Here is a 57,671-nt window from a genome sequence, read left to right as displayed (position 1 = left end):
ATAAGCCTGTTTCTAATGATCTTCGGGATTATTTATCTTATTTATTCCACCAGAAACAGAGAGCGTTTAGCACTTATCGAAAAAGGCGTTGACGCCAGCATCTTTTTAAAAGGGAGTGGAAAAGGCGTTCCAACTTGGAAGGTTCTTGTTTTAAACCTGGCCTTTCTATTAATAGGAAGCGGGGTTGGGATTTTTGTTGCCTTACTGATTACAACTTATACTTCGCTGGAAGATTCAGCAGTATACCCGTCTATTATTTTTATTATGGCAGGAGTTGGTTTGCTTGCCGGATTCAGCAAAGCAAAAGACTTAGACAAAGAGTAAAAACATTAAACAGTACTTTAACAACAAAGATAACGCGTCGGAACAATTGTTTCCGACGCGTTATTTTTTATGATTTTGAACCTATGGTTTCGTAGTAAACGTCTACCGAAAGTTTTTTTTGCATCGATGCCATAACAGCCAACTCATCACAACGTTCGTTCTGTGGATGATTGTTATGCCCTTTAATCCATTTAAAATCGACCTGATGTTTACGGTAAATAATCAGGAAGCGTTTCCATAAATCCGGGTTTTTCTTACCGACATAGTTTTTTTTCTCCCAGCCAAAGACCCATTTCTTTACCACAGAATCGATAACATATTTAGAATCTGAAACTACCAGAACCTTCATATTGGGCTTTTTTAGCTTTTCAAGCCCCACAATTACAGCTAAAAGCTCCATTCGATTATTAGTAGTAAGACGAAACCCTTCATAGAATTCTTTCTTATGCGGAGTTCCAACCAATTCCATCACCACTCCGTACCCCCCGTTTCCGGGATTTCCTTTTGCAGCACCATCTGTATATATATGTACTTCGTGACTCATTTTTTTTTAGACTTCTTAGATATTAGATTTTTTAGATTGTTAGACTATTGGATTGTTAGATTGTCGGACTATTGGATTGTTAGACTTCCTTGATTTAGCAAAACCTAAAAAACATTAAGCATAAAAAAAAGAAATCTAAGAAGTCTAAAAATCCAGCAATCTAAGAAATCTAAGCTTCTAATAATCTGGAAATAATTTCCGGAAAATACTTTTGTTCGAGTTCATGAATCTTTTCAGCCACAGTTTCCGGGGTATCTTCTTCGGTTAAGGCCACACTTTTCTGAAAAATGATACCGCCTTCGTCATAGTTTTCATTTACAAAATGAATAGAGATTCCGGTTTCTTTTTCTTTATTATCCACTACAGCCCTGTGTATGTGCATTCCATACATTCCTTTGCCCCCGTAGTTAGGCAAAAGTGCAGGATGAATGTTTATTATTTGATCGGGATATTGTTCTATTATGTTCTCTGGAAATTTCAACAAGAAACCTGCAAGAACTATCAGATCCGGACCTATTTCTTGTATTTTTTGTAATACATTTCGCTCTAAAAGTTCGTTTTTGGAGAAGATTTCGACTGGAATTTGATGATTTTTTGCTCTTTCTATAACTTTTGCCGAAGCGTTATTTGTAAAAACCGAAACGACCTTTGCAATTTTCGTTCTCGCAAAATACTTTATAATGTTTTCAGCATTAGTTCCTGATCCTGAGGCAAAAACAATAATTTTTTTCATAATCCAATTTATTTTTAGACTGCAAAAAACGGAATAAAAATCGAAAATAAATAGTCTTAAAAAGCCTTTCTTGAAATTAATTTTATAAATTAGTGTTACATTTATAAACTAAATAGTTGTTTTAAAATAAAGTTTTTTATTTTTGCCAACAAATTAAATTCTAAAATTAAAGATTATGTCAGACATTGCATCAAGAGTAAAAGCGATTATCGTAGACAAATTAGGTGTTGACGAAAACGAAGTTGTAACAGAAGCAAGCTTCACTAATGATTTAGGAGCTGACTCATTAGACACTGTTGAGCTTATTATGGAATTCGAAAAAGAATTTGATATTCAAATTCCAGACGATCAAGCAGAAAACATTGCTACTGTTGGTCAAGCTATTTCTTATATCGAAGAAGCTAAAAAATAATAATACCACACCCGATTTCTAAAAATCCCCATTTTTTGAAATTCCAAACTCCAGTTATTGGTATTTGTTTTTTAAAATTTGAAATTTTTAAGGATCGGGTGTTATTATTTTTTCTCAAAATTAAATTTCGATTGATTTTCAATCAAAAAGATATATTTATATTGTAATGCCCATGGCTCTTAAGTAAACAGTACAGTTAAGAAAGCGTGGGTTTTATTTGTTTAAAGTACAAAATACATATTTATGGCATTAAGGCGAGTTGTTGTAACAGGATTAGGTGCACTTACTCCTATCGGGAATAATATCCAGGAATATTGGAATGCACTTGTGAATGGAGTTAGCGGAGCCGCTCCTATCACATATTATGATACAGAGAAGCATAAAACGAAATTTGCCTGTGAAGTAAAAAACTTCAATATTGAAGATTTTATGGATCGTAAAGAATCTCGTAGATTAGATAAATTCGCTCAATATGCAGTTGCTGCCAGCGATGAAGCTATTAAAGATGCCGGACTTACTAATGATAATATAGACAAAACAAGAGTTGGTGTTATCTGGGGAGCAGGAATTGGAGGTTTGGAAACTTTCCAGGAAGAAGTAATTTATTATGCTAAAGGAGACGGAACACCAAAATTCAATCCGTTTTTTATTCCTAAAATGATTGCCGATATAGCACCTGCACACATTTCGATGCGTAACGGATATATGGGACCAAATTATACCACTGTTTCTGCATGTGCCTCTTCTGCAAATGCTTTAATTGATGCTTTCAACTACATTCGTTTAGGAATGTGTGATGTTATTGTATCAGGTGGTTCAGAAGCTGCCATTACCATTGCTGGTATGGGAGGTTTTAACTCGATGCACGCTTTATCGACAAGAAACGAGAGCCCTGAAACAGCTTCAAGACCTTTTGACGGAACCAGAGATGGTTTTGTATTAGGAGAAGGAGCCGGAGCATTAGTTCTTGAAGATTACGAACATGCAAAAGCTAGAGGAGCAAAAATTTACTGCGAAATTGGTGGTGGCGGTATGTCATCTGATGCTTACCACTTAACAGCACCACATCCGGAAGGAATTGGGGTTATTGCAGTAATGAAAAACACTTTAAGAGATGCCGGAATGAATCCTGAAGATGTGGATCACATCAACACTCACGGAACTTCTACTCCTCTTGGAGACGTAGCGGAATTAAAAGCAATTAGTGCTGTTTTTGGAGATCATGCAAAAACAATCAATATTAACTCTACAAAATCAATGACAGGTCACTTACTGGGTGCTGCCGGAGCTATTGAAGCGATTGCTTCTATTCTGGCTATGCAACACGGAATTGTACCTCCAACGATTAATCATACTGTAGTGGATGAAAACATTGATCCTTCATTGAATCTTACCTTAAACAAACCTCAAAAAAGAGAGGTAAATGTTGCTATGAGTAACACTTTTGGTTTTGGTGGACACAATGCTTGCGTATTGTTTAAAAAATTAGTGGACTAATTTCTGCATATGAATATTATCAAAAAAATATTTTCTAAATCCCGTTCTCAAGAAGACGGGATTTTTTTTGACACTATTCAGAAAATACTTGGATTTCAGCCTGTTTCTATCGATTTTTATAAGAAAGCATTTACACATCGCTCTTCCAATAAATTAGACGAATCAGGACATCCGATTAATTACGAACGTTTGGAGTTTTTAGGAGACGCAATGTTAAGTGCCGTTATCGCAGCACATTTGTTTAATAAAGCCCCCAAAGGCGACGAAGGTTACCTTACCAAAATGCGTTCGAAAATTGTGAGCCGCGAACATTTGAATGAATTGGGCAAAGACCTCAATCTCGTTCGATTTGTAGAAAGCAAAGTTCCTATTCAGCATTTTGGCGAAAATATTCATGGTAATATTTTTGAATCCCTTATTGGAGCTATTTATCTGGATAAAGGATATTCGTTTTGCGAAAAATTTATTCAAAAAAGAGTGATCACTCCTTATGTCGATATAGCACGACTTGAAGGAAAAGTAATTAGCTATAAAAGTTTGGTTATCGAATGGTGTCAGAAAGAAAAAAGAATCTTTCATTACGACATTTTTGAAGATAACGGCATTGATGGCCAACGTTTGTTTGGCGTAAAATTAAGCATAGACGATAAAGTCATTGCAAGAGCAAGAGCAACCTCAAAAAAGAAAGCAGAAGAAAAAGCCTCACAAAGGGCATATTTTGCATTTCAGGAAAAAATAGACAAGAAATAGCTACAAAACACTTGTAACTATCTTAAAGCTATAACGTTTTCGTTTATAATTTAACAAAAACATACACTTCTTAACTATTGATGCTCCGTTAGAAATAGTATATTTACACTTTATTTTTCATGACATGGCTATTCATAGATTGGATTTAGACGAATTTGACGAAATTGATTATTATTTAATGGCAATTCACACTTCATTAGAAGATTACAGATTGGCCTATTTTATCAATAAAAACCTTCCGATAAACTTAAGTAAGAGCAAAAACGAGATCCATGCTCAGACTAAAGAAGGCGAGGCAAATTTTTCGAGATTTTATTATTATGACTCCGAAAAAGCAGTTTCATGGAATCTGATTCAGAATAAAAATGAGATCATTTCAGTGAGTAAAAATGATTCTCAAGATTTGTTTTCCAATGAAACAAGTGAGGTTTCAACAACAATTCATTTACTTCCTGAATTCAAAAAAGTAGATTTTTTCCTGAAAATTGACAATAGCGAAGAAGCTATTGACTTTTCAGAAATTCAACAACAATTAAACAAAATAGAAAGTATTGCAGCAATTTATGCTGTAGATACTGACAAGATAAAATCAAAAAACAATCTAATTTTTTAAAAAAAATGCTAAAAACAAACAAAAAAACCAAAATTGTTGCTACACTTGGGCCTGCATGTAGTACGAGGGAGATTATCAAGGATATGATCGAAGCAGGGGTTAATGTGTTTAGAATCAATTTTTCGCATGCTGATTACGAAGGAGTAAAAGATAAAATTAATATTATTAGAGGTCTTAATGAAGAGTTTGGTTACACTACTGCAATCTTAGGTGATTTACAGGGTCCAAAACTTAGAGTTGGGGTAATGGAGGAAGGAACAGTAGTAAATGACGGTGATGTTATTACTTTTACAACTGCTGAAGATATCATAGGAAACGCTCAGAAAGTGTTCATGAAATATCAAAATTTCCCAAATGATGTTAATCCGGGAGAACGTATTTTATTGGATGACGGTAAATTAATCTTCGAAATTCTTACCACAGACAAAAAAACAGAAGTTACCGCTAAAGTAATTCAGGGAGGAGAATTAAAATCTAAAAAAGGAGTTAATCTTCCAAATACTAAAATTTCTTTACCGGCTTTAACAGAAAAAGATATTGCTGATGCGATTTTCGCGATCGAACAAAAAGTAGACTGGATTGCACTTTCGTTTGTAAAAACACCTCGTGATTTACAAGATCTTCAAGAATTAATCGCCAAACATTCAGAACATAAAATTCCGATCGTAGCTAAAATTGAAATGCCGGAAGCTCTTGAGAACATGGATAAAATTGTAGCGTATTGTGATGCCTTAATGGTAGCCCGTGGAGATTTAGGGGTTGAACTTCCTGCTCACGAAGTACCATTGGTACAAAAAGACCTGATCCACAGAGCAAAAACGGCAAGAATTCCGGTTATCGTTGCAACACAAATGATGGAAACAATGATTACCAGTTTAACACCTACAAGAGCTGAAGTAAACGACGTTGCTAACTCGGTAATGGATGGAGCTGATGCCGTAATGTTGTCAGGTGAAACGGCTACAGGAAACTATCCGGTACAGGTTATCCAAAAAATGACACAAATTTGCGAGGCAGTTGAAGACTCTCCGCTTATTCAGGTTCCGCAAAACACACCACAAATTAAAACAAAACGTTTTGTTACTAAAACAGTTTGTCATCAGGCAGCTTTATTGGCTAATGAAATCAAAGCAAAAGCAATTTGTACTTTGACAAATAGTGGCTATACTGCTTTCCAAATTTCAGCCTGGAGACCATCTGCACATATTTTAGTATTTACTTCAAACAGAAGAATCTTAACACAATTGAATTTGTTATGGGGAGTAAGATCTTACTTCTATGACAAAGACGAAAGCACAGATGATACTGTAACTGATGTTAACGAAATCGCAAGAGAAAAAGGATATGTTGTAAAAGGAGATTATTTAATCAATCTTGCAGCAATGCCAATTAAAGAAAAAGGAATGGTAAACACCATGAGAGTTTCTGAAATAGAATAGTTTACTTTTTTAAGTTTACATAGAAAGCCATTCGATTATCGAATGGTTTTTTTTTATTCCTGTATTTTAGTACCGATTGTATGTTCAATATAGTCCAATTGCATTGTACTATTTTCCTATTACATCGGCATTATAGCAGAAAACATTGGGCTAAAACAGAAGTAAAATTGATATAATTCCCTCTTTTCATCAAAAGCAAAGACCTCGCACATTATGCTATTTAAATAAAATCGTTTATCTTTGATAGAGAAGCAATCAATTGAATTATAACAACTTACCACAAACGCCAATATTTATTTAATACAACTTTACCTATACTCAGGATTTAATCAATATTTTAATAATTTCTAATTTAACTAATTTAATCATTAATTTAAATACCAAAAGATGAATATTAAAAGAAAGAATCTTCGTATAATCCCATTGTTTTTATTGGGTTTACTGTACAGCTGCTCCCCAACTGTAAGAGTTACCACCGATTACGATCGCAGCACTAATTTCGGCGAGTATAAAACTTTTGCCGTTTACGACTTAAAAGAACAGGAAGGTCAGATTAGTCAATTAAACGTTGATCGTGTTACAAAAGCCATCCGCAGCGAAATGTTGAGTAAAGGTTTTACAGAAACTACAGCTAGCCCGGATCTAAAAATCAATGCCATATCAATCTTAAAAAACAAAACTGAGGTATCGGCAAACACTGACTTCTATGGTTATGGTGGCATGTATCGTCCGTATGGATATTGGGGTAGAGGTGCCATGATGGGAGGCGCCAATACCTTCGTCAACACCTATGATTATGTCGATGGCTCTCTAATCATCGATATTGTATCAACGAAAACAAAAAAACTGATATGGCAAGGAATAGGTAATGCTAAAATAGACAGCCAACCTAACAATCCGGAAGAGTTTATTGCATCATCTGTCAAAAAAATCCTGGCAGGATTTCCTCCCGGATTAACAAAAAAATAGGTTTGCAACTCCAAAAAGCAAGCACTAAAATACGCAACAGATCTGTTACCCCAGTATCGTAACCATAGCCGATCTAAGATGAAATTAAAAAAATTCCCGACTTAATCAGGTCGGGAATTTGTATTGCTGTATGAATACGTGAAATTAGCAACTAAAAATTATTTAATCCAGTAAGGCTTTATAATCTTACGCTCTTTATGGCACAATGCCAATAAGATAATAGTCGCAATAAGACAAAAGAATGTTGCCTGAATACTCCCTTCGGGACCAAATTCTCCTCCGGTTATCAATACTGAACCTTGTATTTTGCTCACGATTAAACTACTCGTTTTTTCGTTTCCAGATGTAATTGCCCCGTAAATGCCTGATTGTGTAAAATTCCAGGCAAAATGTAACGCAATCGGAAACCATAAACTACGACTGTAAATAAAAGCGGTGCCAAATAAAAAACCTGCCGTAGTTATGCATAAGCCCGAAAGAAAGCTACCGTGCGGATTTGCAAGATGAAAAACACCAAATAGTATGGAGGAAATTGTAAGCGAAATATAACTCCCCAGTTTTTCCTCCATAATTCTAAATATAATACCACGTACCAATATTTCTTCAATAATAGCAACAGTAAACATAATAGAAAACGGAATGAGGATAAACGAAACCGGGTTGATACTTACAACACTATAACTTCCGTTGAGATAAATCACCAAAATAGTGAGTGATTGTAAAGTAAAACCGATTGCAGTTCCAATAAACAGATTTCTTAAAAGCCCTTTTACTGCTAACTCTTTTATTGTTCTTTTATCATACTTTTTAAAAAAAAGGATATAACTAAAAATACATGATGCCGAAACAAAAAGCCCTTTTAAAAGATTTCGATACTCTTTATCGAGTGGAGTTAATGCCAGTAATTTTGCTGCTATTTGCTGACCAATAATAACAACTGCCATAAAAGTAAGTAAGGCAAGAATAATTTTGGTTATGGGAGAATTAAACGTTTTTTGTTTTAAAGTAAGCGTTTCCATTTTTATTTGGTTTAATGATTTATGATGTAGCAAAAGTAGCAGGCATCAAAACCAAAAAATAGAATGAAATTTGCCTTCGTTATAATTTTTGAAATTGTTTGGGTAAAAATCCGGTTTGATTTTTAAAGGTTCTAATAAAGTGACTTTGGTCTGCAAAACCACATTGAAAACCAATTTCGGTTAGATTCGTTTGATTAGATTGTATAAGCGAAAGCGAACGATCTATTTTAATTCGGCGCATATATTCTCCTAAAGTACAGCCAAAGTATTTAGGAAAATGTTTCGAAATCGTAATGGGGTTTAAATTTAAAATCTGTCCCAGATTGTGCAGACTTGGATTCTCGTTCCAGCAATCATTTAATAATTCGTTTAAGCTTTTTACCCAAAACGGACTTTTTTCAAATTGGTCCAAATGGTTATTATCTTTGGATAATTGAGCAAACAACATCGTAATGGTATCTCCGGAAAAAGCATCAGCAATCTGAGATTCTTTAAAAATCTTCAGGATTAAAAATTTAGACAGTGCCGTATTCTGAACTGATCTTTCGATAATAGCTTCTGTTAACTGAAGTTCTTTCAACAGATTTTCTTCAATTTCAATATTAATGTTTTTAGACGGAAACAGCGTCTCCTGATTCAGATGCAGTTCATCACTATGGTAAAACAATAACGATCCCGGGCCAACAATAGTACTGGAGTTTTTTCGCTTTTCGGCCGTTCCTCCTTTTAAAAAAAGAGTAATGTGCGCATTATTGTGCGAATGCCAGCCTTCGTAAACTTTACTTTTATATTCAGTTTCAACAACAGCAATCCCTTGCGTATTGCTAAAAATGTTTTTGGTGTTTCCCAGATATTTCTCTTTTTCGAGCTCGTACATTTTGTAATATAAAGTGTAATTACAAGAACCAAAATACTACATATTTTGGAGAAATAAATCGTCATTTGGATTTGTTTCTAAAATAGTCTCTCATTTTGCATTGTTTGTAGGTTTTTCTAGCTTAAAAAAAACATTTTGTAAAAATTAACGATTACAGGTTAGTTTTATTAGCTAAAATTTAATTGTTTTGTAACAAATTAGAAACACGAGAGACTAATTTATCAAAATCTTAAACATAAATTATGAATACATTTTCATTCAAATCAGTACTGGCAGCTTCTGTATTTTTTGTTGGGGCAACCGGATGTTTTGCACAGGACATTTTAGTGAATTCACTAAAACTGAATGCAAGCGAAAAAAGTAAAGAAAACTTTAAATTCACTGAAGTTATTAATCTTGGAACTACCTCAGTAAAAGCTCAGGGTTCATCAGGAACTTGCTGGAGTTATTCGACCAACTCTTTCTTAGAATCAGAAATGATTCGTTTAGGAAAACAACCGGTTGAATTGTCTCAGATTTTTTCGGCAAGAAACGTTTATGTTGAAAAAGGAATCAATTACGTACGTATGCACGGAGCGGTTAGCTTAGGCGACGGTGGTGCATTGCACGATGTAATTAATATGTACAAAAAATACGGAACCGTTCCGAGAGAAGTTTACACAGGATTAAACTACGGAACCGACAAAAATAAATTTGGTGAAATGGCCGCTCTTATCGAAGGCGTTTTGGCTGCTGTAGTGAAAAATCCAAACGGAGAATTAACGCCAAACTGGCAAAAAGCATACGCTGCTGTTATCGACTCTTATTTAGGAAAAACACCGGATAACTTTACTTACAAAGGAAAAAACTATACTCCGCAATCTTTTGCTAAAGAAGTAGTAGGAATTAATCCTGATGAGTATATCGAAATGTCATCTTTCACAACTTCTCCGTACTACCAAAAAACAACTATGATGGTACCGGACAACTGGTCATTTGATCAGGTTTACAACGTAAAAGTAAACGACATGACAGATGTTATCGACAATGCTTTGAAAAAAGGATACACGGTAGCATGGGCAACTGACGTAAGTGAGAAAAGCTTTAGCTGGAAAAATGGTGTAGCTTATGTAGCTACTAAAAAATTCGACGATATGACGGCTGAAGAAAAAGCTGACATGTTCAACGGACCAAAAGCGGAACCAGAGATTACTCCGGAAATGCGTCAAACAGCATTTGACAACTACACGACTACTGACGATCACGGAATGCACATCATTGGTTTAGCCAAAGATCAAACCGGAAAAGAATATTACATCGTTAAAAATTCATGGGGAGAAACAAACGACTACAAAGGTTTCTTGTTTGTAACTAAGAATTTTGTAAAATACAAAACAACTGCCTTAATGGTAAACAAAGGAGGAATTCCTTCTGATCTTGCTAAGAAATTAGGGGTTTAATTACCTTAGAGTTTTAAAAAATAAAGAAGCGCTGCAATGAAAATTGTGGCGCTTTTTTATTTTAACCGCAAAGAGCGCAAAGGTTGACGCAAGGAACGCAGAAACATCTTATCAGTAACCAATATCAAAATGCTGTGTCCAAATTAGCATTACAAAAATGGAACGCGGATTACGCAGATTCGTTTCACGAAAACGCTGACAAAAACGGATTTCTCAGAAGTTAACCAATAATAAAGAAATCCACGCTGATCCGTGTTTTCGCAAAGCGAATCCGTATAATCCGTGGGCTATTTTTTACCGCAAAGGGCGCAAAGGTATACGCAAGGAACTCAGAAACATCTTATCAGTAACCAATATCAAAATGCTGTATCCAAATTAGCATTACAAAAATGGAACGCGGATTACGCAGATTCGTTTCACAAAAACGCTGACAAAAACGGATTTCTCAGAAGTTAACCAATAATAAAAAAAATCCGTGCTAATCCGCGTTTTCGCAAAGCGAATCCGTACAATCCGCGGGCTATCTTTTTAACCGCAAAGACCGCAAAGGTATACGCAAGGAACTCAGAAACCTTTTATCGGTAACCAATAATAAAAATCCGCGCTGATCCGTACAATCCGTGAGCTATTTTTTAACCGCAAAGACCGCAAAGGTTTACGCAAGGAACGTTAAGCGCTATTTTTTGTCTAAATCAGGTATAAGTACTTGGATGAGTTGTTTTTAGTATCCATAAATTCGTCTTGCTTAAGCAATTAAGAGGCGTCTCCCGAAAAGCCTAAACAGAGTAGGACAATCAAATCAACTATTAAAACATGTCAACATCACAAGTAATTACAGTACCTATTACAGAGCAACAACATCTGCTATTTTTATTTCTTCCGTTAAAAAAAGGCCTTTTGGCAGAGGCTATAAAAGCTGCTCAGCTAATTAGAGAAGCTGCAGCTCCTGCAACAGCTCCAAGCGGAGATCTCCGTAAAACAACCGGTGTTCATTATTTTACAATTTATGCACAAGAAGACGGAAAACCTACTCCGGGAATTCCGGTTCCAGGATTTCAATCTTTTCCGGGAAAAGACGTAATGGTGGTAATGTCAATCTACGACGGACAATTTGATGCTTATATCAATGCTTTTTTTGAAATTGAAGCCGTTGTAAATGGCTTAAATGGTCTGTTGCATTTAATAGATGAAACAGGAATTCCTGGCGTCGACCCGGACGGACCAACCTCAGCAAAACATATCATAAAAAAGAAAGGAGTTAAAAAAAATGCAGCAGCATTCTTTTGTTTCCTGATGCGTTATAATTTTGGAGATCCTGTTTTTTCTGCCGGCGATAAAAACGGAAAATATACTTTTGGTACCAATTTCCCGGGTCTTACAGTCGCCAAGATTATTGATAAATATCCAAAAGCCAGCGAAATATGGCCACCGGCTCCAAGTGATGTCACTTATAGTTTCCCAAAAGCCCAAAAACCAGATTGCAAATAATTCCTAATCTTATTGTGATAAAAGATGAGCAATTCAAATCAGGCGGAGATGAATGATGTGCAGGGATTAATACTCAAAGGGTATAATTTCCCGCATATCAGGTACATTATTCTAAGCATAAGAGACGTTAAAGGAGCAAAAAAATTCTGTGCCGGTCTTGCTTCACAAAATAGTACCACAGGTTTGCATATTACCACTGCTGAACCTTGGGAAAATATGATTAAACCTGATTATTGTCTGAATATCGGGTTTACGTATTGGGGTTTGGAAAAACTCATAGGGACAGTCAATTGCAACGAAATAAATGATGATTCAAGTGCCGAAGTCTTTGCTTCGTTTAAAAAAGGAGCTATAGCTGACGCAACCGAAATGGGAGACACAGACGAAAGTGCTCCGGCTAACTGGTGGAAAAACGGAGGCTGGATACCAAAGCAAAAACCGAAACCGGACGGCAGTGATCTTCATATTCAATTAACGCTTTTTACTTTAACGCCCAAAAACAGAGAAAAATATTATGCCGATTTGTTGCAAATGATTCCCAAAGCAGCATCGGGAGGAGCATCAGTAATTCCGGTCTACTATCAGGATTCAGATCCTATAACGGTCGATGGTAATTCAGATTATGTCCATTTTGGTTATCGGGACAGTTTATCTCAGCCGCGCATTGATGATATTGTATGGAACAAACCCAAACTAAAAAAATTAATGGGAATAAGCAGTATCGACGACAGACCAAAAGTTCCGCTGGATCGTTTTGTAATAAGTTCGGATGCCGATGATTATAATGCACATCCCCTTTTGGTAAACGGTTCCTTTGCGGCATTTAGATTATTGTATCAGGATGAAGCGAAGTTCAACAAATTCATCCATTCAGACCCTAAAACGTCACCCGAATTAATGGCCGCCAAAATGTGCGGACGCTGGCGCGATGGTACGCCTCTTGTGGTCTCTCCTGACAAAGAAGATAAAACACTGGGAGAACCAAGTTCTAAAAATTTCAATTTTACGAACTTCAATTATTTAACACCAAGTCCCAACCAACATGGCGATCAAAGCAGTGACGAAGACGGGTTAAAGTGTCCTTATGCAGCACATATACGAAGAGCAAACCCGCGGGACGATTTTAATGTGACCGGAAACAGTAACAATGCAGAAACCCATAGAATTGTAAGACGCGCTTCGCCTTATGGTCCCGTATACGATCCTAATGAAAAAGCCGGCATACAAAGAGGACTCGTTGGACTGTTTATCGGAGCTGTTCTCGATTTTCAATTTCGCTTCGTTACTAAACTCTGGTTAGAAATGGGTGGTTTCAGAAACCCCGACGATTCTCCAAATTACAGCGGTGTTGATCCTCTATTTGGTCCGCAGGTTTCAGATACCAATCCCTATGATTCCATTTTTGCTTTCAATAAAAATGGTACCTATAACGAAGTTCCTGGTCTGACCCGTTTCATTCGTACTGATGGAAGTTTGTATTTGTTTTTACCGGGAATTACTGGTTTAAAATATATTGCAGAAGGAAAAATTCCGCCCTCATCATAGATTCAGAATTCTTTTTGATCTTGCTTAGAAATTAGGAGTTTACCCTTTTTATGAAATAGATAAAGCGCTGCAAATTTGTATAGCGCTTTTTCTATTAATACGCAGGTTATTTTTCAATAGTTTTAGCTATAAAATCATTTAGATAAAGTGTATATTTGAATTTATAAATATTTTATTGTTAATATTGATTACAATGAGAAAAATATTAAATCTCAAGATTTAGTAATTTATCCTCTTAAAAGGGAAGATGAATTAGTAACAATATACTTAATGAAACATATACTGTTCAATATTTAAGTGCAAATTAAATTTATTCATGAGGTAATTACTGAAAATACAAGAATTCATTTTTATAAATATATAAAACAGCACTTATGAAAAGTGAGGAAATCATAATCCTTTTTCAACAATTTGAAGAAGTTGCATCAAACATAGAAGGAGTTGAATGTTGGAGTGCGAGAGAATTGCAAAAATTATTAGGTTACAGTAAATGGGAGAACTTTGAAAAAGTTATCAGAAAAGCAAAAGACGCTTGTACAAATGCAGGAGAAGAAATAAATGATCACTTTCCTGAAGTCAGGAAGGTGATAGAAGCTGGAAAAGGTGCTCAGCATTTAATAGAAGATATAGCGCTTACCCGTTACGCCTGCTATTTAATTGCTCAAAACGGAGATAGTCGTAAAGAAAAAATTGCATTTGCTCAAAATTATTTTGCTGTTCAAACTCGAAGAGCAGAGATAATTGAACAACGTTTGCTAGAATTTGAAAGAATTAAAGCAAGAGAAAAACTTACTCAAACTGAAAAACAGCTTTCAGGAATATTATTTGAGCGTGGTGTAGATAATAAAGGTTTTGGATTAATTCGTTCTAAAGGTGATCAAGCATTATTTCGTTTATCGACACTACTGCTTAAGAAAAAAATGGGAATTCCTGACAATAGACCAGTTGCTGATTTTTTACCTACAATTAGTATAAAAGCCAAAGATCTAGCGGCAGAAATGACAGGTTTGAATGTACAGAGTAAAGATTTAAAAGGCCAAAACAAAATAGAAAGCGAGCATATTGAAAATAACAAAGCCGTAAGAAATATGCTTACCCAGAGAGGGATTATTCCCGAAAATCTTCCTACGGCTGAAGATGTAAAAAAAATACAACGTAAATTGGACAGCGACGACAAAAAGATCTTAAAGGAGACTAAAAAAAAGAATAAATAATTTAAAATTATTATAAAATCTTAAAAAAGCGCTGCAAAATCTGTAGCGCTTCTTTGAGTTTCTATTTTTTTACAAAAAGAATTACTTCCCTTTCAATAATTTTTCTAAATATTCAACCTTCTCTTTTTCAGCCTGCACCAAACGCTCGTAAAGTTCTACAACTTTGTCCAGTGGATTGAAATTACAATTATGGTTTACTGTTGGTCCGCTATGGATTGTAGATCCTTCATAGTTATTTTGGATATTGTTTAGTACCACTTCATCACTATAATTTTTAATGGCTTCCGCTGATACACCCAATACCTCAGCAATTTTCGCCAATTTCTCCTCATCAACCGTTTCGCTTCCTTCGATATTAGAAACCGATTGCTGGCTTACACCAATAGCGATGGCCAATGCTTCTTGTTTCATTCCTCTAAGCTCTCTTATTCGGCTAATGTTTCTGCCGATATGTTTTGGTTTTGTTGCTGTGCTCATAATTCAAAGATATTTAAAATTGTTGAGAATTTATGGCGATTGTGAAACACAAGCTTTGCTTAGTGGTTTACAATCTTACTTTTTTCGATACCACGCTATCTATCGCTTAATTGCGCCCACCAAACAAAAGTACGTTTTTTCGTATAATTACTAACCATAAACTAAACGCCATGCCAAAAGAAAATCAAAGCCCTAAAGATCAAAATAACGTAATAACTGCTGTAGCTCAATTTCTATCGACACTCTGGATGGAAGGAGAATTTAGAGACCAACCCGCTTATTTAACCGAGATTTTCGAAGAGATTCTTAAAACCGAAATTGGAGACGATCTTGATCTGCGAACCAAAATGATCAGCTGTATCAAAACCAGTAAAATGCTGGCAAAAGCCTTAGATCCTTTTACTGATCAGGAAATCGAAAAAGCCAGTATCGAAATGTTGAATACAAATTAACACTAAAAAAAGGAACGCGGATTACGCAGATTCGCTTTGCGAAGACGCTAATAAAAACGGATTTCTCAGAAGTTAACCAATAATAAAAAAATCCGTGCTGATCCGTGTTTTCGTGAAACGAATCCGTACAATCCGTGGGCTATTTTTTAACCGCAAAGACCGCAAAGGTTTACGCAAGGAACGCGGATTACGCAGATTCGCTTTGCGAAGACGCTGATAAAAACGGATTTCTCAGAAGTTAACCAATAATAAAAAAATCTGCGCTGATCCGTGTTTTCGTGAAACGAATCCGTACAATCCGTGGGCTATTTTTTAACCGCAAAGGTTTACGCAAGGAACGCAGAAACACTTTATCGGTAACCAATATCAAAATGCTGTGTCCAAATTAGCATTACAAAAAGGAACGCGGATTACGCAGATTCGCTTTGCGACAACGCTCATAAAAACGGATTTCTCAGAAGTTAACCAATAATAAAAAATCCGTGCTGATCCGTGTGCTATTTTAACCGCAAAGAGCGCAAAGGTTTACGCAAGGAACGCTAATAATTAAACTAAAACTTATACCTTAAAAACCTCACAGCTTCCGTGATGCGAAACAGGGAAATTGCAGGAATTGGCTATAAAACACAATTGGTTAGCTTTGGTATGAAGTGCATTGGCCAGTTCAATCTGATCGGCGTTTGCAATTTTTACTTTTGGGTTGAGATGAACGGCGACAAAGCGTCCGCTTCCATCAGGAGAAACTTCAAGGGTTGCTTCTGCATGATCTGAATATTCCAGAACTTCTATTCCGTTTTGAGAACATACATACAGATAGGACATCATGTGGCAGGAAACGAGACTGCTCAGCAATAAATCTTCGGGATTATACAATTCAGGATCTCCTTTAAAAGCTTTGGCAGCCGAAACATTTAAAATCGGTTTTCCTTCGATGGTAATCTGATGACTTTTGCTGTAAAATCTTTTTACAGCATCTTCTCCTTTTGGTTTAAAAGTCCATTTTACAGCTGCCTTGAATAAATGTTTCATCACGATTGTATTTTTGTTCTTGCGAAGTTAAGATTTTATATGGTTTGCGAATTAGTCTTGTCTCTATGTGACGTTTTTTACAAACTCATCCCAAACAAAAAATGGCCGGAATTTCTTCCGGCCATACTTACTCAATTAGAAACTTGAGTTTACTATTATTTTGTCGGATGCGGCGCTATTAAATTAACCGTAACAGAACCTCCGCCATCTAAAGTAGTTCCTTTTTTGAAAGCTCCTGTAGCAGGATCAACTTCGTAAATTGAGGCTACAGCATCAACAGGACTAATTGCGGTGTAATACTTTCCTTTGTATACCAATGGTGAACGCACCATTGAAACCGGGCTTAAAGGTGTATTAATCAACGAAACTGTTTTGTTTTTCAAATCAATTCTAACCAACTGCCCTACGTTTTTTAAACGGTCTCTTACTGAAGTCATTAACTCTTCGTATTGAACGGTACCAATTGCAATTCCGTTACCCACATAATTGATTCCCATCAAACAGGCTTGTTTTCCTAATGGTGTTGTTACATCAATAAAATAATCTTTATCAAAATCTGCTGCGCCTTTTTTAATACGTACCACTCCAGATTTTCCGCCTACACCTGTCCAGAATTTACCGGCACTCGCTACAAAGTAATGGTTTCCTTCTTCGTCTTTGTCTAATGAATGTAAGTAGTCATAACCCACTCCACCTTCAGTTGCAGTACTTTTGATTACTTTCAAGTTATTCATTGCAGGATAATCATAAACTAAAGCTCTTACGCCATCAACTGTATAGGATTTTGATTCGTTGTCGTAAAAATAACCTCCCAGAATAAGCTTTCCGTTGTCTACAAATGCTCTTCCAACAGAAAACTGAACTCCTTTTTTAGCAGCGTCGTATGGTACGGCCAATGTTCCTTTTGCTTCGATCGTGAAATCACTTAGTTTGATTCTGGCCCAGCCCACAGTACCATTATTGATATCCAGTCCTCCCAAAACCAACATGGTATTATCGTCTACAATATTCAGCGATTGAAAGTAATTCGGAACCACTCCGTCTGTAAGTATAGCCCCTTTTTCTTTTAAGCTTCCGTCTTTACCCATTTCGTATTGAATGAATTTTTTCTGCGGAAGGTTCATCAAATAAACATACTGTTTGTGCCAGATATAACGAGATCCGTTAGCCTCAATACCTTTCCCTTTAAAAGTTAAAGATCCTTCTGATAATGAAGGTACCGATGCGATATATTGCAAATCCTGAGTCCAGCTGGCAATTGTAAAATGCTGTGCACTTTCGGCTTCTACTTCATCTGACTTTGAACTGCAAGAGCTTACAACTGCCGCAAACATAGTAACAGCAGAAACCATAAATGTTGTTTTCTTTAAGAACGATTTCATTTTCATTGATTTTAAATTTAATTGGTTATTGTAAAAAATATCTTAGTTTCAAACTGAAAAACCTTCCCGGCTTTTGCAGTAAGTAATTGTCATAAACTTGCTTGTCTAAAATATTACGGCAGGCAAAATTGGCACTGTAACGTCCGTTTCCAAAAGTGTAACCAAGTCCAGCATCCTGAACGAACTGAGTTGGAATGTACATTTTCTCGCGTGCTTCTCCCAGACTTGGCCAACCTAAGTAATACTGATGAACATAATGTGTGCTAACAAAAAATGAAATTTTCGGTTTCATTTGAAACATCTCATCCAGGAATAATCTCGCCTCTGCATTTGCCATTACGTAAGGCGTATTTCGTAATCGGTCTCTATAAACATGATTTGGAGCACCGTTTCCTTCAAAACGCTGCATGTTCCTGATATCCTGATAGGTAAAATTAAATGATGTTTCAAGCCATTGCTTTCGGGCATAATTGGCTTCAACCTCAACCCCAAGCGTACGTATTTTTCCTAAATTTTCATAGCGGGCGGTTCCCATCAAATCTCCCTCTGTTAACCAGATCAGATTTTTGGTGTCTCTGAAAAAAACATTAAGACCGAAATTTACATTCTGAACGGTATTACGTATTGTTTTCTGAAGGGATGCATTCACATTGAAACTTCGTTCAGGCTGTAAATCCGGTGCATTTACAATTGTATTACCATTGCCCAAAAGCTCTACGGCTTCAGGTAACCGGGCAGTATTTTCAGCAGAAAATTTTATGGTATAGTCTTTTGGTAATAACCATTTAGAGGTGTATCCAAAAGCCCATGCATTGTCTTTTGTATTCTGATAAAAAGTTTCCTTAGAACTCCCGCCATTGTAATCAAATACAACGGCATTGGCTTCATAAGCAAAATACTTTGTAAAGAAAATATTCTTCCAACGGTCCTCAAATGAAGAAATCTCATACGATAAACCTGCGATATGTTTGTTCAGATCCTGAGGTTGTCGGAGCGGAATTGTCCAATCAGCTTCGGCAATAACATCACTGCCTTTTCTTCTGGTACCGGTAAACACATAATTTAAGTTAACCTCCTGATTCTCTTTTAGGTGATATACAAAATTAATTCTGGCCAACTGCGTGCGATCCTGAAAAGAATAAATGGACTTACCTGATCTGATTCCTCCCAATTCTCCATCTACCGTTCCGATAGGTTTTCCTGTCCAGTTGTATTTATAAGAGCTGGTATCAGTAGTTGTACCTCTTAACTTGTTTATAGAAGCATACAGATCTACATCTAAGTTTGAAAATAAAAAGCCTATCTTAGAATAGCGCAGAGAAGGCATAACAAACTTCTCATTATAGCGTACGTCTCCATACACATAAGCCATTGTTCTTCCGGTCTGTATTCCTCTGTCCTGATCTGCTAAAGTAAAACCTAACAGCAAGGCATCTGCCCATTTGACATTGGTAAACCCAATATCAGTTCTAATGGTGTACGATTTGTAATCGTCATTAAATCTTCTGAATCTTGGATAACCGGGAATAGGTCTTCCATTTTCTCCCGCAACTTCTACCGTTGGCCCCCAAACCGGATAATTATTGTCGGAAGAATTAAAGAAAGAATTCGTTTGCAAAGTAAAACCGGATTCGTTTCTCCATTTTCCGGAAACTGCTGTACGATAGGTATTAAATGACCCTATGGTTTGCGACACATCGATATAATTTTTAAGACGGCTGCGTGTTACCAGGTTTACAGAACCTCCAAGTGCATCGGCACCAAAGGACACCGGAGTAACTCCTTTATAGATTTCGATTCTTTCGAGTGTATTGATGGAAAAATTGTTGATGCTGAAGGATGATCCGAAGTTTTCCATCGGAATCCCATCTACAAAAAACTTTACGGCTTTACCGGATAATCCATTAATCGAATAATTGGTTTCAGAGCCCATTCCACCAGATTCCTGTACGCGAATACCGGATACTCCATCCATTAACCGATTCAAATCGACATCACGTTCTGCCAGTTTTTTTGTACTGATAACAGAAACGGCAAACGGCTGTTCTTTGATTTTGGTTTCAATCGTTTTGCCAAACAAATCAACAGAATTTAACACAACCGAATTCGATTTTAACGCTATAACAATTTCTTCTTTCTGATTCTGTCCGACAACAACAGCCATTTCCCGGATTTGATAACCCGTCATCGATACCACTAACTGATATTTTCCTGATGTAATATTTTGAAAAACAAATTTCCCGGAGCTATTACTTTTCACCACCACAGCAGTATTTTGCAATTGAATTTCGGCACCGGCAACAGGCAGATCGCTATCGTCTACTATATAACCTGTAAAACTGACATTCCCATTATTCTGAGCATAAACGGCAGTACATATGATCATTAAAATAACCGTTAAAAAAAATCTTTTAAATTGCATCACTGATAATTTGTTCCCTAAACCAATAACTTCTCTATTTCAGTTATATCGGTTTTCTTATATTCTTCTTATTTGTATTTTAACCCGTTGAATGAAATTGTTTTAACACATAGAAACATAGTCTTTGTAAACTTTAAAGAAGGCGTTTCACTAGTTAAAGTACATATAGTAAACTGTGTGAAAGAAAGACTTTTCTTCTTTACCTGCCTTTTTTGAGTAGTAATACCTATGCTTCTATGTGTTAAAACTAAATTTTGTTCCATTTACCCAAGGGGTTATATTTTCTTATAACTTAAAACGTTCCGACAGCCTCGAGCTAAATACTCTTGGTAAACCTTCGGCGATTTCATCTCTGGTTGCTGTTATTACCTCATAGTCTGCATCTGTCATGGCGAGATACGTTTGTCCTTTTTGCAGTTTTACTTTGTCCTGATACGCAACTGTACAACCTGAAGTTCCGGTGCCAATATTAAATTCCTGCACTTTTGCCGAATCGCTAATAACCGAAACGGCTCCGCAAAACTTAACATCGCTTGCCTCACCCAAAAAATCCATTGAAATGTTGCACTGGCTGCCAGGCTCAACCAAAAATGATAAACTGCCAATGTTTATTTTCTTGATCTCCTGACCGTTTAAATTGTTCACCAAAATCTGCGAAGCAAATGTTGATGAATTGTAGTAATGTAAACTGACAATCCCAAATAACACACAGGCCGCAGTTGTTAGGGCAGCATAAAGAAATCTGTTCTGAGATTTTGGTTTTACATGAATCGTTCTGGAAGCAATATTGCACCAGATCTCTTCTTTTAATCCGTCTCGTTGTGGAGAGCTAATAATTTCACGTTCTAAATCTATAAAACTTAACCATTGCTCCACTGTTACCCTTTCGGCAGCATTGCATTCCTTTCGCGCATATTTTTCTAATAAATCGGATGTAATAAACACAGTTCTGGTTTTGTTATATAATGATGTAGTTGCACAAGTCCTCGCTAACCCTACATAGGGGAGTAAAAAAAATGACCAAACTGCGAAAAACTTTTAAATGTTCACGAATGTGCCGAAGTGCTCTTGTAATATTTCCTTCAACGGCTTTCTCTGTAATAACAAGAGAAGCGGCAATAGAACGGTTGTCCATCCCGTCTTCCCTGCTCATTAAATATACCTGCCGGCATCGTTCCGGAAGTGTGCTGATGGCCAACTGTAGTTCACGAAGCAGATCTTTATGCAAAATATGCTCTTCTGTATTGTTGGAAACTTTATTCATTTCGGCAAAATGAGTACTTTCGTGTTTCTTTTTAGTGACTTGTTTTCGATGATATTCTACTATTTTGAGTTTTGCAGCACCATATAGATATGCTCTGATAAAAGTTTCGATTTGTAGCTGTTCCCGTCTTTCCCAGATACTGATGAAAATTTGCTGTACAATTTCCTTTGCAGCTTCTTCGTCGCCGGTATGATGTCTGCAAAAACAAAACAATTCATTCCAATACAAATCATAAATCTCCGGGAAATTTTTGGCGTTAATGTTTAGATATTGCTTTTCCATAGAAATAAAAATATGACGCAAAACTATCTTATTTAGACTAAATAAGATTAATAATAATTGAAATTTGTGCTGTATTTTTAAATCTGCTTGTGTAATATTCTGGTAATTTGCCTTTTAAAAAAGCAAAAAAAAACATGATATGGTCTCTATTTTACTGGGCTTAAACCAATATTGGTCTTAGAGCTATAAGAAAATACCGCGATGTTTTTCTTGGTTATAAATTGCATTTCCTCTCACCGAGTCCTATCAGAATCGTCTTTCTTTTCAGGAATGCTTATTCATTTCGTCAATGTATCGCTAGTTCAAAAATTGATCAATTGACAACACCAACTCGTTTCGCTTCAGAATCGATTTTGCGACAAAAAATTGTCTTGAGAACACTTAATTCAAGTAAGAATTATCCTCTTATTTTATTGCGTAAAAGTGACGCTTTGATATGTAAAATGATATTTTATTTAAAAAAACTTGTGAAAAAGGTTAAAAAATGACCGCTTTAATAATGATTTTAGCATTAAAAAACCATTACTTTTGTAACAGAAGTCTCAATCAAAGCAGTTAATGTAACTTTTACAAACGGTTACATTTATTAAGTGTTTACACAACGTTTAAAAAATTGAGAAACGAAATTAACAGGATTATATATTTACCACTAAAAATTTGAATATGCTTAACAGTTATAGCTCTGCAGATAAAGTTTTATTAGCAGTAGATTGTATTATTTTTGGGTTTGATCGCGAAGGTTTGAAAATTCTCTTAATCAAAAGAGGGTTCGAGCCTGAAAAAGGAAAATGGTCTTTGATGGGAGGCTTATTAAAGCAAGACGAAGTACTCGACAATGCTGCGATAAGAGTTTTAAAAATGTATACGGGATTAAACGATGTGTATATGGAACAACTTTATGCCTACAGCGAAATTGATCGTGACCCTTTAGAAAGAACCATTTCGGTTTCGTACTATGCTTTGATTAATATTGAAGATCACAATGCCGAGCTTATTGAAAATTATCATGCACAATGGTTTAGTGTGGCCGATGCTCCGAGTTTAATTTTTGATCATAACGAAATGGTGCAGCAAGCCATCAGAATATTACGTTATAAAACTTCGATCAAGCCAATTGGTTTTGAATTACTTCCTGAGAAGTTCACCATGCGCCAATTATTGGAGTTGTACGAAGCTATTTTGAGCAAAGAACTGGACAAAAGAAACTTTATCACTAAGATTAATACCATGGGAATCCTGAACAAACTGGACGAAAAAGACATGCAGTCTTCCCGAAAAGGATCGTATCTCTACACTTTCAATAAAGAAAAATACGAGGAAAAACTACGCAACAATTTTGTTTTAAACTTGTAACGTAATTCGTCTGTAGTTTCTTAAATCCGGAAGCGCAGACGGAATAATTATAACGAGTTTCGAATCAAAAGAGACGATTTATTTTCTATCTGCTGCTTGCGTCCGTGAAGTACCATATCGGCTAAAATTTCTCCCATCATTTCAAAATCGGTTGAAATGGTGGCAATGCCGTTAGCCACAATCTTTTTTAAAGGAGTTTCGTTATAAGAAATAATTCCGAAATCCGTTCCGAGTTTAAGGCTTTGCGATTGGGCATTTTCAATAACGCGAACCAGGTCACGATCGTTTGGTATAATGTACAAATCACCTGCATTGATTTCTCCGTTTGTAAATTCTGTGATGATATCAAACTTAAAATCGTACTTTGTACAAAAAGCAATAAAACCGGTTTTCATTCCCAATGGTTCTCTAAATCCCGGAAAAATCAAAATAAGCTTTTTATACTTATCCATTCGTGCTTTCCCTTTAACTAAACCTTCAAAAATATCTTTTTCGTGATTTTGATAAACTGCCGGATACAATTTCAAATCCGGATTGGTCTGATCCAATATGATAACCTCCCCTACTGGTAGGTTTTTTATCGCCTCTGCCACATCGGTTAAATTGGTAGGCATAATAATGTACTTGGTGTAATTTCCGTTACTGTCGGTAATCAGTTTTTGAAATACCTGAACATTAAAGTGATGAAAAAAAATATCAACCTGGACGTTCTTCCCAATATTCTGTATAAACGAATTATAGATGTCTTCTTTGAAACTGTTTAACTCATCAAAAAGTAAAAAAATCTTTTGCTTGATATTGATTTCAACGCTTTTAACATAATACCCTTTGCCCGGAATGGCATAAATAATACCTCTTTTTTTAAGCTCGTCATATCCCAACAATACCGTATCACGTGACAGCGAAAATGCCAGGCAAACTTTATTGACAGACGGAAGCCGATCGCCTTTTACCAGTTTTTCTTCCTCAATTGCTTTCTCTACAGAGAGAATAATCTGCCTGTATTTTGGCAAACCAATATTACTTTGGATAGAAATTATATTCATACAAAATAGATTTTGACGCAATATACAAAAAACTGGTAGGTACTGGTATGTAAAAACAGATATTGTTTCTATTTTTGGTTTTCATTTTTGGCAAAAAAAATATGAATATAAAACAAATATCACACCTTCCGAACACATCTGCCATGGAATCATTTGGTTTATTGCCCGATCACGAAGAAATTCTTTCTTGTGAATTGTGCAACAAAAACGGAATGAAAGCAAAAATTATCAATTATGGTGCAACACTGACCTCTTTGTTAATTCCGGTTGCAACAGGTGAGGTTGTTGATGTTGTTTTAGGTTTCGATACTTTAGAATCTTATCTGGCTTCTTATCATTTACCAAGCGCTCCTTACTTTGGCGCTACCGTTGGGCGTTATGCCGGACGAATCGACAAAGGTGTTTTTGCCTTAAACGATCAGACATTTCAATTGAATACCAACAACAATGGTAATGCTTTACATGGCGGGAACATTGGCTTTGGGCAAAAAACATGGAACATTACCCATATTACTTCGGGCGATAATCCTTCGATAACTTTAAGTCTTTTGAGCGAGAATTTAGAGGAGAATTATCCGGGAGCTTTACAGGTTGATTTGACGTATACTGTAACGGAAGAAAACGAATTAAAACTGGAATATAAAGCGACCTCAACTGAAGATACGGTCGTGAATCTTACGCATCACACTTATTTTAATCTTGACGGACATCATCGGGATTTGTTAAACCAAACCCTCTTTATTGATTCTGACAAAATGTTGGAAACAGATACTGAGAATATTCCAACCGGGAATTTCATTGCTCTCTCTGATCATGATTTTGATTTCAGAACGGCTAAAAAATGTCCGGAAGCTATTGACAATTCGTTTGTAATTGAGTCCGGAAAAGCGGTTTCCGCCACTTTATCCAGTGTCGGAAACAATTTGCAGATGAAGGTTATTACAGATCAGCCCAGCGTACATATATATGTAGGCGGAAATTGTTTTGGATCTATAAAAGGAAAAGAAAACACTAATTATCATACATTTAGCGGAATATGTTTTGAAGCACAAAATTTTCCGGATGCTCCTAATCATAAACATTTTCCGAATTCGGTTTTACGAAAAGGGGAAACCTATCATCAAAAAACCCTTTACCGATTTGAAAACATAACCTAATGTTTGCTAAAAAAACAACCAAAAACTAAAAACTATTTCTTTCAACCACTACCTAATGAATGATATTTTAATACAAAACACAACCGCTTTTTTTGAGAAGTCTTTTGGATCGGTTCCGCAAAAAGTGGTGCTCTCTCCCGGAAGGATCAATATTATAGGAGAACATATTGACTACAACGACGGCTATGTTTTACCAGCGGCTATTGACAAGATTATCTGTTTTGCTTTTGAAAAGAACAATACCAACAGCTCTAAAATAATAGCCATCGATTTGAACGAGGCCTTTGAAATTGATTTAACTGCAGAAATTCTTTTAAGCGAAGAGGTCTGGACCAATTATATTCGTGGCGTAATCAAACAATTACAGGACAACGGTTTTGTGTTTGAAGGTTTCAACTGTGTCTTTAGCAGCAACATTCCGGTAGGTTCCGGTTTATCCTCTTCTGCTGCTTTAGAATGTGGAATGATTTTCGGAATTGCATCACTTTTCGATTTAAAAATCAAAAAAGCCGACATCGCTTTGTTAGGGCAAAAGGCAGAACACTGGGTAGGGATCAATTGTGGTATTATGGATCAGTTTTCAAGTGTTCATGGTCTTGAAAATAAGGTTATAAAACTGGATTGTAATACCCTTGATTTTGAATATCACAATGCCGATTTCAAAGATTATGCTCTGATTTTGTTTGACAGTAATGTAAAACATTCTCTTTTTACCTCTGAATACAACACCAGAAGACAGGAGTGTGAACAGGGGCTGGCGATTGTAAAACATCATTTTCCTCAAATAAAAAGTTTTAGAGATTGTACGGAAGAACAGCTTTTGACGCTGCAGCATCAAATGTCAGCAACTATTTTTAAAAGAGCACATTTTGTAGTAAAAGAAATTGATCGTGTCGAAAAAGCTTGTGAAGCGTTAGATCAGGGAAATATTACACTTTTAGGGCAATTACTTTTCGAAGCCCATTATGGTTTATCGCAAGAATACGAAGTTAGCTGTAAAGAGCTGGATATGCTAGTAAATACGGCAAAAACGGACGATTTTATTGTTGGATCACGCCTCATGGGGGGTGGTTTCGGGGGGTGTACCATAAATTTTATAAAAAAAGGGCATGAAAATGAGGTGAAAAATAAGTTTTCAAATCTTTATTTAAATACATTTGGGATTGAATTAAAATTTTATGATGTAACAATCTCTAATGGAACAAGACTACTTCTTTAACATCACAAAAACTATAAATGAAAAACTTTGACATCAACGAAGATCCGCACAGACGTTTCAATCCATTACTAAACGAATGGATTCTGGTATCACCTCATCGAGCAAAACGTCCGTGGCAAGGGCAAAACGAGACTCTTGCAACTGAAACTCTTCCAAAGCACGACCCAAACTGTTATCTCTGTCCGGGTAACGTTCGCGCTAATGGAGAACACAATCCGACCTACAAAGACAGCTTTGTCTTTGAAAATGATTTCGCCGCAATGAAGCAGGACGAAATTATATTTGAAGAAGACATCAAGCACACTTTTTTTAAAACAAAACCCGAACAGGGAATTTCAAAAGTAGTCTGTTTTTCACCAAGACATGATCTTACTTTACCGGAAATGGAAATTGAAGGAATTGAGAGCATTGTAAAAGTCTGGCAAAAAGAATACGCTGAACTGGGAAGCATCAAATACATCAATCACGTTCAAATTTTTGAAAACAAAGGAAGTATTATGGGCTGCAGTAATCCGCATCCGCATGGTCAAATCTGGGCACAGTCGTCGCTTCCAACTCAGGTTGAAAGAACACAAACCAATCTGAAATCTTATTTTGATAAGAACAACCGAACGCTTCTTCAGGATTATGTTCAGGCAGAATTAAAAACCGGTGATCGTGTCGTAATCGAAAACGATGATTTTATTGCTTTAGTTCCGTTTTGGGCAACCTGGCCTTACGAAACGATGATTGTAAGCAAAAGAGTTGTCAATAAAATTACTGATTTTACGGAAGAAGAAACTAATTCCTTTGCCGTAATTTTAAAACAACTTACCATCAAATACGATAATTTATTCAGTACTTCTTTTCCGTATTCATCAGGAATCCATCAATCACCTACAGATGGTTTAGAACACCCGGAATGGCATTTTCACATGCATTTCTATCCGCCTTTGTTGCGATCAGCCACAGTAAAGAAATTTATGGTGGGTTATGAAATGTTAGGCGAATCTCAGAGAGACATTACCCCTGAAAGATGTGCCGAAGTTTTAAGACAGCAATCAGACATTCATTACAAACAAAAATAAAATAAGACTTTAGCCTATTTTGCCCCACAAATTGTTACAGCTTTGAAAAACATACTCAAAAAAACAGGTACTTCTTAGCTCTTTTTTACCCTTTAATACAGAATCACATTAATAAATCAAATCAAAAACGAATATTCAACCCAAATCAAAAAAATAAAAAAAACAATATTTAAACCACCTCAGACAAATATTGTTTTTTACCCTCTACTAATCAAACAATCACTATCTAATTATTAAAAATAGTACTATCAATGAACCAGAACCTTGCTTTCGCAGATTATGCGGTTTTTATTATTTACTTCATCGTAGTTTCGGCCTACGGTTATACGGTTTACCGAAAACGTAAACAAGACGAACAGGATGCTAAAGCTTATTTTTTGGCCGAGGGAAACCTGACCTGGTGGGCTATTGGAGCTTCTTTAATTGCTTCAAATATCTCGGCAGAGCAATTTATCGGAATGAGTGGTGAAGGTTTCTTTTTAGGAATTGCCGTTGCGGCTTATGAATGGATTGCAGCCATAAGTCTTATTGTGGTCGCCGTTTGGTTTATTCCCGTATACCTAAAGAATAAAATCTATACGATGCCACAATTCTTAAAAACACGTTATAATGATTCTACTGCTTTAATCATGGCTGTTTTCTGGCTGTTCTTGTACGTTTTTGTAAACTTAACTTCTATTTTATATTTAGGAGCTGTGGCCATAAACGGTATGGCCGGCGGAGAATATCTGCATATTATCATGATCGGACTAGCATTGTTTGCCTTATTCATCTCTCTTGGAGGAATGAAAGTTGTTGCTTATACCGATGTTATTCAGGTGGCCGTTTTAATCATTGGAGGTTTAGTAACCTCGTATATTGCTCTTACCACCGTAGGACAATATTTTGGAGTCGGACAAAATGTAATTGCCGGATTCAAAGTTTTAATGAAAGAAGCACCGGAACATTTTAAAATGATTATTCCAAGACCAACTGCAACATCCTCTCAGCTTGATATCAACAAATACCTAACTTTCCCTGGTCTGATGTCTTATCTTGCCGGTATCTGGATCATCAACCTGAATTACTGGGGATGTAACCAATACATTACGCAAAGAGCCCTGGGTGCCGATTTACAAACGGCACGCACCGGTATTTTGTTTGCCGGTATGCTCAAATTGTTAATGCCTTTAATCGTAATGTTACCGGGTATTGCTGCCTATGTTTTGTATCAAAACGGGCATTTACCACAATTAGTCGGAGGAAAAGACGGAGCTTATTCTGCCGTACTGACTTTCCTTCCAACCGGATTAAAGGGGCTTTCCGTAGCGGCACTAACCGCAGCAATTGTAGCTTCGTTAGCCGGAAAAGTCAACAGTATCTCGACAATCTACACTTTGGATATTCACAAAAAATACATTCAAAAAGAAGCTGGTGAAAAACAGCAGGTAAACATTGGAAGAATTGCCGTTTTTGGAGCGATGCTTTTAGCAGTATTATTTACCTGGAATGATATTTTAGGAATTGGAGGTGTTGGCGGATTTACCTATATCCAAAAATACACGGGCTTTATCAGTCCGGGAGTTTTTGCCATGTTCGTTTTAGGAATGTTCTGGAAACGAACTACGGGAGCTGCAGCTGTAGTAGGCGTAATTTTAGGTTTTGTATTATCCGTACTATTCAACGAATATGCTCCTGCCTTATTTGGAAATGAAACACTATTGTACACTGCTTATCCAAACGGAAAAGGAGCTTTTGAAATTCCTTTTCATATTTGTATGGGATTATCGTTCATCTTTACCACCTTGGTAATGGTTTTAATCAGTTTTGCAGGTCCTAAAGTGAATCCTAAAGCATTCGAAATCGATGCCGAAATGTTTAAAGTAAAACCACAAACGACTGTTTTAATCGTCATTACATTATTGATTATTGCGGCCCTGTACATTAAATTTTGGTAGTTTTATTCTATTCTTTTTTGAAAAATAAAACCGTACCGGGAAAATCACATTTTTTAAATATTATGTTATTAATTTAGAAAAAACCTACTTTTTTAACCATTGCTAATCAGGATTTTACGCGCCAAATTTTATTAAACCCGACAAGTTTTAGAGCTTGTCGGGTTTTTAATTATTGTAGGTCACCGCCTTATTTTACACTATTTCCCACAAAATCTTCATCACCAAATTCTTTGCCTTTTTTTCAAAATAAAAAAACCAAATCACTGAAATTTAAATATTTTACTTACAATATTGATTATTTGTACAAAGTAATTTCTTACTATATTTGATTTGCGTATGGTTAATCTTTAAACTTTAGGTACCAAATTTAAAGAGGCAAAAACGATACGTTTTTTCAAACAATCACAATTAACGGAATGTATAACGTATTAAATGTTTTTACTATGATAAAAAATTATAAACTTTTATTCTTCTCTTTTCTTGTCTGTTTTATTCCAACTATGGCTAAAGCCCAATTAGGCAGCTCCTGTGGAATTCCAGCTTGGTATTCGGTCACACAATATTCCAGTAACTCTTATGTCCGTTACAATAATATAGTGTACAAAAACAATTCCTGGTCTCAGGGAGCCGGCAGCACACCTGGATCAAGCAGTGTCTGGTTGGCAGTAGGAAGCTGTGACGAGCAATTAATTATCAATAATCCATCTCTGGCTTATACTGCCTGCAATACCGTTTCTGATTGGAACAGCGCAACACCCAACTATAATGTAAACAACATTATACGATACAACAATGGTGTCTACAAAGCCAAGTACTGGGTGGCCGGAACAGAAATTCCTGATCAGTCTTCTGCTTACACTTTTCTTGGTGTGTGTATCAAGCCCATAGCTATTTCTCCTGCCTACGCCGATGGGCAAATTATTATAAAAAGCACATTATCGGCTATCAATCTCACCGCATCACTCAATCTGTACGGTTTTTCGGCAACACAAAATAAGGTCGAAATAAAAAAGACAACAGAGTCTTCTTACACGACTTACAATATGAGTTTATCCGGCAACACGATATCGTACAACTGGACTCCAACCGCTTATGGGGATTACAACATTCGATATACCACTGTAAATTCGATTGGAATAAGCACTGTAGTCAACACAACTATTAAAATTGCGATTACTGCTCCTGCTGTGATAACGATTACTGGTCCGCCAAACGCGACTTCTTATACTCAACTTAATTTTTCGCCTATAAGCATTACTTTTACTATTCAGCCTTCGTCCGGAAGTTCCATTAGCAGCATACTGTTTAAAGATCTCACCGCCGGAACTAATGCTAATGTGACCACCAATCCACAAAATTCTTATACCTTTAATTGGACCCCTCAGAATTATGGAAACAATTCACTGCAAATAGCAGTCACAGACAACAATGGGACCATAGCAACAACCGGTTTACAACTTACTATTGTGAATCCTGCCACACAAAATATTTCCTTTGCTTCACTTCCAAATCAAATAAAAGCGGTTAATGGAATACCTAAAACATTCGTATTCGATAAGGCTATCACTTCATTAAAAAGAAGAAACACTACTGTATTTGATTATACTATTACCGGAAATACTTTAAAGATTATCCCTAAAAAAACAGGCAGATCCGGACTTCAGATAACCACTTCAGATGGTACGATATACCATCTTGGTTTAAGAATAGACAATGCCAATGGGAGTGTGTTAAAATATCCTGATTATGTTTCTGTAGGATCTGTATCCGAAGACACTACCGACGATGTCAATTTTTACAACAACAATATCGACGATAGCAATCTGCTCAAAAACAACAGAATGGATGTACGATACATCTATATCAATGGAGGACCAATAGCCGGATGGAATACCTGGCAGCCTGACAGAGCTATAAAATTTGCACGGAATTCTTTGAAAATGGGGCTTATTCCTTTCTTTGTTTTTTATAACATTCCCGACGGAAGCGAATCTTACGAGCTGGATCTGGCACACGTAAAAGATCCTTCCTATATGACGGCTTATTTCAATAATCTCAACCTTTTTCTGAATCAGGTTAAAGCGGAACTGGGAGATGAGTTTTTTGGAGTGGTATTAGAACCTGATTTTCTGGGCTATATGCAGCAGTTTAACGAACCTATAACGACTACAACAGCCGTAAATGCAACAAGTATTGCCCAAAATGCCGGTACATTAAAAACCCTGGTAGAAAGAATCAATTTTGAGCTCAACAAGAAAAGAACAGACGAAAACCTGAATATGGAATTTGGATGGCAGCTTAATCTTTGGGCAAAATCTGGTGTAGCCGGTCCAAAAGGAATTATCAGAGAAACGGATACCGGGACCTTTACTACCCAGCTTAACAAAATTAAACAAACCGCTGCAGATATTTTTCAGTACACCAATAGTATGGGAATTATGTCTAATAATGCAGACTTTATTTCTATTGACAAATATGGTCTTGATGCTATGGGTGCCGGAAGTACCGGAAACCCTGCAGACCCCTTCTCTTATACCTGGTTCTGGAATAATGACCACTGGATGAATTACCTTAATTTTGTTCAAAAACTTTACGAAGCCTCTGGCAAACATGTTGTCCTATGGCAAATCCCGGTAGGACATATCAATGGTTCAGAAACCGTAAATGAACGAACAGCAGGTCCTTTCCAAATTTTAAATAATACCAGCCAGCACTACGAAGATTCTGCTTCTACTTTTTTCTTTGGAGATACCGTAAATTTCTCAAATGACGCGACTCGTTATAACTATTTCAGTCAGAATAAACATGCCGACCCTAAACTTCAGGTTAATCCCACCACCAAAAAAGTGACTTTTGGAAATCACTTTGCAGAGGTAAAAAGTAGCGGAACCAAACTTGTGTTAATGGGAGCTGGTGTAGGAGCCAGTACGGATGGAATTGGAAACCCGGGAACTACGCTGACCGATGATCATTTTTGGATTCAAAAGTTACAGGATTATTATATCAATCAAACTTCCGGCACTAGCACAACCAGTGCTACTGCTCTAAATGATGATCTAACTTTTAATTCCTCTCTGATTATCTACCCGAACCCCGTTAAGGAAGAGCTAAGCATCGACACCAAAGAAAAAGTTGAAGTCGTATATGTTTTTGATATGAATGGTGAAAATGTTATCACCCTGAAAAATAAAACTAAAATCAATCTCTCCGAACTTAAAAACGGCTGGTACATAGTAGCTGTAAAACTTGAAAATGGTAAAAAGATTTCCAACAAAATATTAAAAAATTAAACAGGATCTTAAACCTAAAATTATTTTTTAATTAATATAAATAAAAGGAGGCGTTAGTGAACGCCTCCTTTTTTGTTTTGATGTATCTGTTTCCATACGAGAACCTTTGCATGTTTTGCGGTTAAAAAATAACACGCGGATTATACGGATTCGCTTTACGAAAGCACGGATCAGCACGGATTTTTTAATACTGGGTAAAAAATAATTTTTATTCCTAACAAATCTGTTTTCATAAGCGTCCCTTGCGTAAACCTTTGCGCTCTTTGCGGTTAAAAAAACAGCACACGGATTCGTTTCACGAAAGCACGGATCAGCACGGATTTTTTATTATTGGTTAGAGAATAATTTTTATTCCTAATGAATCCGTTTTTGTCAGCGTTTTCACAAAATGAATCTGTGTAATCCGCGTTCCCTTTTTTAATGCTAATTTGGGCACAGCATTTTGATATTGGTTACCGATAAGATGTTTCTGCGCTCTTTGCGTTAAAAACATTTTTGAACTTTAGCGTGTAGATGATTTTATTTTAACAGGAAAAATATTTATACAAACATTTTAATTACTTTTAACACACTAATAACCAAAAACAAAACAAAAAATGAAAAAATTAATCTTTGCATTATTTATTATTTCCGGAGCAGCTTTTGCACAGGACATGGAAGTAGTAAAAGGAAACTTTGATTTCTTAAAAGATCAAAAAGAAATCAATACCGAATTTGATTACAGCAACTTTACGATGATGAAAGAAAAAAAATCGGAAGCACAGTATGTCCAGGAGCATAAAGCCGAGTTAGATCAAAAGGCAAAAGGCAACGGAAACATCTGGGAAAAAAAATGGATTAGTGCAAAAGACCAAATCTGGACTCCTAAATTTTTAGAAATTGCCAATATTGTTTTAACCAAAGAAAAAAAGGATTTGAACTTTCAGGAAAATTTAAAAACTCCTTATACTTTAATCGTGACTGCGGTATGGATCTATCCGGGTTGGGATGCAGGAATTATGAAACAACCCGCAAAAGTAACGACCAACTTAAAGTTTGTTGAAACTGCTAATAAATCAAATGTCCTTTTAGAAATCACAAGCGAAGAAGCTCCGGGTGATCAATGGGGCAGTAATTTCAGCAACGAAACCAGAATTGGTGAAGGTTTCGCCAAAACAGCAAAATCAATGTCTAAACTTATTGCAAAAAAAGCTTATAAATAAAACGATAAGAGGAGAGCTGTTTTATGACAGCTCTCCTCTTTATTTCCCTATATTGATTTTAAAAAACAATAAAACCTAAAATATGCCGCTCCTCCGGAATCTATAAATATTTTGCTCCGATGGAGCAATCCGCTGGTGCTTTCTTCCCCGTATAAATCTATTTATTACAAATATTTTGCTCCGACGGAGCAGACAATAATAATTTTCTAACTAAAAAACTACTTCCCTTTTTTATATCCCGGAGGAATAACATATTTATAGAAATAAAAGGTTTATTTATAAATTAGAGCCCTGTAAGGGCGAAATATAACTGCAATAGAAACAATCACCTAAACAAAAAGCCCTGATTATTCAGGGCTTTGTTCTTTTTGCATATTGAGTAAATACGCCATATTTTTAATTACATGATCGTGTTTCTTCACAAAAGGATTTTCTTCGTTCCAGACATATCCCGCCAATACCGAACAAATCTTTTCTTTCACATCCGGATTTTCCGGCTGATGAAAAAACAAAGTCTGAAGATTCCCGGTGTACCATTCCTGTACATATGTGGTAAAAACAGCTATCCCCCTTTTCATATATCCGGTGAATTCTGTTTCCCAATCCACTTCGATTCCCTGAGATTCTTTAAGGTACAATTTGGCCGCCAGCATTCCGGATTCGGTTGCAAAGGCCACTCCAGAAGAAAATACCGGATCTAAAAATTCAGAACTGTTTCCTGTTAAGGCAAAACCATCACCGTACATTCTTTTTACCGCTCTTGAATAATTCTCCAATTTTACCGGCTCAAATAAAAATTCGGTTCCTTTAAATCTTTTAATATAATAATCCGATTTCTGAATCGCATTCCTTAAAGCCTCGGCATTATCTTTATTTTCTGAAAGTGAATTAATAAAATCGGTTGGTCCTACAACCCCCAGACTCGTATTTCCGTTGGAGAAAGGAATTACCCATAACCAAACTTCGGTTTCCAGAATATCAAAGGAAATTTGGGTTCCCTCTTCTCCTTCTTCTCTGTTAATATCTTTTACATGTGTAAATATCGAAGAATGCGGATCTAGTTTTGACGGGGTATCCAAGTCTAAAAGTCTTGGTAAAACACGGCCGTATCCACTGGAATCAATAATGAATTTAGCGTGTATTTCTTTTAGGTTTCCATCCTTATCTTTTACAATTGTTTTAGAGTTTTTACCCTCAAAAGAAACCTCCAGAACCTCTGTTTCAAATTCCAGATCAATTCCTTTTCTAATCACTTCCTGCGCCATGGTGTTGTCAAAATCAGCTCGCGGTACCTGCCAGGTCCAGTCCCAGCCTTCACCAAATTTTTTACTGAAATCAAAAACACAAATTTCTTCTCCTCTGATAAAACGAGCGCCAAGTTTTTTCTCAAAATTCATCGCATCCAAACTCTCAAAAAGCTCAGCCTTAGCAAAATGATCCATTACTCGAGGGATAAGACTTTCCCCTACTACAAGTCTTGGAAATTTTGTTTTTTCAACTACTTTTATCTTAATGTTGTTTTTGTGAAGATACGATGCCGAGACACATCCTGATGGTCCTGCGCCAATGACTAAAACATCAACAAACTCCTTTATCATATTAATATTATTATCAATTATTAACCTACATTTGCCATCATCAAAATAACTACATTTATTTTGATAAATAAAATTAAATTAGCACAACCAAAAACGATTTAATGAACACAATTAATGAATATTTAAGTTTAGCAGAATTCGAGTCTATTATTTTTGGAAATAATAAAGTTGTCATCAGCGATATTGTTTTAAACAGAGTGAATGAAAGCTTCAATTTCCTAAAAGAATTTTCAGGAAACAAAGTAATATATGGTGTCAACACTGGTTTCGGACCAATGGCACAATATAGAATTAAAGAATCTGATCAAATACAATTACAATACAATTTAATCCGAAGCCACTCTTCAGGAACGGGAAAACCTTTAAGCCCCGTTTGTGCGAAAGCAGCAATTTTGGCTCGTTTAAACACTTTATCATTAGGTAATTCAGGGGTTCATCCTTCTGTAATTCACCTGATGGCAGAACTGATCAACAAAGACATTACTCCTCTTATTTTTGAGCATGGCGGTGTAGGTGCCAGCGGAGATTTAGTACAATTATCACACTTAGCTTTGGTTTTAATTGGCGAAGGCGAAGTTTTTTATAAAGGAGACCGAAGACCAACTGCTGAAGTTTTCGAAATTGAAGGTTTAAAACCTATTCAGGTAGAAATCAGAGAAGGTCTGGCTTTAATCAACGGAACTTCGGTAATGACCGGAATTGGAGTTGTAAATGTACATCTTGCCAAAAAATTATTAGACTGGTCTTTAAAATGTTCCTGCGCAATCAACGAATTGGTTCAGGCCTACGACGATCATTTCTCTGAAGAATTAAACCAAACCAAACGTCATAAAGGACAACAGGAAGTAGCCTCAAGAATGAGACAAAATCTTTCAGACAGTACCTTGATCCGTAAAAGAGAAGATCACTTATATTCCGGAGAAAACACCGAAGAAATCTTCAAAGAAAAAGTTCAGGAATACTATTCTTTGCGTTGTGTTCCTCAAATTTTAGGACCGGTTTTAGAAACTATAAACAATGTCGCTTCAATTCTTGAAGACGAATTTAACTCGGCAAATGACAATCCTATTATAGATGTAAAAAACAAACACGTTTATCACGGAGGAAATTTCCACGGCGATTATATCTCGCTTGAAATGGATAAACTAAAAATTGTTATTACCAAATTAACGATGTTGGCTGAACGTCAGCTGAATTATTTACTGAATTCAAAAATCAACGAAATCCTTCCTCCGTTTGTTAACTTAGGAACTTTAGGATTCAATTTCGGAATGCAGGGGGTTCAGTTTACCGCTACCTCAACCACTGCCGAAAGCCAAATGTTATCTAACCCAATGTACGTTCACAGCATCCCGAACAACAACGACAATCAGGACATTGTAAGTATGGGAACCAATGCTGCCGTTATTACTTCAAAAGTAATCGAAAATTCCTTTGAAGTTTTAGGTATCGAAATGATCACCATCGTTCAGGCTATTGATTATTTAGGACAAAAAGATAAAATTTCATCCGTTACCAAAAAATGGTACGACGATGTTCGAAACATTATTCCTGAATTTAAAGAAGATCAGGTGATGTATCCTTTTGTTCAAAAAGTAAAAGATTACCTGATTCACAGTTAATACTTATTTTTACATTATTAATATTGAACCTTTAAAATCATGAAAAAGACACTTATTATTTTATTTGCATTCACTATTCAATTTGTTAATAGTCAGGAATTGGCGTTAGTTAAAAAAGATTCAAAAATTGGATATCTCTCCAAAGACGGAAATTTTAAAATTGAACCTCAGTACAAATCCGCAAGAAGCTTTTCTGAAGGATTGGCAGCTGTGGAAAATAATGGAAAATGGGGGTTTATAGATGCTAAAGGAGCCTGGGTAATTCCGGCAGATTTTAAAAATGTTAAAGATTTCAACAGCGGAATTGCAGTCGTACAAAAAGACAAAGACTGGGTGTATATCAATACAAAAGGAGAAGTTCAGAACGCTCCTGTGTCAGACAAACTTTTTGATTTCGAAAATGGCGTAGCGTTCATTCGACAAAATGGCAAAGTAGGATTAATCAATTCGAAAATGACTGTTGTTTTAGAACCAAAATACGATCAGATCAAATCTTTTGAAAACGGTTTTGCCAGAGTTGAAAACAATAAAAAATGGGGAATTATTAATACTTCCGGTAAAGAAATGATCGAGCCTGCGTATGAAGAAATAGGAAATTATTTCAAGAACACAAGCTGGGCAAGAAAAGATAAAACCTTTGGAATCGTTAGTTCAGGAAGTTTTATTCCTGTTGACGGAGCTGAAAAAATCTGGGATTTTGACACGCAGGATCTTACATACGCCAAGAAAAATGGCAAAATTGGATTCATTGACTTAAAAGGAAATTGGGTAATTACTCCAATTTATGACAAGGTGAAAGCGTTTTCAAAAAGTTTAGCTCCGGTTTGCGTAGGTTCAAAATGGGGGTATATCAATCCGAAAGCTGAATTTGTAATCGAACCTACCTACAGCGATGCCGAAGTTTTTAGTGCTGACGGACTGGCTCCGGTAAAAGAAAAAAACTGGGGATTCATCAATCAAACCGGAAAATTAGTTATTCCAACCCAATACAATATTACAGCAAATGGTTTTGTTATTGCGCTGTTCGTAAAACAAGACAAAGGCTTTATCGATGGTCTGGCCCGAGTAAAAAATGAAGGAAAATGGGGATTCTTAAAACCAGACGGAACTGTATTAGGCAACCAATGGTTTGAAAATGCTGAACTGTTTTCACAATCAAAAGAAAGAATCAGCACAGCAGAAATCGCGGCAGAGAAACCAAAAGCAGAAATGAAAACGACTGAAAAGTCAGAGACAAAAACTACCAAAAAACCGGTAGCCAAAAAGAAGAAATAAAACCTATTAACCTATACGTTTTGCATATGAAATTGCTAATCAAAAAGTGATTTTATATCGAACAAATAAAAATAAATTCTGAATATGAAATGTGTATTAGTAACTGGCGGTTCACGAGGAATTGGAAGTGCTATTTGTAAAAAATTAGCCGTTGATGCAAATTATCATATCCTGATTAACTATCACTCGAATAAAACAGCTGCTGAAGTAACCCTTCAGGAAATACAAAAACTAGGAGCAACGGGAGAAATTTTAGGTTTTGATGTTTCCAATTTTGAAGATGTACAAAAAACATTAACACAATGGCAGGAAGCTAATCCGGAAGCAATTGTAGAAGCAATTGTAAACAATGCCGGAATTACAAAAGACGGTCTTTTTATGTGGATGAGTCCCGAAGACTGGAATGGTGTAGTAAACACCAGTTTGAATGGTTTTTTTAATGTTACGCAGTTTTTTATTCAAAAAATGCTACGCAATAAATACGGCCGAATTGTTAATATGGTTTCCGTTTCAGGAGTGAAAGGAACAGCCGGACAAACGAATTATTCGGCAGCAAAAGGCGCAATTGTCGCAGCAACCAAAGCACTGGCTCAGGAAGTTGCCAAACGAAATATTACTGTAAATGCTGTTGCACCCGGTTTTATTAAAACGGACATGACCAGTGAACTGGATGAAAAAGAATTATTAAAGCTGATTCCGGTAAACCGTTTTGGAGAAGCTGAGGAAGTTGCAGATTTGGTAAGCTTTTTGATTTCAAAAAAATCAAGTTACATTACAGGAGAGATTATCAATATAAATGGAGGAATATATTCTTAATAATCCTATGTTTGTGAGATTGTTTTAAGTTTTTTAAACGTCAAAAATTGCTCACAAAGACGCAGAGTCGCAAAGTTTTATTAAAAAAACTTCAAAAAATACACTTAGGATAGAAAATACTTTGAAATACCACCATGAATAAAAGAGTTGTAATTACTGGAATGGGAATTTATTCTTGTATCGGAACTTCTTTAGATGAAGTAAAGGAATCTTTATACCAGGGAAAATCAGGTATTCAGTTTGATTCTGAAAGAAAAGAATTTGGTTTCCAATCGGCCCTGACGGGAATGGTTCCGAAGGCTGATTTAAAAAATTTATTGACCCGCAGACAGCGAATGAGCATTGGTGAAGAGACCGAGTATGCTTATATGGCAACAATCGAAGCATTGAAAAATGCGAATATAGATGATGCCTTTTTTGAAGAACGCGAAGTGGGAATTATGTACGGAAATGACAGTGTATCAAAAGCTGTTATTGAAGCTACTGATATTGTCAGAGATAAAAAAGACACCGCTTTAATAGGTTCAGGTGCTATTTTTAAATCGATGAATTCAACGGTAACCATGAATTTATCGACGATTTTTAAACTTCGCGGTATCAATCTTACTGTAAGTGCAGCCTGTGCCAGCGGATCACACTCTATAGGACTCGCTTATTTTTTAATCAAAAGCGGATTTCAGGACGTTATCATCTGTGGAGGCGCACAGGAAATCAATAAATATGCGATGAGCAGTTTTGATGGTTTGGGTGTTTTTTCGGCCAGAGAAAGCGAACCGGAAAAAGCTTCCCGTCCGTTCGACAAAGACCGCGACGGATTAATTCCGAGTGGTGGTGGTGCAACATTAATTCTGGAGAGCTATGAATCGGCTATTGCCAGAGGCGCAACCATCATTGCCGAAGTTGCGGGTTACGGATTCTCTTCAAACGGCGGACACATCTCGACGCCTAATGTTGAAGGGCCGTCTATAGCCATGCAACGAGCACTTGACGATGCACAGCTAAAAGCAGCGGATGTTGATTATATAAATGCTCATGCAACCTCAACTCCTGTTGGAGACGGAAATGAAGCTAAAGCCATTTTCGAAGTTTTCGGAGAGAGAAATCCCTATGTAAGTTCTACCAAATCGATGACAGGTCACGAATGCTGGATGGCAGGAGCAAGCGAAGTAATCTACTCTATCTTAATGATGCAGCACGATTTCATTGCTCCAAACATCAATTTAGAAAATCCTGACGAAGATGCTGCTAAATTAAATTTGGTCAAAACTACTTTAAACAAAAAATTTGACATATTTTTGTCCAATTCCTTCGGATTCGGAGGAACCAACTCTGCGTTGGTGGTTAAAAAGTTTAAATTGAGCGATGAATAAAGAAGAGATTATAGCAAAAATTAATGGTTTTTTGGTTGATGAATTTGAAGTAGACAATGATGATATCGAACCGGATGCTAATTTAAAAGAGACACTTGGATTAGATAGTTTAGATTATGTAGATTTAGTAGTCTCGATCGAATCTAACTTTGGTGTGAAACTGGTAGAAGCTGATTTTGTTGGAATTGCTACTTTTCAGAATTTTTATGACCTTATTGAAACCAAACTAAAAGCTAAAGCTGTTTAATGAGTCAATGGGATGGCAAATCAAAGGGAACAGTTTTAGGCTATAGAATATTCGTTTTTTTAATACAAAAAGCGGGTATTAAGGCTGCTTATGTCCTGCTTTATTTTGTTGCTTCATATTACTTTTTGTTTTTAAAAAAAAGCAACAAAGCCATTTTCTATTACTTTAAAGAAAGGCTTCAATATTCCTGGTTCAAATCTAAAAAAATGGTCTTCAAAAGTTACTATACTTTTGGACAGACGATCATTGATAAAATTTCCATTTCGGCAGGAATGCGAAACAGATTCACTTATGAATTTGACGGAATTGAGGTACTGAAAAAACTCTTGGCCGAGAAAAAAGGAGGTGTTTTAATTAGTGCTCATGTTGGAAATTTCGAAATTGCCGAACATTTCCTGGGTGATATTGATCTTAATTTTCAAATCAATCTGGTTACTACCGATTTGGAACATTCTGCTATAAAAAACTACCTGGAAAGCGTTACCCAAAAACCTACCGTAAAATTTATCATTATTAAAGACGATTTGTCTCATATTTTTGAGATCAATGCTGCTTTAACCAATAACGAACTGGTTTGTTTTACCGGCGATCGTTACTTTGAAGGCACCAAATCTCTTTCGGAAAACCTATTGGGTAAGGAAGCCAATTTTCCTGCGGGTCCGTTTTTAATTGCTTCACGATTAAAAGTTCCTGTTGTTTTTGTTTATGTAATGAAAGAACCTAACTTACATTATCATTTGTACGCCAGAGAAGCTGCCTCGAAACATCGTGATGAAAAAGGATTGCTGAAAGAATATGTACAAAGCGTTGAGACTATTCTGCAAAAATATCCGCTGCAATGGTTCAATTATTTCGATTTCTGGAATAATCTGAAATAAAACTTAAAAAATCTCGCAGAGACGCGAAGTCGCAAAGTTTTTACTCCGTTTTGTCATTTCAAATTAAAACTTTGCGTCTCTGTACCTTTGCGAGATTAAAAAACCCAACAAAAATCTGTGGCCCAAAAACAATTCATTTAAACAAGAAAATTCGTTTAAATAAATTTACCTATTTTTGTTCGCAACCAAAAGCAAGTATACCACAATGAAAAATGTTCTCATAATTTATTATACGCAGTCTGGACAACTGGGAACAATTGCACGAAATATTGCAAAACCCTTCCTGAATTCAGGGGAGATCAATGTAACTTTTCACGAAATACAACTGCAGAAAACTTTTCCTTTTCCATGGGATAAAGACTCTTTTTTCGATGCTTTCCCGGAATCATTTCTGCAAATTCCAACCGAACTAAAACCGGTTCCGGAAGAAATTCTAAACACTAAATACGATCTGGTATTGTTTCACTATCAGGTTTGGTATTTGTCCCCTTCTATTCCGATTAACTCTTTTCTAAAAAGTGCCGAAGCCAAAAAAATATTAAACAACACACCTGTTATCACCATAAGCGGCTCTCGTAATATGTGGATTATGGCACAGGAAAAAATCAAAGTTTTACTAAAAGAAGCCAATGCTCAGCTTGTTGGAAATGTTGCTTTAGTAGATCGTGTTGGAAATTTAATCAGTGTAATTACGATTGTAGAATGGATGTTTTCGGGCGTAAAGAAAAAATATCTTGGTATTTTTCCACTGCCGGGAGTATCAGAAAAAGACATACTGGAGTCCGATAAATTTGGAGAAACGATACTTTCTGAATTTAAACAAAATCAATTACAGAACTTACAGCCCAAATTAGTTGCCATTGATGCTGTTAAAATTAGCCCTTATTTGGTCACCGTTGATAAAACGGCAAATAAAATCTTTAATAAGTGGTCGAATCTGATTTATAAAAATCAAAAAAACAGAAAAACACTTCTTAAAGTATTTAATGTTTATTTATTCCTTGCAATATGGTTAATCTCGCCAATAGTGTATATATTGCACCTTATTACCTACCCCTTTAAGTTAAATACCATAAAAAGAGAAACTCAATATTATCAAGGAGTTTAGAAGACGAAATTAGATTATGTTTGAAGTATATATTACCAAAGCCGCAAAGTATTTGCCAAATGAAGCCATTTCTAATGATGAGATGGAAAGTTATTTAGGCCTCATTAATGATGCTGCCTCTAAAGCAAGACGTATTATTTTGCGCAATAATAAAATCACAACTCGTTATTACGCAATAGATAAGTCCGGGAAAAGCACGCATAACAACGCCGAGTTAACCCGAAATGCAATTCTGCAATTGTTTGATGAAAACTTTACAGCACTGGATCTTGAAGTCCTTTCCTGCGGAACCTCAACACCTGATATCTTCCTTCCTTCGCATGCTGCGATGGTACATGGTTTATTGAAAAACAAATCTGTAGAACTAAATTCTTCAACAGGAGTTTGCTGTGCAGGTATGAATTCTTTAAAATTTGGTTTCCTGTCTGTAAAATCCGGAAACTCTAAAAATGCCATTTGTACGGGATCTGAAAAAGTTTCGACCTGGCTCAATGCCCAAATGTACAACCACGAAGCGGCTAATTTGAAAAATCTGGAAGAACAGCCCATCATTGCCTTCAAAAAAGATTTTTTACGCTGGATGTTATCTGATGGTGCAGGAGCGTTTTTATTAGAAAATCAACCAAAAGGAGCGATCTCTTTAAAAATTGAGTGGATGGAAGCCTTTTCGTATGCTTACGAATTAGAAACCTGTATGTATGCCGGTGGTGATAAATTAGAAAATGGTGAGATCAAAGCCTGGAGCGATTATGCACCGGAACAATGGTTAAACGAATCGGTTTTTGCCATCAAACAAGATGTGAAATTACTGGACGAGTTTATTCTTTCCAAAGGAGCAGAAAGTATGAAAGATGCTATGGATAAAAACAAGATCACATCAGATCATGTCGATTATTTTATCCCTCACGTTTCTTCAAACTTTTTTGTGGAAGGACTAAAAAAAGGACTGAATGAAAAAGGAATCGGTATGGCCGATGAAAAATGGTTCATGAATCTTTCAAGAGTTGGAAATGTTGGCTCTGCCTCTATTTACTTAGCTTTGGAAGAATTAATGAATTCAGGAAATTTGAAAAAAGGAGAACGTATTTTATTATCTGTTCCGGAAAGCGGAAGATTCTCTTTTGCGTATGCTTATTTAACTGTTTGCTAATGGAAACCACTTTACTTTTAGAAAAAAACGCTGTCGAAAATTTATTGCCTCAAAAGTTTCCTTTTGTTATGGTTGATAAAATGTATTCGTTTACTGAGACCTCATTGGTTGCGGGATTAAAAATTGAAAACGATAATATTTTTTCCGACAACGATACCTTTTTAGAAGCGGGTTTAATCGAGCATATGGCGCAATCTGTGGCTTTGCACACAGGTTATCAATTTTTCCTAAAAAACGAAACAGCCCCAACAGGCTACATTGGATCGATCAAAGAAATTGAAATAAAAAAGTTACCCAAAGTCAACGACTCAATTCAATCGACCATAACTATTTTACAGGAGTTTGCCGGAATTACTCTGGTAGACATCGTAACGTATCTGAATAATGAAGAAATTGCGAACGGACAAATGAAGACCGTTTTAGCCAAATAATATAAATAGGAATGAAAACCGGAGTCGACATACAAAACTATCTGCCCCACCGAGCGCCACTGCTTATGGTGGATTTAATTTTGGATATAAATTCCAGTTTTGTAGAAACCACCTTTTTGATCCGTGAAGACAATATTTTTGTTGACAACAACATTTTTATTGAAGCCGGACTCATCGAAAACACCGCACAAACCTGTTCCTCAATTGTAGGCAAAAAATATTTTTTTGACGATGACGGGACAGAAAATGAAAACGTAAATGTAATTGGTTTCATCAGCGCCATAAAGAATCTGAAAATACATGCGCTGCCAAAAGTTAATGACACCATTATTACCAAAGCAAATTTAGTTTCAAAATTTGCGGGTGACGATTATACTTTATGCACCATGAGTTGCGAAAGTTTAGTTGATGACAAAATACTTTTAGAATGCGAAATTAATCTGTTCATCCAACAAACGATTTCGGCTATTTCATAACTTCTCCCGAAAATATAAAGGCCATGGAAAAAGAAAAAGTACCACAAGACAACGGCAATTTAACCAAAAATAATCTCAAAGAACTGCTTTACGCCACCGATGAAAATGGTGACTATACCACAACTTTAAGTACTGGTTGGGAACCTAAAACCATTGCACTATCCAATTCGATCGATGACATAAACGAACGAATTGCCGAAGCAAAACAACAGGTAGAAATAGGTGAAGTAAGTCCGATTTGTTATTATATGGAACTTAATAAAATGGATCTCACCATTCTTTCCAGTTATGTTGGAATGTGGAAATGGCGTGTAAAAAGACATTTTAAACCCTCTGTTTTTGCCCAATTGAGCAACACTACTTTACAGAAATATGCCGATGCTTTTGAAATTTCAATAGCTGAATTAAAAAATATTAAAACCGCGTAATGCAAACTAATTTTACACATCATCAATCTGCTCATTGCGAAAATGGAGTAGCTTCGAATTTGTTAAAAAACAACGGACTGAATATCAGTGAACCAATGGTTTTTGGTATTGGCTCCGGACTTTTCTTCGTATACCTGCCGTTTATAAAAGTCAATCACGCTCCGGCCATTAGTTACAGAACTTTGCCTGGACAGATTTTTAACAAACTGGCGAGCCGTTTAAACTTAAAAATAAAAAGACAAAAATTTTCCTCTGTAATAAATGCCAACAAGGCCTTAGATGAAAATTTAAAAAATAATATTCCAACCGGATTACAAGTTGGCGTGTACCATTTGAGTTATTTCCCTGATGAATACCGCTTTCATTTTAACGCACACAATTTAGTGGTTTACGGAAAAACCGAAACCGATTATCTGGTGAGTGATCCTGTAATGGAAACCGTTACCACCCTGACACATGACGAACTGGACAAGGTCCGTTTTGCCAAAGGAGCTTTTGCACCAAGAGGACAAATGTACTATCCGATTCAAATTCCGAAGGACGTTGATTTAAAAAGCGCCATTATAAAAGGAATCAAAAATACCTGCCGCGATATGTTGGCACCAATGCCTATTGTGGGTGTCCGCGGAATCAAATTTGTTTCCAAACAAATCCGAAAATGGCCTGTAAAACACGGTACTAAAAAAGCCAATCACTATTTGGCACAAATGGTTCGTATGCAGGAAGAAATAGGTACAGGAGGCGGAGGTTTCCGATTTATTTATGCCGCTTTTTTACAGGAAGCTTCAGTTATTCTGAACAATGAAGAATTAAAATCCCTTTCAAAAGAGATGACACAAATCGGTGATTCATGGCGTGATTTTGCCGTTGAAGCCTCAAGAATTTACAAAAACAGAAGCGCCAAAGAAGATGCCTACAATACAATTGCCGATGAACTACTGGACATTGCCAATCGTGAAGAAATCTTTTTCAAAAAACTAAAAAAAGCTATTAGCTAAGAATATTTTGCAATCCATAATAAAAATAGAATCCCTTTCGAAAAAGTACAAAAATGCAGATCTGTATTCTTTGAACGATGTTTCGCTGGAGATTAATCAAGGTCAGATTTTTGGGTTATTGGGGCCTAATGGTGCCGGAAAAACCACTTTAATCTCCATGCTTTGCGGACTGATCAAACCAACTTCAGGACATTTCACTATTGATAGTCTGAATTATACCCATCATTCCTCCAAAATCAAAAAAATAATTGGCGTTGTCCCTCAGGAGTATGCTTTATACCCTACCCTAACAGCCCGGGAAAATTTACATTATTTTGGAAGCATGTACGGACTAAAAGGCAATTATCTAAAAGACAAGGTCATTGAAACCTTAGATCTTTTAGGATTATTAAAATTTGCCGACAAGCGTATTGAGACTTTCTCAGGCGGTATGAAGCGCAGAGTCAATTTGATTGCCGGAATTTTACACAATCCCAAAGTTTTGTTTTTAGACGAACCAACCGTGGGTGTTGACGTTCAATCGAAAAATGCCATCATAGACTATTTAAAATTCTTAAATCAAAACGGAACCACCATTATCTATACCTCACACCATTTAGCAGAAGCGGAAGATTTCTGTACTCATATTGCCATTTTAGACCGCGGCAGAATTTATGCCCAAGGTACACCTTCGAGCCTAATTGCTTCTACTGAAGAAGCTCGTAATCTTGAAGAAGTTTTTATTTCATTAACCGGTAAAGACTTTAGAGATGGTATATAAAATTTGGATGTCGGTCGTAAAAGAATTTCTCCTGCTCAAACGAGATCTGGGCGGTTTGATCATTTTATTCATCATGCCTTTGGTTTTGGTGATTACCGTAACCTTGATTCAGGACAGTACTTTCAAAACCGTTAGCGATACCAAAATTCAGATTTTACTGGTTGATAACGATAAAGGTTCAGTGTCTAAAACCGTTTTTGATAATCTGGAGAAAAGTCAGCTTTTTAGTGTGGTCACACAAATTGATCATAAACCCATTACGGAAGAAATTGCCAGGGAAGCCGTTTACAAAGGAAAGTTTCAGCTGGCCATTGTAATTCCGGAAAAACTAAGTGTTGATCTGCAAACCAAAATTGATCAGAATGTCGAAAACATTGTGAGCAAAATGGGGCTAACAGAAACAGATACTTCGGCTCAAGCCAAAAAACCGAAAGTAATTAAAGAAAAAGAAGTTAAATTGTATTTTGATCCTGCGGTTCAAATGAGCTTCAAGAATGCCGTGATGAGTTCCATCGATAAGATGATTTCACAGATCGAAACCAAGTCTATTTATACCACTTTTCAAAATCAGCTGGGAGAAGGAAATGCCGAATTTGAACAAAAAAGTTTCATCACCTTTAAAGAAATTATTCCAAAAATAAACAACAAAGAAGTGCGTCCAAACTCCGTGCAGCATAATGTTCCGGCCTGGACCCTTTTTGCTATATTCTTTATTGTAATTCCTTTATCTATCAATATTGTAAAAGAAAAATCACAGGGAACCTTTGTTCGTTTATTGACCAATCCGGTTTCTAATATTGTGGTTATAATTGGTAAAACCATCACCTACTCTGTCATTTGTATGATACAGTTTTACATGATGGTGGCGGTCGCAGTCTTTTTGTTTCCACATATTGGTTTACCTTCTTTAAATATTGAAGGCCATTTATTTTTAATGAGTGTTGTAGCCTTATTTTCAGGTTTCGCGGCTATTGGTTTCGGAATTTTATTGGGAACGGTCGCAAGCACGCAGGAACAATCGGCTCCTTTTGGTGCAACAAGTGTTATTATCCTGGCAGCGATTGGCGGAATCTGGGTTCCCGTTTTTGCAATGCCCGGCATCATGCAGCTTATTGCTAAATCATCACCTATGAACTGGGGATTAGAAGCTTTCTATGATGTTTTACTTCGCAACGTATCTTTCCTTGAAATCATCCCAAAAATAAGTTTGTTATTTTTGTTCTTTATTATCACAACATCCATTGCATTATTCTATGACAAAAAGAAAAGAACAGTTTAACGAAGCAACCGAACTAACCGTTTCACATGAAATCAGAATTCGTTTTAACGAAACGGATCCGCTTGGAATCGTGTGGCACGGCAATTATATCACCTATTTTGAAGACGGACGTGAAGCTTTTGGTCGACAACACGGACTTACTTATTTGGACATTGCCAAAACAGGCTACACCACCCCAATCGTAAAATCAAAATGCGAACACAAATTGTCTTTGCGTTATGGCGATGTGGTAACCATAGAAACTACGGTAATTGACACACCCGCTGCCAAAATGATCTATCGTTTCAGAATACTGGACGATAAAGGTGAAGTGGCCTGCACCGGAGAAACCGTTCAGGTTTTTTTAGATCAGGAAGGAAATCTAATGCTGACCAATCCTCCTTTTTACGAAGAATGGAAACGAAAAGTGGGGTTATTAAAGTAAAGTTTTAGCCACGAATTCACGAATTAGAAAAAATTAAAATCGGAATCTGCTCAATCTGCCAAATCTGCGAGCAAAAATTTCACGAAATTAAAATCATAAAATGTTAAGAGAAATATACATCACGCAAACCAACTGCATCACATCATTAGGTTTTGATGTCGAATCAAACGTTGAAGCAATTCTTCGAGGAGATTCCGGTATTCAGATTCAAAATGATATTTCTTTAATGCCCAATTCATTTTATGCTTCTATTATTTCTGATGAAAAAATAAACAGTGCCTTCGCAAAAATAAGTACAGAAACAAAATACTCCCGTTTAGAGAAAATGATGATTTTGGCTTTAGAACCGATTATCAAAAACTCGGGAGTTGAACTAAATTCCAAAGCAGCCTTTATCCTTTCGACAACCAAAGGAAATGTAACGGCTTTAAAAAATGATTCTGTTGACAGTTTTACTAATGCACATTTAGATGTTTTGGCAAAAAATGTTGCCGTTTTTTTCGGATTTCAAACACCGCCCATTGTGGTTTCGAATGCCTGTGTATCCGGAATTTTAGCCATTTCTGTTGCCAAAAGAATGATTCAGTCAGGTCTTTATGACCATGCTTTTGTTGTGGCGGGTGACGAAGTTTCAGAATTTGTTTTGTCCGGTTTTAATGCATTTCAGGCTATGAGCGATTTACCATGCAAACCGTATTCTAAAAACAGAACCGGTGTAAGTTTGGGAGAAGCGACAGCCGCAGTGTTAGTTACCGCCGAAACTGCAAATGCCAAAATAAAAGTTATCGGAGACAGTTCGATAAACGATGCCAATCATATTTCGGGTCCATCGAGAACCGGTGAAGGTTTGTTCAGAAGTATTCAAAATGCTTTGAAAGAAGCTCAAATTGAAGCTGCAAAAATCGATTATATTTCAGCACACGGAACCGCAACGCCTTTCAACGACGAAATGGAAGCCATTGCCCTAAACCGTTTAGGTCTGCAAAATGTTCCTGTCAATAGTCTGAAAGGATTTTACGGTCATACCTTAGGCGCTTCGGGATTGTTAGAAACCGTAATTGCCATTGAATCTGCCAATCAAAATAAGCTTTTTGAATCAAAAGGTTTTGATGAAATTGGGGTTAGCGAACCAATAAATGTTATTGAGAAAAAGGAAGAAAAGACAATTGATTTTTTCCTGAAAACAGCTTCCGGATTTGGAGGTTGTAATACGGCGATTGTTTTTGAGAAAGTAAAATAAATTTGAACTATTCGGAAATTCCGAACAGTTCAAAAGTAAAGTCCAACTAACAAGGAAATCTTGAGAGTTCAAGATCCAACTTGTAAAGAAAATTTACAAGTTCAATATTTAAAATTCATAGAAAATCGAAAAAAAATGATTGTCATTTATATCTAAATTCTAAAAATGATAAATTTCAAATTAAAATATATTGATGAAATAGTTCCTATTGGTCAAGAACCAAATCAACGTTTAAGTTGGTTTTGGCTAACAGATGGAGAGTTATGGCTTGATTTCGAAAATGAGATAATTTACGAGTATTCTGATGAAGCAATTTATTATTTTGGAAATAAATCAACATCATATAATGAGTATTATTTGGTCAGATTCATTGAGGATTTTACTAACCTTTTTGGAAAAATAAATGAAAGCATTCCTGAAAAATTTTACTCTTTAACTGAAGATTTAGAAAAGTTTAAAACTGAATCAGAAAATTGGTTTAGTATTCATGATACAGATGAAAATGAGAATACTGATTTTTATTTTGATGAATATTATAAATTACTTTCGTGGATTAATGAGAGAACATTAGATTCAGCACACTTAATTGGTGGTCCGAATTTATTTTTCTTCAGAAAAAATGATCAAATAAAAATTATTTGGGAAGCTGAATATACTTTAGAAAATGGTATAAGTTTATGGACAGTGAAAGATGGCTTCTGCGAAATGAACTACCATGATTTTGTGAATGAAATTAAATTGTTCGGAGAAGATTTTTTTAATAAAATGGACAACCAAATTGAATTAGCATTATCTAAAGATTTTAAAAATATACATATTGATAAAAAAAGGTTAGTTGAAGAACATCAAGAAAGAAAAGAAGATTTTTGGAATGCATTCAAAATGCTAAAACAAGAATCAGTTAATAAAACAAATTGGACAGATATTGAACAAACATATAATAGCATAGTAAAAGAAATAGGATAATATATTCCCTAAAAACAGCTTCCGGATTCGGAGGTTGTAATACGGCGGTGATATTTGAAAAGGTAAAAAATGATTAACCGCGAATTGCACTAATTTTCACAGATTAATTAGTGTAATTTAACCCCAAAATCAATTCGTGCTAATTTGTGCAATTAGTGTTAAATTAAAACAATGAATCCAAACAAAACTAACATACAATCCTATTGCACCATTGAAAACAACGAAATTGTTTTGAACGGGACTTCGGTATTCAAAATTGAACCGACGAATTTTGGTGATTTCTCAAAACAGGCTTATCGCAATTTTGACCTGCAATACCCAAAGTTTTTCAAAATGGATGCTTTGAGCAAGCTTGCTTTTTTAGGAGCTGAATTGCTTTTGAGTCCGATAACTTCTGATGAAAAAGAAAACAATATTGCCTTGGTTCTGGCCAACAAATCCTCAAGTTTAGATACCGATGTTAAGTATCAGGAATCTATTTCCGACAAAGAAAACTACTTCCCAAGTCCGGCAGTTTTTGTTTATACTCTGCCAAATATTTGTCTGGGCGAAATAAGTATCCGCCATCAGCTGAAAAGTGAAAATTCTTTCTTTATATTTGATGCCTTTAACACCGAATTTATGTCCAATTATTCTACTATTCTTCTGAATACAAATAAAGCCGACAGGGTTCTTTGTGGCTGGGTAGAATTTTTCAACGACGATTACAAGGCTTTTCTTTGCACCATTAGCAAGGAAGAAAGCACAAAATATAACAACGAAACTATCAATACATTATACAATAAATAATCATGGAAGCATTAAAAGAAGAATTAAAAAACAAAATCATTACTACTTTAAACCTTGAAGATATCGCGATCGAAGATATTGCAGATAACGATCCTTTGTTTGGAGATGGTTTAGGTTTAGACTCCATTGATGCGCTTGAATTAATCGTGATTCTAGATAAAGATTACGGAATTAAACTGGTAGACCCAAAAGAAGGAAAAACCATTTTTCAATCCATCGAAACGATGGCGGCGTACATTAGCGCTAACAGAACTAAATAGATTTTTAGATTGTTGGATTATTAGACTTTTAGATTTCTTAAATGAAAATATTCAAAAATCTAATTCAAAATAGTTTTTAAAACTTTTATGAGCCAAAAAGAATAGTCCAACAATCCAAACAATCCAACAATCCAATAATCTAAATGAAAAAAGGTGTTGCAATAACCGGAATGGGAATTATCTCCTCGATTGGAAATTCAGTCGAAGAAAATTACATTTCGTTAATCGAAAATAAAGTTGCGGTAACGCGTATCGAAAACATTGAAACGATTCACGCTGCTATAAATAAGGTAGGTGAAATTAAAAAAACTAATGATGAATTGGTTCAGGAATTAGAACTTACTCCCGATAATAACTTTTCGAGGACTGCTATGATTGGCACTTTTGCAGCGAAACAGGCTGTTAAAAATGCCGGAATCACGGCGATAAACGAATTCAGAACCGGGCTCATTTCGGCGACAAGCGTGGGTGGGATGGATATGACCGAAAAGCATTATTACGATTATTTCAAACATCCTGAACTTGTCAAATACATTACTTGTCATGATGCTGGCGATGTAGCCGAAAAAATTGCAGACGAGTTAGGTTTAAAAGGAATTGTAACCACTATAAGCACGGCTTGTTCATCGGCAGCAAACGCAATTATGTTGGGAGCAAGACTTATAAAATCCGGAAAACTGGACCGCGTAATTGTTGGCGGAACTGACGCTCTTGCAAAATTTACGATCAACGGATTCAAAACCCTCATGATTTTATCTGACGATTACAACAAACCTTTCGACAACAACCGAAAAGGACTAAATCTGGGTGAAGCAGCCGCTTTTCTGGTTTTAGAATCCGATGAAGTCGTTCAGAAACAAAACAAAAAAGTTCTGGCCCGTGTTTCAGGTTATGGCAATGCCAATGATGCTTTTCACCAAACGGCTTCTTCAGAAAATGGAGATGGTGCTTACCTGGCCATGAAAAAAGCCTTTGACGTTTCGGGTTTAAAACCAAGTGAAATTGACTATATCAACGTGCACGGAACAGCTACTCCCAACAATGATTTGTCTGAAGGAAGAGCTATACTTCGAATTTACGGTGATGAAAAAGTACCCGATTTTAGTTCGACAAAACCTTATACAGGACATACTTTGGCAGCTGCTGCCGCCATTGAAGCTGTTTACAGCGTTCTGGCGATTCAGAATAATGTGGTTTACCCCAATCTGAATTTTGAAACTCCAATGGAAGAGTTTGACTTAAAACCGCAAACGACTTTAAAGAATAAAAATATTGAACATGTTCTGTCTAACTCTTTTGGGTTTGGAGGAAACTGTTCCACTCTTATCTTCTCAAAATGCAATTAAAAAAAACATATATAAATGGAATAGGTTGTATTTCGACTCAAAAAACATTTGATACTGTTTTTTTAGAAGAAGCCACACACAACCTCGACGAGAATGTACTTAAAATCGTTCCGCCGGTTTACAAGGATTATATTTCTCCTGCTGCCATAAGAAGAATGGCAAAAGGTGTGAAAAACGGAATCGTGGCCTCGGCAATTGCCATGAAAGATGCACAACTTGAAAATGTAGATGCCATTATTACCGGAACAGGATTAGGATGTATTGAAGATTCTGAAAAATTCCTGACCAACATCCTCGATAATAATGAGCAATTCTTAACACCAACTTCATTCATCCAGTCGACACATAATACGGTTGGCGCTCAAATTGCGTTGTTGCAAAAATGCAACGGTTACAATTTTACCTATGTCAATGGAGCTGTCTCTTTTGAATCGGCACTTTTAGATGCTAAAATGCAAATTGAGGAAGAAGAAGTACAGTCTGTTCTTGTGGGCGGTGTGGATGAAAATGGTGATTACACTACTGCGCTTTTTAAATTGTCAGGACGTATCAAACCAGACGGCCAGCAACCCTACAACCTTTTAGAGGCTACTACAGGCGGTGCCGTTTACGGAGAAGGTGCCAGTTTTTTTGTTCTGGAAAATGAACGAAAAGAGACTACCTATGCTGAAGTACTGGACATTGCCATACTAAATACACTGGAAGAAAATGAAATTGAAGCCGCAATCAGATTTTTTTTGAAATCCAATCAATTAGAAATTTCAGATGTCGATGCCTTGATTTTAGGATTTGACGGTAATGCAGATTTTGAAAATTATTATAAAAATCTAACCCAAAAGGACTTCGCTCAAACTCCGCAATTGTATTACAAACATTTGAGTGGTGAATACGATACCGCTTCGGCTTTTGCTTTATGGATGGCGTCTAAAATTTTAAAAACTCAGGAAATCCCTGAAATTATAAAAGTAAATTCAGTCGAAAGACCGGCTTATAATACGATTTTATTGTACAATCAGCTCAACGGAAAAAACCATAGTTTTACGTTACTTTCAAAATGATAACGCATAAAAACATTTCGTTATTCTTTCTCTTTGTATTGCTGCTACTGCTTCTTCTGAATCTCTATACAGCAATTAACGGAGCATGGTTTATCGCAATTGTTTTAATTTGGTTAGGCATAAATACTGTGGGCTCTGCTGTAATTTCTTCTAATTATCATGTAAAAGCTTACTGCAATAATTCATTGGAAACCCAAAAGAAAATTGCGATTACCTTTGATGACGGACCCTCTATTTTTACTCCGGAAGTTTTGACTCTTTTAAAGAAATATGAGGTCAAAGCTACTTTTTTCTGCATCGGAAAAAACATCGAAACTCATCCTGAAATCGTACAACAAATTATAGCAGAAGGACATTTGGTTGGCAATCATTCGTACAGCCATTCTCCTTTTTTTGATTTTTACAATGCTACAAAAATCACGACTGAAATTCAGAAAACGGATGCTCTTTTAGAAAAGTACACCTCCAAAAAAATAAATTTTTTCCGCCCGCCCTACGGGGTTACGACACCCTCCATCCGAAGAGCTTTAAAACGTACCGGCCACAAAGTAATTGGGTGGAATATTCGTTCATTGGACGGTGGCACAACCAACCAAAGTTTAATTTTCAAACGAATCATAAAACGTATTTCTCCGGGAGGAATTGTACTTTTGCACGACACAGGAGTACACTCTGTTTTAGTACTGGAACAGTTTTTGCAATTTTTGCAGCAAAACAATTATAAAGTAATTTCAACCGAAGAACTTTTGAATCTGAAAGCTTATGAAAACTGAACGCGGATGAAGCTGATTCGCTTACGCGAAGACGTGGATAAAAAACGGATTTTAATACTTTAATCTGCGAAAATCCTTTAATCTGTGGCAAACTAATAAAGCACAATTCGTAATAAATATGAAAACTAAAATAGCACTCTTAATTTTATTTATCTCAGGCAATTTGTTGGCTCAGGAACAAAAAATGTCTGATGCCGAAATTAATGCTTTCAAGCAGGATGTAAATGTAGTTTCCAAAAAAATCAAAACCCTGAGTACCGATTTTGTTCAGTACAAACACTTGGACTTTTTATCGAAAGATATTGAGACTTCGGGAAAAATGGTTTTTAAAGAACCTTCTTTATTACAATGGCAATACAAGAAACCATACAATTACAGCATTGTTTTTAAAAACGGGAAAATCCTGATTAACGACGAAGGGAAGAAAAGTGCCGTTGATATTGGCAACAGCAAAATCTTTGGCAGAATCAACAAATTGATTGTCGGAAGCGTAAGCGGTAATATGTTTGACGATAAGGAGTTTGTCATTTCTTATTTCAAATCAAAGGGACAGAATATCGCTAAGTTTGCTCCTAAAGATGCCACTTTAAAAAAATACATCAAACAAATTGAACTGACTTTCGACAAAGAAGAAGCAACTGTCGTTCAGGTAAAACTCTTAGAATCCTCTGAAGATTATACCCGAATTGTACTTAAAAATAAAGTGATCAATGCAAAAATCGACGATTCAGTTTTTAATAATTAATTGCTTCCTTGCAATTGTTCTGGTTTCTTGTGGTTCTGTCACAAAAAACTATACTCCTAAAAAATTAGACCGAACGTCTTATCAGGTCCCTTATTTCGCAGATTCAAAAACCGATTACGTGTATAAAACCAACATTACGGTTTACGGCCATGAAATGTCTGGAATTTTCATCGCCAAAAAAATCAATGACACTACACATCGTATTGTTTTTACAACAGAATTTGGCAACAAATTAATGGATTTTGAGATTTCTGAAAGAGACTTTAAAATCAATTCGATTGTATCCGAATTAGACCGAAAAATCCTTATCAATACGCTAAGAGAAGATTTTCGCTTGCTGCTGAAAAAAGATTATATCTTTCAAAAACAATTCGAAAACGAATCAGCTGACATCTATAAATCACAGGATGGAAAACGTGACAACTATCTTTTTGTCTCCAAAAAAGACCAAAAGTTAGAAAAGGTGGTTCAGTCTTCTAAAACAAAAGAAAAATTTACACTGACATTTAGTTCAGAAAACAATATTTTTGCGGAGAAAATTTTGATTAATCATCAAAATATTAAGCTGAAAATTGAATTAAATTATTTGAAATCAGAGTAAAAATTTAAACTAAACCTAAACTTAAATCAAACCAAAAATGAAAAAAATAACCGTAATTGCCTTTGTTTTATGTATTGGAGTTATAACGTCAAATGCCCAGGTAAAGGTTAGTCCGGGATTACGCGGAGGTTTAAATATATCGGATTTAAGTAATATGCCGGGGAATAGCAGTTCAAAATCTGATTTTTATGTGGGTGCGTTAATGGCTATAAAATTCAATAAATATTTTACGCTGCAGCCCGAGTTAAATTATTCCAGACAAGGCGCTGATATTCGTTTGTCTTATTTAGATTTTGACAACAATACTTCCCGTCGCAGAAGCCAGAAAGCCGAAATCAACTATCTTACACTTGGAGCTGTGGCTAAATTTAATTTTAAAGGAAAAGGTTTCCACGTATTAGCAGGACCATCAATAGATTTAAAAACCAATGATAATTTTGACAAATTTGGCGAGAACCCTGTTGATGTTGACTTTGCTATTGTTGGCGGAGTTGGATATACCCTTCCAAACGGATTAACTTTTGAAGCCCGATTGAAACAAGGATTAGTTGATATTTATGGCTACGACGGATATGATTATGATAATGATAA

56 protein-coding genes (2 of these 56 running past the window's edge) are annotated in these 57,671 nt (G+C 36.0%); 44 read left to right on the top strand and 12 right to left on the bottom strand.

Annotation, left to right across the window (positions count from 1 at the left end):
- A protein-coding gene (locus tag LNQ34_RS08930; RefSeq protein ID WP_026109770.1) for a DUF6249 domain-containing protein crosses the window boundary here: on the top strand, positions 1 to 324 show its 3' portion. The gene continues 24 nt to the left of window position 1, outside the view; only the last 324 of its 348 coding nucleotides appear in the window; its start codon lies beyond the left edge, outside the window; it ends in the stop codon at positions 322 to 324.
- 67 nt (positions 325 to 391) lie between these two features.
- Here LNQ34_RS08930 and rnhA read toward each other — a convergent pair whose 3' ends face one another.
- Positions 392 to 868 carry a ribonuclease HI gene (gene rnhA, locus LNQ34_RS08925; protein WP_017496949.1) on the bottom strand — a complete coding sequence of 159 codons (477 nt, stop codon included), beginning with the start codon at positions 866 to 868 and terminating at the stop codon, positions 392 to 394.
- Between the two features lie 169 nt (positions 869 to 1,037).
- A complete protein-coding gene (gene purN, locus LNQ34_RS08920; RefSeq protein ID WP_017496948.1) occupies positions 1,038 to 1,601 on the bottom strand; it encodes a phosphoribosylglycinamide formyltransferase in 564 nt (187 codons plus the stop codon).
- Between the two features lie 175 nt (positions 1,602 to 1,776).
- On the opposite strand from purN, the gene LNQ34_RS08915 reads away from it, so the two are divergent.
- From LNQ34_RS08915 to LNQ34_RS08890, 6 genes are all read left to right on the top strand, one after another.
- Complete coding sequence (locus LNQ34_RS08915; RefSeq protein WP_007137004.1) at positions 1,777 to 2,013, top strand: acyl carrier protein; 237 nt, start codon at positions 1,777 to 1,779, stop codon at positions 2,011 to 2,013.
- Between the two features lie 243 nt (positions 2,014 to 2,256).
- The gene (fabF, locus tag LNQ34_RS08910; RefSeq protein WP_017496946.1) at positions 2,257 to 3,510 is read left to right on the top strand and encodes a beta-ketoacyl-ACP synthase II; all 1,254 of its coding nucleotides are present in this window, start codon (positions 2,257 to 2,259) and stop codon (positions 3,508 to 3,510) included.
- 9 nt (positions 3,511 to 3,519) lie between these two features.
- On the top strand, positions 3,520 to 4,260 hold the full coding sequence (rnc, locus tag LNQ34_RS08905) for a ribonuclease III (protein WP_017496945.1): 741 nt from the start codon (positions 3,520 to 3,522) through the stop codon (positions 4,258 to 4,260).
- A gap of 124 nt (positions 4,261 to 4,384) precedes the next feature.
- Positions 4,385 to 4,873, top strand: coding sequence for an IPExxxVDY family protein (locus LNQ34_RS08900; protein WP_202703536.1), 489 nt, complete (start codon positions 4,385 to 4,387; stop codon positions 4,871 to 4,873).
- Between the two features lie 5 nt (positions 4,874 to 4,878).
- The gene (gene pyk / locus LNQ34_RS08895) at positions 4,879 to 6,312 is read left to right on the top strand and encodes a pyruvate kinase (RefSeq protein WP_202703537.1); all 1,434 of its coding nucleotides are present in this window, start codon (positions 4,879 to 4,881) and stop codon (positions 6,310 to 6,312) included.
- A 387-nt stretch (positions 6,313 to 6,699) separates the two neighbouring features.
- Positions 6,700 to 7,281: a DUF4136 domain-containing protein gene (locus tag LNQ34_RS08890; RefSeq protein WP_202703538.1), complete on the top strand. Its 582-nt coding sequence runs from the start codon at positions 6,700 to 6,702 to the stop codon at positions 7,279 to 7,281.
- Positions 7,282 to 7,439: 158 nt separating this feature from the next.
- Here the strand turns inward: LNQ34_RS08890 and LNQ34_RS08885 are convergent, their stop codons facing one another.
- A complete protein-coding gene (locus tag LNQ34_RS08885; RefSeq protein ID WP_202703539.1) occupies positions 7,440 to 8,300 on the bottom strand; it encodes a CPBP family intramembrane glutamic endopeptidase in 861 nt (286 codons plus the stop codon).
- 79 nt (positions 8,301 to 8,379) lie between these two features.
- Complete coding sequence (locus LNQ34_RS08880; protein ID WP_229999332.1) at positions 8,380 to 9,177, bottom strand: AraC family transcriptional regulator; 798 nt, start codon at positions 9,175 to 9,177, stop codon at positions 8,380 to 8,382.
- A 242-nt stretch (positions 9,178 to 9,419) separates the two neighbouring features.
- On the opposite strand from LNQ34_RS08880, the gene LNQ34_RS08875 reads away from it, so the two are divergent.
- The 4 genes from LNQ34_RS08875 to dinD all read left to right on the top strand — a co-directional run bounded on the left by LNQ34_RS08875 (position 9,420) and on the right by dinD (position 14,863).
- Positions 9,420 to 10,616 carry a C1 family peptidase gene (locus LNQ34_RS08875; RefSeq protein ID WP_017496941.1) on the top strand — a complete coding sequence of 399 codons (1,197 nt, stop codon included), beginning with the start codon at positions 9,420 to 9,422 and terminating at the stop codon, positions 10,614 to 10,616.
- A gap of 813 nt (positions 10,617 to 11,429) precedes the next feature.
- On the top strand, positions 11,430 to 12,104 hold the full coding sequence (locus LNQ34_RS08870; RefSeq protein WP_229999331.1) for a hypothetical protein: 675 nt from the start codon (positions 11,430 to 11,432) through the stop codon (positions 12,102 to 12,104).
- A gap of 24 nt (positions 12,105 to 12,128) precedes the next feature.
- A complete protein-coding gene (locus tag LNQ34_RS08865; RefSeq protein ID WP_229999328.1) occupies positions 12,129 to 13,649 on the top strand; it encodes a Dyp-type peroxidase in 1,521 nt (506 codons plus the stop codon).
- 374 nt (positions 13,650 to 14,023) lie between these two features.
- Entirely contained in the window at positions 14,024 to 14,863 is an 840-nt protein-coding gene (dinD, locus tag LNQ34_RS08860; RefSeq protein WP_202701023.1) for a DNA damage-inducible protein D, read from the top strand.
- A gap of 81 nt (positions 14,864 to 14,944) precedes the next feature.
- Here dinD and LNQ34_RS08855 read toward each other — a convergent pair whose 3' ends face one another.
- Entirely contained in the window at positions 14,945 to 15,340 is a 396-nt protein-coding gene (locus tag LNQ34_RS08855; protein WP_229999326.1) for a helix-turn-helix domain-containing protein, read from the bottom strand.
- A 170-nt stretch (positions 15,341 to 15,510) separates the two neighbouring features.
- Between LNQ34_RS08855 and LNQ34_RS08850 the strand changes: the two genes are divergently transcribed.
- Entirely contained in the window at positions 15,511 to 15,792 is a 282-nt protein-coding gene (locus tag LNQ34_RS08850; RefSeq protein ID WP_202701019.1) for a hypothetical protein, read from the top strand.
- Between the two features lie 558 nt (positions 15,793 to 16,350).
- On the opposite strand, the gene LNQ34_RS08845 is transcribed toward LNQ34_RS08850, so the two are convergent.
- From LNQ34_RS08845 to LNQ34_RS08825, 5 genes are all read right to left on the bottom strand, one after another.
- Entirely contained in the window at positions 16,351 to 16,821 is a 471-nt protein-coding gene (locus LNQ34_RS08845; RefSeq protein WP_229999324.1) for an OsmC family protein, read from the bottom strand.
- A 155-nt stretch (positions 16,822 to 16,976) separates the two neighbouring features.
- The gene (locus LNQ34_RS08840; RefSeq protein ID WP_229999323.1) at positions 16,977 to 18,203 is read right to left on the bottom strand and encodes a DUF4374 domain-containing protein; all 1,227 of its coding nucleotides are present in this window, start codon (positions 18,201 to 18,203) and stop codon (positions 16,977 to 16,979) included.
- 25 nt (positions 18,204 to 18,228) lie between these two features.
- The gene (locus LNQ34_RS08835) at positions 18,229 to 20,589 is read right to left on the bottom strand and encodes a TonB-dependent receptor (RefSeq protein WP_229999320.1); all 2,361 of its coding nucleotides are present in this window, start codon (positions 20,587 to 20,589) and stop codon (positions 18,229 to 18,231) included.
- Between the two features lie 321 nt (positions 20,590 to 20,910).
- A complete protein-coding gene (locus LNQ34_RS08830) occupies positions 20,911 to 21,570 on the bottom strand; it encodes a hypothetical protein (RefSeq protein ID WP_229999318.1) in 660 nt (219 codons plus the stop codon).
- 13 nt (positions 21,571 to 21,583) lie between these two features.
- Positions 21,584 to 22,171: an RNA polymerase sigma-70 factor gene (locus LNQ34_RS08825; protein ID WP_229999316.1), complete on the bottom strand. Its 588-nt coding sequence runs from the start codon at positions 22,169 to 22,171 to the stop codon at positions 21,584 to 21,586.
- 663 nt (positions 22,172 to 22,834) lie between these two features.
- Here LNQ34_RS08825 and LNQ34_RS08820 point away from each other — a divergent pair.
- Positions 22,835 to 23,524 carry an NUDIX hydrolase gene (locus LNQ34_RS08820; RefSeq protein ID WP_017496929.1) on the top strand — a complete coding sequence of 230 codons (690 nt, stop codon included), beginning with the start codon at positions 22,835 to 22,837 and terminating at the stop codon, positions 23,522 to 23,524.
- 47 nt (positions 23,525 to 23,571) lie between these two features.
- Here LNQ34_RS08820 and LNQ34_RS08815 read toward each other — a convergent pair whose 3' ends face one another.
- Positions 23,572 to 24,570 (bottom strand): GntR family transcriptional regulator, encoded by a 999-nt coding sequence (locus tag LNQ34_RS08815; protein WP_229999314.1) that lies wholly within the window; start codon positions 24,568 to 24,570, stop codon positions 23,572 to 23,574.
- Between the two features lie 101 nt (positions 24,571 to 24,671).
- On the opposite strand from LNQ34_RS08815, the gene LNQ34_RS08810 reads away from it, so the two are divergent.
- The 6 genes from LNQ34_RS08810 to LNQ34_RS08785 all read left to right on the top strand — a co-directional run bounded on the left by LNQ34_RS08810 (position 24,672) and on the right by LNQ34_RS08785 (position 34,442).
- Entirely contained in the window at positions 24,672 to 25,727 is a 1,056-nt protein-coding gene (locus LNQ34_RS08810) for an aldose epimerase family protein (protein WP_229999304.1), read from the top strand.
- Positions 25,728 to 25,782: 55 nt separating this feature from the next.
- On the top strand, positions 25,783 to 26,946 hold the full coding sequence (gene galK, locus LNQ34_RS08805; RefSeq protein WP_229999302.1) for a galactokinase: 1,164 nt from the start codon (positions 25,783 to 25,785) through the stop codon (positions 26,944 to 26,946).
- A gap of 17 nt (positions 26,947 to 26,963) precedes the next feature.
- The gene (locus LNQ34_RS08800) at positions 26,964 to 28,013 is read left to right on the top strand and encodes a UDP-glucose--hexose-1-phosphate uridylyltransferase (RefSeq protein WP_202700994.1); all 1,050 of its coding nucleotides are present in this window, start codon (positions 26,964 to 26,966) and stop codon (positions 28,011 to 28,013) included.
- 251 nt (positions 28,014 to 28,264) lie between these two features.
- Positions 28,265 to 29,950 carry a sodium/sugar symporter gene (locus LNQ34_RS08795; RefSeq protein ID WP_229999300.1) on the top strand — a complete coding sequence of 562 codons (1,686 nt, stop codon included), beginning with the start codon at positions 28,265 to 28,267 and terminating at the stop codon, positions 29,948 to 29,950.
- 443 nt (positions 29,951 to 30,393) lie between these two features.
- Complete coding sequence (locus LNQ34_RS08790) at positions 30,394 to 33,240, top strand: T9SS type A sorting domain-containing protein (protein WP_229999298.1); 2,847 nt, start codon at positions 30,394 to 30,396, stop codon at positions 33,238 to 33,240.
- A 596-nt stretch (positions 33,241 to 33,836) separates the two neighbouring features.
- Positions 33,837 to 34,442 carry a hypothetical protein gene (locus LNQ34_RS08785; RefSeq protein ID WP_229999296.1) on the top strand — a complete coding sequence of 202 codons (606 nt, stop codon included), beginning with the start codon at positions 33,837 to 33,839 and terminating at the stop codon, positions 34,440 to 34,442.
- Between the two features lie 347 nt (positions 34,443 to 34,789).
- Here LNQ34_RS08785 and LNQ34_RS08780 read toward each other — a convergent pair whose 3' ends face one another.
- On the bottom strand, positions 34,790 to 36,040 hold the full coding sequence (locus LNQ34_RS08780; protein WP_229999294.1) for an NAD(P)/FAD-dependent oxidoreductase: 1,251 nt from the start codon (positions 36,038 to 36,040) through the stop codon (positions 34,790 to 34,792).
- 101 nt (positions 36,041 to 36,141) lie between these two features.
- On the opposite strand from LNQ34_RS08780, the gene flxA reads away from it, so the two are divergent.
- The 25 genes from flxA to LNQ34_RS08655 form a co-directional block, all read left to right on the top strand.
- The gene (gene flxA, locus LNQ34_RS08775; protein WP_202700976.1) at positions 36,142 to 37,662 is read left to right on the top strand and encodes a flexirubin biosynthesis tyrosine ammonia-lyase FlxA; all 1,521 of its coding nucleotides are present in this window, start codon (positions 36,142 to 36,144) and stop codon (positions 37,660 to 37,662) included.
- A gap of 39 nt (positions 37,663 to 37,701) precedes the next feature.
- A complete protein-coding gene (locus LNQ34_RS08770; RefSeq protein WP_229999292.1) occupies positions 37,702 to 38,937 on the top strand; it encodes a WG repeat-containing protein in 1,236 nt (411 codons plus the stop codon).
- A gap of 84 nt (positions 38,938 to 39,021) precedes the next feature.
- Entirely contained in the window at positions 39,022 to 39,753 is a 732-nt protein-coding gene (gene flxB / locus LNQ34_RS08765; protein WP_017496917.1) for a flexirubin biosynthesis SDR family reductase FlxB, read from the top strand.
- Between the two features lie 134 nt (positions 39,754 to 39,887).
- Positions 39,888 to 41,123, top strand: a complete 1,236-nt coding sequence (locus LNQ34_RS08760) for a beta-ketoacyl-[acyl-carrier-protein] synthase family protein (RefSeq protein ID WP_229999290.1) — start codon at positions 39,888 to 39,890, stop codon at positions 41,121 to 41,123.
- Complete coding sequence (locus tag LNQ34_RS08755; protein WP_202700970.1) at positions 41,116 to 41,370, top strand: acyl carrier protein; 255 nt, start codon at positions 41,116 to 41,118, stop codon at positions 41,368 to 41,370. Before LNQ34_RS08760 ends, LNQ34_RS08755 begins: the two co-directional genes overlap by 8 nt.
- Entirely contained in the window at positions 41,370 to 42,248 is an 879-nt protein-coding gene (locus LNQ34_RS08750) for a lysophospholipid acyltransferase family protein (protein ID WP_202700969.1), read from the top strand. Before LNQ34_RS08755 ends, LNQ34_RS08750 begins: the two co-directional genes overlap by 1 nt.
- A gap of 205 nt (positions 42,249 to 42,453) precedes the next feature.
- Positions 42,454 to 43,356, top strand: coding sequence for a dialkylrecorsinol condensing enzyme DarA (locus tag LNQ34_RS08745; RefSeq protein ID WP_229999288.1), 903 nt, complete (start codon positions 42,454 to 42,456; stop codon positions 43,354 to 43,356).
- A gap of 16 nt (positions 43,357 to 43,372) precedes the next feature.
- Positions 43,373 to 44,506 (top strand): dialkylresorcinol biosynthesis protein DarB, encoded by a 1,134-nt coding sequence (gene darB, locus LNQ34_RS08740; RefSeq protein ID WP_202700967.1) that lies wholly within the window; start codon positions 43,373 to 43,375, stop codon positions 44,504 to 44,506.
- Positions 44,506 to 44,937, top strand: coding sequence for a hotdog family protein (locus LNQ34_RS08735; protein WP_229999286.1), 432 nt, complete (start codon positions 44,506 to 44,508; stop codon positions 44,935 to 44,937). The genes darB and LNQ34_RS08735 overlap by 1 nt, the downstream gene beginning before the upstream one ends.
- Positions 44,938 to 44,948: 11 nt before the next feature.
- Positions 44,949 to 45,413: a hotdog family protein gene (locus tag LNQ34_RS08730; RefSeq protein ID WP_202700965.1), complete on the top strand. Its 465-nt coding sequence runs from the start codon at positions 44,949 to 44,951 to the stop codon at positions 45,411 to 45,413.
- Positions 45,414 to 45,436: 23 nt separating this feature from the next.
- Positions 45,437 to 45,841: a flexirubin biosynthesis protein DarG gene (gene DarG / locus LNQ34_RS08725; RefSeq protein ID WP_202700964.1), complete on the top strand. Its 405-nt coding sequence runs from the start codon at positions 45,437 to 45,439 to the stop codon at positions 45,839 to 45,841.
- Positions 45,841 to 46,839 carry a BtrH-related acyltransferase DarH gene (darH, locus tag LNQ34_RS08720; RefSeq protein WP_070906181.1) on the top strand — a complete coding sequence of 333 codons (999 nt, stop codon included), beginning with the start codon at positions 45,841 to 45,843 and terminating at the stop codon, positions 46,837 to 46,839. Before DarG ends, darH begins: the two co-directional genes overlap by 1 nt.
- Positions 46,840 to 46,846: 7 nt before the next feature.
- A complete protein-coding gene (locus LNQ34_RS08715; RefSeq protein WP_017496907.1) occupies positions 46,847 to 47,599 on the top strand; it encodes an ABC transporter ATP-binding protein in 753 nt (250 codons plus the stop codon).
- Positions 47,589 to 48,878 (top strand): ABC transporter permease, encoded by a 1,290-nt coding sequence (locus LNQ34_RS08710; protein ID WP_229999284.1) that lies wholly within the window; start codon positions 47,589 to 47,591, stop codon positions 48,876 to 48,878. The genes LNQ34_RS08715 and LNQ34_RS08710 overlap by 11 nt, the downstream gene beginning before the upstream one ends.
- Positions 48,853 to 49,302 carry an acyl-CoA thioesterase gene (locus LNQ34_RS08705; RefSeq protein WP_017496905.1) on the top strand — a complete coding sequence of 150 codons (450 nt, stop codon included), beginning with the start codon at positions 48,853 to 48,855 and terminating at the stop codon, positions 49,300 to 49,302. The genes LNQ34_RS08710 and LNQ34_RS08705 overlap by 26 nt, the downstream gene beginning before the upstream one ends.
- Positions 49,303 to 49,402: 100 nt before the next feature.
- Entirely contained in the window at positions 49,403 to 50,542 is a 1,140-nt protein-coding gene (locus LNQ34_RS08700) for a beta-ketoacyl-[acyl-carrier-protein] synthase family protein (RefSeq protein WP_229999282.1), read from the top strand.
- 165 nt (positions 50,543 to 50,707) lie between these two features.
- Positions 50,708 to 51,508, top strand: coding sequence for a DUF5984 family protein (locus LNQ34_RS08695; protein WP_229999280.1), 801 nt, complete (start codon positions 50,708 to 50,710; stop codon positions 51,506 to 51,508).
- Positions 51,509 to 51,679: 171 nt separating this feature from the next.
- Positions 51,680 to 52,297 (top strand): beta-ketoacyl-[acyl-carrier-protein] synthase family protein, encoded by a 618-nt coding sequence (locus tag LNQ34_RS08690; RefSeq protein WP_229999278.1) that lies wholly within the window; start codon positions 51,680 to 51,682, stop codon positions 52,295 to 52,297.
- A 2-nt stretch (positions 52,298 to 52,299) separates the two neighbouring features.
- Entirely contained in the window at positions 52,300 to 52,557 is a 258-nt protein-coding gene (locus LNQ34_RS08685) for a phosphopantetheine-binding protein (protein WP_017496902.1), read from the top strand.
- A 143-nt stretch (positions 52,558 to 52,700) separates the two neighbouring features.
- Entirely contained in the window at positions 52,701 to 53,903 is a 1,203-nt protein-coding gene (locus tag LNQ34_RS08680; protein WP_202700957.1) for a beta-ketoacyl-[acyl-carrier-protein] synthase family protein, read from the top strand.
- Positions 53,894 to 54,961: a beta-ketoacyl synthase N-terminal-like domain-containing protein gene (locus tag LNQ34_RS08675; protein ID WP_229999276.1), complete on the top strand. Its 1,068-nt coding sequence runs from the start codon at positions 53,894 to 53,896 to the stop codon at positions 54,959 to 54,961. The genes LNQ34_RS08680 and LNQ34_RS08675 overlap by 10 nt, the downstream gene beginning before the upstream one ends.
- On the top strand, positions 54,958 to 55,734 hold the full coding sequence (locus LNQ34_RS08670; RefSeq protein ID WP_229999274.1) for a polysaccharide deacetylase family protein: 777 nt from the start codon (positions 54,958 to 54,960) through the stop codon (positions 55,732 to 55,734). The genes LNQ34_RS08675 and LNQ34_RS08670 overlap by 4 nt, the downstream gene beginning before the upstream one ends.
- A 118-nt stretch (positions 55,735 to 55,852) precedes the next feature.
- Complete coding sequence (gene lolA2 / locus LNQ34_RS08665; RefSeq protein WP_229999273.1) at positions 55,853 to 56,479, top strand: flexirubin biosynthesis/transport protein LolA2; 627 nt, start codon at positions 55,853 to 55,855, stop codon at positions 56,477 to 56,479.
- Positions 56,445 to 57,080 (top strand): flexirubin biosynthesis protein LolB2, encoded by a 636-nt coding sequence (gene lolB2 / locus LNQ34_RS08660; RefSeq protein ID WP_229999271.1) that lies wholly within the window; start codon positions 56,445 to 56,447, stop codon positions 57,078 to 57,080. The genes lolA2 and lolB2 overlap by 35 nt, the downstream gene beginning before the upstream one ends.
- A 37-nt stretch (positions 57,081 to 57,117) precedes the next feature.
- A protein-coding gene (locus LNQ34_RS08655) for a porin family protein (RefSeq protein ID WP_202700952.1) crosses the window boundary here: on the top strand, positions 57,118 to 57,671 show its 5' portion. Its footprint extends 79 nt past the window's final position; the window shows 554 of its 633 coding nt (coding positions 1-554); it begins with the start codon at positions 57,118 to 57,120; its stop codon lies beyond the right edge, outside the window.

Origin of the sequence: Flavobacterium lipolyticum, assembly GCF_020905335.1 — a bacterium.
GTDB lineage: Bacteria > Bacteroidota > Bacteroidia > Flavobacteriales > Flavobacteriaceae > Flavobacterium > Flavobacterium lipolyticum.
This window is presented reverse-complemented; position numbering and strand designations above follow the sequence as displayed.

Bases quoted from the DNA above. Each gene is read 5' to 3' on its own strand.
- rnhA (WP_017496949.1), bottom strand. From the start codon at position 868: ATGAGTCACGAAGTACATATATATACAGATGGTGCTGCAAAAGGAAAT.
- purN (WP_017496948.1), bottom strand. From the start codon at position 1,601: ATGAAAAAAATTATTGTTTTTGCCTCAGGATCAGGAACTAATGCTGAA.
- LNQ34_RS08915 (WP_007137004.1), top strand. From the start codon at position 1,777: ATGTCAGACATTGCATCAAGAGTAAAAGCGATTATCGTAGACAAATTA.
- fabF (WP_017496946.1), top strand. From the start codon at position 2,257: ATGGCATTAAGGCGAGTTGTTGTAACAGGATTAGGTGCACTTACTCCT.
- rnc (WP_017496945.1), top strand. From the start codon at position 3,520: ATGAATATTATCAAAAAAATATTTTCTAAATCCCGTTCTCAAGAAGAC.
- LNQ34_RS08900 (WP_202703536.1), top strand. From the start codon at position 4,385: ATGGCTATTCATAGATTGGATTTAGACGAATTTGACGAAATTGATTAT.
- pyk (WP_202703537.1), top strand. From the start codon at position 4,879: ATGCTAAAAACAAACAAAAAAACCAAAATTGTTGCTACACTTGGGCCT.
- LNQ34_RS08890 (WP_202703538.1), top strand. From the start codon at position 6,700: ATGAATATTAAAAGAAAGAATCTTCGTATAATCCCATTGTTTTTATTG.
- LNQ34_RS08885 (WP_202703539.1), bottom strand. From the start codon at position 8,300: ATGGAAACGCTTACTTTAAAACAAAAAACGTTTAATTCTCCCATAACC.
- LNQ34_RS08880 (WP_229999332.1), bottom strand. From the start codon at position 9,177: ATGTACGAGCTCGAAAAAGAGAAATATCTGGGAAACACCAAAAACATT.
- LNQ34_RS08875 (WP_017496941.1), top strand. From the start codon at position 9,420: ATGAATACATTTTCATTCAAATCAGTACTGGCAGCTTCTGTATTTTTT.
- LNQ34_RS08870 (WP_229999331.1), top strand. From the start codon at position 11,430: ATGTCAACATCACAAGTAATTACAGTACCTATTACAGAGCAACAACAT.
- LNQ34_RS08865 (WP_229999328.1), top strand. From the start codon at position 12,129: ATGAGCAATTCAAATCAGGCGGAGATGAATGATGTGCAGGGATTAATA.
- dinD (WP_202701023.1), top strand. From the start codon at position 14,024: ATGAAAAGTGAGGAAATCATAATCCTTTTTCAACAATTTGAAGAAGTT.
- LNQ34_RS08855 (WP_229999326.1), bottom strand. From the start codon at position 15,340: ATGAGCACAGCAACAAAACCAAAACATATCGGCAGAAACATTAGCCGA.
- LNQ34_RS08850 (WP_202701019.1), top strand. From the start codon at position 15,511: ATGCCAAAAGAAAATCAAAGCCCTAAAGATCAAAATAACGTAATAACT.
- LNQ34_RS08845 (WP_229999324.1), bottom strand. From the start codon at position 16,821: ATGAAACATTTATTCAAGGCAGCTGTAAAATGGACTTTTAAACCAAAA.
- LNQ34_RS08840 (WP_229999323.1), bottom strand. From the start codon at position 18,203: ATGAAATCGTTCTTAAAGAAAACAACATTTATGGTTTCTGCTGTTACT.
- LNQ34_RS08835 (WP_229999320.1), bottom strand. From the start codon at position 20,589: ATGATCATATGTACTGCCGTTTATGCTCAGAATAATGGGAATGTCAGT.
- LNQ34_RS08825 (WP_229999316.1), bottom strand. From the start codon at position 22,171: ATGGAAAAGCAATATCTAAACATTAACGCCAAAAATTTCCCGGAGATT.
- LNQ34_RS08820 (WP_017496929.1), top strand. From the start codon at position 22,835: ATGCTTAACAGTTATAGCTCTGCAGATAAAGTTTTATTAGCAGTAGAT.
- LNQ34_RS08815 (WP_229999314.1), bottom strand. From the start codon at position 24,570: ATGAATATAATTTCTATCCAAAGTAATATTGGTTTGCCAAAATACAGG.
- LNQ34_RS08810 (WP_229999304.1), top strand. From the start codon at position 24,672: ATGAATATAAAACAAATATCACACCTTCCGAACACATCTGCCATGGAA.
- galK (WP_229999302.1), top strand. From the start codon at position 25,783: ATGAATGATATTTTAATACAAAACACAACCGCTTTTTTTGAGAAGTCT.
- LNQ34_RS08800 (WP_202700994.1), top strand. From the start codon at position 26,964: ATGAAAAACTTTGACATCAACGAAGATCCGCACAGACGTTTCAATCCA.
- LNQ34_RS08795 (WP_229999300.1), top strand. From the start codon at position 28,265: ATGAACCAGAACCTTGCTTTCGCAGATTATGCGGTTTTTATTATTTAC.
- LNQ34_RS08790 (WP_229999298.1), top strand. From the start codon at position 30,394: ATGATAAAAAATTATAAACTTTTATTCTTCTCTTTTCTTGTCTGTTTT.
- LNQ34_RS08785 (WP_229999296.1), top strand. From the start codon at position 33,837: ATGAAAAAATTAATCTTTGCATTATTTATTATTTCCGGAGCAGCTTTT.
- LNQ34_RS08780 (WP_229999294.1), bottom strand. From the start codon at position 36,040: ATGATAAAGGAGTTTGTTGATGTTTTAGTCATTGGCGCAGGACCATCA.
- flxA (WP_202700976.1), top strand. From the start codon at position 36,142: ATGAACACAATTAATGAATATTTAAGTTTAGCAGAATTCGAGTCTATT.
- LNQ34_RS08770 (WP_229999292.1), top strand. From the start codon at position 37,702: ATGAAAAAGACACTTATTATTTTATTTGCATTCACTATTCAATTTGTT.
- flxB (WP_017496917.1), top strand. From the start codon at position 39,022: ATGAAATGTGTATTAGTAACTGGCGGTTCACGAGGAATTGGAAGTGCT.
- LNQ34_RS08760 (WP_229999290.1), top strand. From the start codon at position 39,888: ATGAATAAAAGAGTTGTAATTACTGGAATGGGAATTTATTCTTGTATC.
- LNQ34_RS08755 (WP_202700970.1), top strand. From the start codon at position 41,116: ATGAATAAAGAAGAGATTATAGCAAAAATTAATGGTTTTTTGGTTGAT.
- LNQ34_RS08750 (WP_202700969.1), top strand. From the start codon at position 41,370: ATGAGTCAATGGGATGGCAAATCAAAGGGAACAGTTTTAGGCTATAGA.
- LNQ34_RS08745 (WP_229999288.1), top strand. From the start codon at position 42,454: ATGAAAAATGTTCTCATAATTTATTATACGCAGTCTGGACAACTGGGA.
- darB (WP_202700967.1), top strand. From the start codon at position 43,373: ATGTTTGAAGTATATATTACCAAAGCCGCAAAGTATTTGCCAAATGAA.
- LNQ34_RS08735 (WP_229999286.1), top strand. From the start codon at position 44,506: ATGGAAACCACTTTACTTTTAGAAAAAAACGCTGTCGAAAATTTATTG.
- LNQ34_RS08730 (WP_202700965.1), top strand. From the start codon at position 44,949: ATGAAAACCGGAGTCGACATACAAAACTATCTGCCCCACCGAGCGCCA.
- DarG (WP_202700964.1), top strand. From the start codon at position 45,437: ATGGAAAAAGAAAAAGTACCACAAGACAACGGCAATTTAACCAAAAAT.
- darH (WP_070906181.1), top strand. From the start codon at position 45,841: ATGCAAACTAATTTTACACATCATCAATCTGCTCATTGCGAAAATGGA.
- LNQ34_RS08710 (WP_229999284.1), top strand. From the start codon at position 47,589: ATGGTATATAAAATTTGGATGTCGGTCGTAAAAGAATTTCTCCTGCTC.
- LNQ34_RS08705 (WP_017496905.1), top strand. From the start codon at position 48,853: ATGACAAAAAGAAAAGAACAGTTTAACGAAGCAACCGAACTAACCGTT.
- LNQ34_RS08700 (WP_229999282.1), top strand. From the start codon at position 49,403: ATGTTAAGAGAAATATACATCACGCAAACCAACTGCATCACATCATTA.
- LNQ34_RS08695 (WP_229999280.1), top strand. From the start codon at position 50,708: ATGATAAATTTCAAATTAAAATATATTGATGAAATAGTTCCTATTGGT.
- LNQ34_RS08690 (WP_229999278.1), top strand. From the start codon at position 51,680: ATGAATCCAAACAAAACTAACATACAATCCTATTGCACCATTGAAAAC.
- LNQ34_RS08685 (WP_017496902.1), top strand. From the start codon at position 52,300: ATGGAAGCATTAAAAGAAGAATTAAAAAACAAAATCATTACTACTTTA.
- LNQ34_RS08680 (WP_202700957.1), top strand. From the start codon at position 52,701: ATGAAAAAAGGTGTTGCAATAACCGGAATGGGAATTATCTCCTCGATT.
- LNQ34_RS08675 (WP_229999276.1), top strand. From the start codon at position 53,894: ATGCAATTAAAAAAAACATATATAAATGGAATAGGTTGTATTTCGACT.
- LNQ34_RS08670 (WP_229999274.1), top strand. From the start codon at position 54,958: ATGATAACGCATAAAAACATTTCGTTATTCTTTCTCTTTGTATTGCTG.
- lolA2 (WP_229999273.1), top strand. From the start codon at position 55,853: ATGAAAACTAAAATAGCACTCTTAATTTTATTTATCTCAGGCAATTTG.
- lolB2 (WP_229999271.1), top strand. From the start codon at position 56,445: ATGCAAAAATCGACGATTCAGTTTTTAATAATTAATTGCTTCCTTGCA.